Here is a 56,070-nt window from a genome sequence, read left to right as displayed (position 1 = left end):
GCATGACCACTACGAAGCTCTCCATCACCCGCCCCGAGGACGTCCTGGCCGCGGTTCCGGTCCTCCTCGGCTTCCAGCCCGAGAACTACCGGGTTTACGAACAGGTGAGAGGATCTGCACATGCCAGAGATGGGGAGTGGCTACGTTCGGCTGTCGGCCGTGGCCGGGGAGGACAACCTGAGCCTCGCCGGGATGGTCGACGAGGTCAAGGCCCTTGCAGCCAGCGAGGGAATCCACCTCCTGAACGTACATGTCGATGAGAAGTCCGGCGGCTACCGCGACCGGCCTGCCTTTCAGGCGTGGTTGGCGGAGCTTGCTCTGGATCACGTCTCGGTTGCCGTTGTCCACAGTGTCGACCGGCTGAGCCGCGAAGGCGTAAACGTCCTCGGCTCGATCTTGGACCGCCTAGAGGGCAAGGATCCGGCCACGGGCCGAGTCGTCCACGAGCCCGTACGAATGATCTCGGTTGACGGTCTCGACTCGCAGAGGGATCCCGAGGCATTCCGCTGGCAGATCGTCATTCGTGGTGAGGTCGGACGAGCCGAGCGCGGACGCATCATCCAGCGAAACAAGGACAACAAGCGACGCCTGAGGGAGGCTGGCCGCCATCCCGGCGGGCGCGCCATCTTCGGATGTCGTGTGGTCAAGCGCGAGTTGCCAGAGGGCGGCGTCGGAAAGTTCCTGGAGGTCGACCCTGTCACGGGCCCGATCGTGGAAGAGATCGCACGCCGCCTGATCGACAACCAGCCGATGAATCAGGTCCTCCGGTGGTTGGCGGCAGAGGGGATCACAACCAACAGGGGCAACGCGTGGTCGCCACGCTCGCTTCGGAACACGCTCCGCTCAACCAGCATTCGGGATCATGTCCTGGATCCGGCTACATGGCTGGCTCTCCAGGCCCGTCTGGACTCGACTCAAGAAACGCGATCTGAGGGCCCCGAACGGCCGTCATGGTCCGGGAGGCCGCCGACCTGGTTGCTATCGCGGGGGAACGGCGTCTGTGGCCGCTGCGGGTCGACCCTCTCGATCACCTATACCCGTGGTCACGCCCGGTACAACTGCACCGGGGTCGTAAAGGGCATCTGCCCCGGGGTCACCATCGCCGCTGAGCCGACAGACGCGTTCATCGCCGCCGAGTATCTGGCCGTCCATGGGGAGCAGCCCGCTATGCAGATGATCCCGACATGGCCAGGACAGGAGGAGCTCCGAGCGGCCACGCTCGCCAGGGACACGGCCAGGGATGCGCTCACGATGGCGGCGAGGGGTGGCGGGGGTGACGTCGTAGCCCTCGCGACCGACCTACAAGCGAAAGAGGCTGAGGTCGTCCACTGGGATCAGGTCGTCAAGTCCTCGAAGGTCTCTGTGACTCTCTCACTCAAGGGCTACACGCTCGGTCAGGAATGGGAGCGGGCGGCGCGTGAGGACCGCTGGCACATCATCTATCAGGCCATCGCCTATCCGATCGTTGTCCAGCCCGCCAGCCGGGGCGGCGTCACCGTCAAGGGAGAGATCGACACATCCCGGATCGAGGTCGCTTGGGAGGTCGAGATGCCGACTCCGACGCTGAACGACGAGTGAGTAGACTCGGCAACGTGTTCCCGTTGTTCGGTGACACAGACCGGTGGGGGAGGGCGGCAACCCTTTGATCCCGCCGGTCGTAGACGTGAAAGAGCCCGGAGACTGTCAAAGGTCTCCGGGCTCTTGTCGTTCGGTCAGTCGATCGTGTCGCCGTCGGCGTTGCCGTCGATCGTGTAGGTCGGGTTGCTCTTCGAGTTGGTCGAACCGCCGGGAGCGTTCGCCAGCGTGGAGGTATCGAAGACTTCGTCAGTAGCGGGCCACTTGGGGTCCTCGCGGTTGGCCGCCACGGTCGGGTCGCTCACGGGGAGGACACCGGCCGCCCGGCCACCAGCATCGAGGGTCAGGCGCCCATCGATGGTGACGTCGCCGGTGTAATCGGTCGCGTTGTCGTTGCCATCCTCGCCACGGTCGAACTGGCCAGCGGTGAGGAACAGGTTCGCCAGGACCGAGCCGGTACCGGAGATGATTCGGACGCTGGAGAGCGAGCCGGTCGAGTCGGACGCGAGACGGAAGTTGCCAGCATTCAGCGAGGCCGTCGCTACGGCACCGATAGCCGCGTTGACCTTGGTCACGACGGCGGCCGGGGTGTCAGCCGCAGCGAGAGCGATGGTGTAGCGGTTGTGGCCGTCGACCTCGACCACCAGGGCACCGGCCGCGACGATGTTGACGGCGTCGGCCGAGCCTTCGACAGCGGCAGCGACCGGGGCGGGGGAGATGGCGAACGTGTCGGCGTACGCGACGGGCGCGGCGGCCTTCGCATATCCATTGACGACCAGCCAGCTTTCGAGCGTGCCGGTGTAGTTATCGCCGACATTGAGGCCCTGTACAGGGCTCGTAAGTACGACAGTCATTTGACCTCCAAGGGGTTGGGATTGGCTATCTCAAATTCTCCCTTATCGGCGCCGACCATATGCCGATCGTGTGATAATCGTCAGGTGCCAAGGGGGTTGGCTGGCTTGGTGTTTGAACCTTTCGGCTTAGGCCTTCGACATTCGTGTCGAGGGCCTTTGTCGTTTGATTCCAATAGCGAATGCCCGACCTCAATGACGAGGTCGGGCATTCGCTGTCTAACAACCGCCGGGGGAACGGAGGGAATCCCGAGGTCCAGTTTACGGCGCTAGAGGGCGGCCGGTGTCGATGGCGGGATATTGCTAGGCGTCCACTTCGGCCACGTGCTGAATCGGGACTAGGCAGGCTCCTCGTACTGCTCTTCGAAGTCTGGCTCGTAGCGGGTGAGGAACCACGTCTTGTCCCTAAGGGCAGGGTGATCCCGCGCCAGGAAATGGCGTTCGCCCTGCTCGCTCAGGCGGACCTGGTGTTCTTCCCAGGAGACGATCGACTGCCACTTGACGATCTGCGCTACCTCGCACCTGTGGAACAGGTCGCCGCAGGAACACCGGCGCCGGTTGTCGGGGTCCTGGTGGTGTAGCCGCCGGAGGTCGCTCAGTGCGCCCATCGCCTTGTCGCGGCGTTCGTACGCCTCCTCTCGCTCCTCGTGGGCGACGGCCACGACAAGCTTGTCGAGGTTCTCCACGCGGACTAGGACGCGCGTCGGGCGAACCTCCAACTCCCGGCGAGCGTCTTCGGTCCTCCTGTCGGCGGCTGCTACCTCCCGTTGAGCAGCCGCAATGTGTGCGCGCATCGCTGGATAGATCAGCCGGAGCATCCTGAAGTGGTTCTGCGCCCGCAGTTTCCTGACCTCTTTGCTGTCGCCCTGGTGGTTGACGCAGTCTCGGCAATAGCCGGACGTGGTGAGCGCTGGGCGATAGGATCCCCCCGACGCGTGCATCCCCTGATAGAAGAGCTTGCAGCAGGGGCACTGCACTTCGTTTCCTTTCATACCCTCTAGGGTGTGCGCGAACGAGGGGCATCCGCGGACGACACGCTCGAACGCGTGTTCGCCCTTAGCGAACATTTCGGGGCTAGCCTTCAACGGTGAATGAACACCTACAGACTCGGCTAGAGGTTGTCGTCCAGAGTGCCCGCGAGTGGTCCGAGGCCAAGGCCGTCCTAGAGACCCTCGCCGCCAACGAGTGGGAAGCGGGCGACCTGCCCGACGCAGAGAATCGGCTGCATGAGCAGTTGGTTCACGACGTGCTCAAGTTCGCTGACGACTACCGAGCTTGGGAGCAGAGCCGGTCCTAGATCGCGAGCAGGATTGCTCCCCCAAGCGTGAAGACTTGGCCCAACCCGGCAGCGGCCAGCCCAAGGGCTTCCATCGGCAGCGCCTCCGCCCACTTCGCTTGCTCTTGCTGTTCTGCGACCTGCAAACGTTCCTCTAGAGCCGCGACGTGCTCGCGATGCGTCGTGACCCTGTCTTCAATCCCTGTCATGCGTTCGTCGTGCCTTGTCGCCTGTTGCTTGAGGCTGTCCTCAAGGTGTCCGAAGTTGCGAATCAGTTTCGCCACCTTCGTCTCTAGGTCGTCACTGTCTTCGATAGGCGTTCGCATGGTTGCGTAGATCGAATCGGCTATTCCGACGCCCGGCAGCGTGGCAAAGACGGCGCCTGTGATCGGCTCCGGTGGTCGCTTCCTCCGCATCAGCTTGACGACCTGGTCCCACGCGCTGCCTACCCACGACCACATCAGGACGCCGTCCGGGTCATCGTGCGCAATCTGCATCGCTCGTGCGGTCCACCAAAGGCCGCCGACAGTGAGGGCAAAGCCGATGGCCGTTGAGATCCAGCCCAAGACATCTGTCATGACCGGAACGCTAGGGAGTCGCGTCCTCGCGAATGGCGTACGTCGGCGCTGAGGTCCCCAAGATGGGCGATTACCGAGCGTAGAAGTCGCGCTCTGATGACTGGGGCTCAGGAACAGGGTTCAACTCGTGTGAGCGCGCCCAGTCGAGATGAATGCTCCAGCGCAGTAGACCGCCCTTGCTCTCTGCCCACAGGACCAGGCCATCCCACCGTTTCGGGCGCCCGGGAGTCTCGACCTCTCGCCACTCAAGCAGGATCCCGGGGCGTGGCGGGCGCCTCGGGATGTGGCCGCCGATCGACTGGTCCCACTGCCACCACACGAGCGTCGGAAGCGTCCTCTTCCGCTGCCGCTTCATCGTCGCTCTCATGAAGTGATCCTAGAACACGCGTTCGAACAGATCGGCCCCGACCAGCGCCTAGGCTGGCCGGGGCTTCTGTCGTTCTGGGTCAGGCCTCCGAGGGGTCGACCTTGACGGTCTCCCAACCGCTGCCGTCGGCCTTCATGCGGCGCTCGTAGGCCGTCTTCTGGCGGGAGGGCTTCGGCTCGCTGCGATCGACCGGCGCCACGAAGCCAGCCGGGGGAGCCGACTTGGTGCCCTTCATCAGATCCGTTGTCGCGATCGGCGAGGCATTGGCCAGGATCCGAGAGTCGCGCATGGTGACCGCGTCGACCGCCGCGCCGTCGTTCGGGTGCGGGTTGCGCGCACGCTGGTAGACCTGCTCAGCGAACGAGCCGGGACCGGCGATCTCGGCCGCACGCTTCCACTTCGCGAGCAGGCTCGGCGGGAACTGGCCATCGGGGTAGGTGGCGGTGACCACTCGCCCATTGCGGGAGTCGTCATCGCTTTCGAGGTCCTCGATAGCCGCACGCATGGGAGCGATGGCGGCGTTGAGCTCGGTCGTGTTCTTGACACCCATCGTCCAGCCCCGGTCGTACTGGCCGATGTCGATGCCCGCCTGCGTACCCACCTCGACCAACTGGCGGAAGGCCGAGAACGAGGCAAGGGCGGCCTTGAGGTCGGCGAGCGCCTGGGCCCGTCGACTCTCGATGTTCTGGCCGACAGCGCCGAAGATCTCTTCGCTGTTGTCCATCACCGCGCGCTCAAGAGCACCGACCGCGCGGGTCGCGTCGGAGATGGCGAGGGTCACCGCATCCTTGGCGGCGACATCGCGAGCCTTCCCCGGCTCGTCCCCGGCGTTGTCGTAGGCGCCGAAGGCGGCCAGCACGGCGTCACGCGCGGCCCGCTCGGCGTCCTCGACCTCGGGGACGGTGCCGAGGCGTACGGCGCGGGTGATCCGGCTCTGGAGGTCAGAGATCGAGGCGCGGCGCGGGAGGTTCAGGGCTCGAGCTGCCTGGCGGCGGCGCTGCTTCTCCCGAGGGCTCACCCACTCGGTCGGCTGGCCGGGAAGGTTGGAACTGCCAGTGTCGGACTGGCCGAGCATCTTCGAGACCTCGGCGTCGTAGTTGATGACGTCGGGGCCTTGGTCGTCGGTGGAATCACCGGGGTTACTCAGATATGCGGTCACGTGTCCTCCTTGGGGACGATTCGGTTATGGATGTGAGCCCTGCTGGCCCACGCATGGGAGATCTCCTCTCGCTATTGGTTGGTGCTGTTGGTGGTGCTGGTTCTCTGCCCCCGGGCCGAGCAAATTCGGCCCGGGGGACAGGGTGTTAGGCGGCTTCGCTCTCGACGCCCGGCACGCCCACGATCTGATAGAGGCCGCCGCGCTTGCCTCCGCAGCGACTGGTCCGAATGAGCGGCGCCGTCGGCAGCACATCCACCGGGACGCAGTGGGCATGCGTGGTCGGACAGAAGGGGCAATCGACGACGACCATTCGGACGTCGTCTTCCAAGTAGATCTCGACGACCGGCGCCACCTTCCCGCCGGAGCCTCGGAAGGGATCCCGGGTGGCCGCCGACTCAGCCTCTCGCTTCTCGGCGTGCATCGCGGTCATCGTCTGGGCGGCGCGCTCGGTCTTCATGCAGCCGCACGAGCGAGTGCCGTTGGCCAGGCCAGCCACTCGGACGAGCCTCTCGGGACTACCGCAATCGCACTGGACCCACACCTGACGCCTCTTCTTCCGGTCCTTGGCCCTCTCGCCCTCGCGAAGGACCGTCAACCGGCCGAACACATCGCCGGGGAGAGCCATGCTGGCCGTGGGTCCCGCCATCAGCGACCCATCCAGAAGCGTCGGAACTGCTCGCGGGCGCGCTGTTCGAGGTCAGGCTCGCCGAGATCCTCCCGGCTTGCGACGATGTCGCCCGCGCGAAGGTGGTAGCCGAGGATCTCGGCCTGAGTCTTGTCGGCCGCCCATTCCCTCACGGCGGCGACCCATGCGGGTCCGGCCTTCTCGACGTCCCCACCGAAGCGGGCGAGGAAGTCGAGGGCCTGGGGGTACTGATCGGTGGTGCTCTTGCGCTTAAAACGCGGCATGGTTCCTCCTAGTTAGGATCGGGTTCCCCAGCGACCGCCGGACTCGGTCCGGCTCGGTCGACCAGGGCGACGGCGCGGGTTGCCGTCGGTGTCGGTGGCCGCGCCCAACTGTTTGATGAGAGCGGCGAGCTGAGAGCGGATCTGGCGGATTTCCTGGATCCGGGGCTCGATGATTTCCTGCCCCATGGATCCCTTGGATGTGGTCGGCTGGCCGTCCTTGACCCACGCACTCTGGATCAGGTCGAGCATCGTTCGCGTCTCGGCGATCTGCTCCAGGATGGCCATCTCAGAGAGGGTCAGTTCCTGCTCCTCCAGCACGGCGTACCAATACGCCGTGGCGGCCGGGCTGCTGCCGATCGGTGGCGGGGGCGAGGAGGGCTCCACAGCGTTCTCTTCGACCACCTGGACAAGACCGGCGGCCTGAGCCTCGGCGAGGATGTCGAGGGCGGCTGAGTCGCTCGTCACGGCGACCATCCGAAGAAGACCCGGGCGTAGGTCACCAGGCTGGCGACCGCGATCAGGTAGGTGAGGGCGATCATCAGGCGTCCCACACGATGACGGGCTCGCCCGCTTCGCAGGCCTTGATCGAAGCCAGGTCGTGAAGGAACTGATCGGCCATGCCGATGCCGCCGACCTTGCCGTGGATAACCTCGCTGGCGAGGCGTTCGCCGAGGTGCTCGGCGAGGGCGTCGGGATCGGTGAAGGTCTTGACGGCCATCACTGCCCCCGGTTGATCTTGGCGGGCACGCGACGGATCTGGGCGAAGTCGATCAGGACGGGGAGTTCCACGCCCATTTCGCTGCCGGTCGGGGTGATGTAGACAGCCTGAAGGCTGCCGTCAGCGATCCAGCGTCGCACCGTCTGAAGGCTGCGATTCAGCCCTGCGGCGACGTCGGCCAGCGGAACGATATCGGGGAGTGAGGCGAACGGTTCGCCGGTCCAAAGAGTGTTGATGGGAATGCCTCCAGGTCGAGTGATTAGCGGGGTACAAGAAATGTCCGCATTCGACCTGGCGAGCTTGGATATTAGGCGTCCTAGCGCCTACGTCAATGATAAAGGATGAAAGGTGGTGGATGTGTGTGAGAGGCGATAATAGGTCCCGAGCCGGCGAGCCTCGTATGTTTAAACGACGCGCCCCGCCACCGATCGAAGTGGCGGGGCGCGTTGTCACATCCCCGTTGCCCCGGCGGGGATGGCCTGAATGGGGCGGAGGAGGACCGGCCGAAGATGGACCTTCGCCCCGCCTCTCTTGGCCTGTACTCGATCGAAACCGCGCGCGGTCATTCGCTTTCCGAAAGCCTTGTCCGAGAGGGGAATGCCGGAGCGGTCGGATAAGCGACGCCACTGCATGTAGTGGCTGTAGATCGCCGTCGTCGTTGCCCACGTGGACCGGTCCTCGTTGGTGGCGTCGATGACGTACGCATCGAACCACTCGGCGGAGTCGTCCTCGTCGGCGAAGTACATCGACTTTGCCGCCACCGACACACCAGGTTCGACAAGGCCGGTCGACGTCTCGGGCGAGTTGTAATCCTCCCACCAGCGCCGCGCGCCCTCGACCAGCCAGGCGAGGATTCCGGGGTACTCCCGCCTGAGCTTCTCCTCAAGCATCGGGTCGGGGTTGTCGATGAACGACTGCGTCCACGGGATTACCGTCACGCGAACCTCGGTTGCACGGTCCGGTGTCAGGTGGGGAAGGTGGTTCGTCACCAGGTGCACCTTGCCGGTGATGCGGATCCGAGTGTTGCCCTTGTAGTGAGCCCGCTCGGTGCGCGGATCGCCGGAGGTCACGCCCTTGATGATCTCGCCGTCGAGGGTGTCGCCCTCGTTGGTCTCGTTGAGCACAAGGAGCCGAGGACCCTGGAGATCGACGATGTCCTGACCGATCCGACCAGAGCCGCGCGTTGACTTGATGAGAGCTTTCGCCGGTGCGGGTGAGGCGTACCCACCGAGGATGTCGAGCAGCGCGTTGAACAGCACCGACTTACCGTTCGCGGTCGTGTCGCCCTGGTGGATGAACATGCGGCGCTCGCTGGTCAGATTGAACAGCGAGTAGCCGAGAGCCTTCTGGAGGAAGTCCCGCACCTCGGGGTCAGGGTGCGAGGTCTCCAGGAAGCGCCGGAAGGTCGGGATCGCCATATCCGGATCGTGCGCGATCGGCGACGCAGTCGCGATCATGTCCTCGGGCCGGAGCTCCCGACGTGCGCCGGTCCGCAGGTCGATGACGCCATTGGCGCAAGCGAACAGGTACGGGTCGGCGTCGAACTCCGACACGCTCGCGTTGACTCGCCAGGTCTCAGGATCCTGGCGCATGAGAGCGGCGACCGCGTTCTGCATCTCGACCTTGGGGCGCATCGCCTGCTTGAACTTGTCCCGCTGGGAGGAGTTCGGGATCTCCTCTCCCTTGTCGTTTCGCTTCGGGGTGTCGTCGTAGTGCCCAGACTCTCGCTCGGCCGCGACCCGCATCGCCCGACCAGCCCACTTGGCCGCCGTGTCGCCGTCGCGCTTCGAGGGAGCCGACCAGAGGCCGCTCTCCAGGCACTCGTACCAGGTGCCGTCAGCGAAGAGCAGGCGACCGTCGGTGAGCCGCACCGTACGCCGGGCGTTGCCCTCCTGGTCCCAACCCTCCTTGGGCCAGGACGTGTCAATGGCGGCGCCGTCGTCGGGGCGGGAGCCGCTGCTGTCAGCCGCCTCCCATCGGCGAGCACCCATGGCGCGGTCGATCCAGGAGCCGCCCACCATGTCGGCGGGCATGTCGCGTGACTTGTCGCCGACGGTGGCCTGAGCAGACCGGAGCTTGGCCGCGTTGTTGGCGGCCGTCCAGTTGGCATCGGTCGGGGCGTGCTCGATCAGGATCGTCTCGATCTCCTCGACGCCGAACGGGAGCCACGAGGAGTTGGCCAACTCGACCAGGTTGCAGCAGACCGAATGAATGGTCTCGTCCCAGGGCTCGCCCCGGTAGTTGCGCCCGTCGGGGGTGGCCGCGTTCTTGAGGTCGAGCAGCCGCTGAATCTCGCCACGCAGGGCGGCGTCGAGCCACCGGGAAGCACTGGCCTGCTCGTCGGGCTTCATGGCCTCGTACTCGACGGTGTCGCCAGCGACGGGGAGCGCCTTGGCGTACGCCTGCGGCCGGATGAGCTCGAGAAGCCAGTCGGGGGCGTCGGCGATTGGCGCCTGACTGATGGTCGCGTACGTGCCCTTGCTGGTCACCGACGAGGGGGCGACGATCTGACCACCGTTGCCGCGTACGTCGATGCCGGGGTAATCGCCCTTGAGCCGACCACGGGAGTTGGTGACCTCGAAGTCGGCGGGGAGCTTGAAGAGGAAGTGTCGACCGCCGGAACCGGTGCTGTGGGTCCACGTCTCCGGCAGGGCGGCATAGCGAGCCTCAAGGTTCGCGAGGGACTCGTTACCGCCGTCCTTGGGGTCGATGTCGAGGACCCAGAATCCGGAGTCGTCGCCGGTGGCGATGCCGACATTGCGAGGGGCGCTCTCGGTGTCCCACACGCTGTAGGTGTCCTGCTTGGTGAGCCGCTCGGCCTTCTGCCACCCACCGTTGACGGGGTGCTTGCCGGGGGCGCAGTTGGCCTCGCCGCAGGTGCAGGAGCCATCAGCGTTTACACCATGCAGGGCGATGGGGCGCCAGCCCATGTCGATGGCGAAGCGGGCGTAGTCGCCCCGCCCGCCGTTACCGGCTGGATCGCGTTCGATGTCAGTCATTGGGATGCCGTGCGGCTTGCTCCCGCGAGTGTCTGGCTCGGGGTTCGGCTCTAGGTCCGATCGCTACGGCGACCTCTTCTCAGAGGTAGGAGGCAAGCATGGGCTGCTCTTTCGGGTTCGGCTCTCCACCCTCGGCGACGCCTCCCGGGTCGCTGTCAGGTCTTCAACACTGCTGCTCGCTCTGGCTTTGAAGAGGCGAGCCCCCGGGCCGGGAGCCAGACAACCAGGCCCGGGGAGTGAAGAACTTGCCTCCACCTAGATGGTACCGATGAGCGGCTTCCGTGTTGCGTGCCCGGCGAAATTGCCGGTGATCCGACCAGTGCGCGGCGGCGGCGGGTATCGAAACCCCTTCCGCCCGGAAAGGAGGGGTACCCGTTTGAGGTACCCGTTTCGATATGGGCACTTTCCCCAGGTCAGGACAGGATTTACTCAAGGTACCCGTTAAGTGCACAAGAGTCTCTCCAGGGGAAGAAAGACGTAGAGCTATACCTACCGATTTCCCTAGAACTACTCTTTGCAAAGAAACGGGTACTTCGGGGACCATTCGTCGTGACCTGGGGTTTTACCTCTCAAGAGCCAGGATGAAACGGGTACCCCAAACGGGTACCCCCTGAAGAGCTTTCGATACGCCGCCGCCGCGCACTGGTCGGCCGTCCGTCCGCCATCATCGCGGCCTTGACACAGTGTGCTACAAACCCTGCCTCACGGTGGGCGTTCCCGCTCCCCGAGGGTGCGTGGGGGTATATGGGGCAGGCTGAAAAACAGGAGGAGGGGAGTTAGTTCCAATCTCCCGCGCTATTGCAACCGGTCCCGGCCGGTCAGGCGGTCAAAGGGGGTACCCCCCGGGGGTAGGAGCAAGGCGAGGAAAGTATGTGGGACACGGCAGGCGCAAGCGACCAGGTCGACCAGGTGAACGGCGCCGACAGGGTCGACCAGTTGGAGAGTCGAGCGACCAGGTCGACTAGAACGAGCTCTGCCACAAGCAAGTAACAAAGTCTTGAGATATGAGACCGAGAGACACAAACAGGTAACAGTAAGGTGTCAATACAGTGACAGAATGACAGACATACTGGGGGTACGCGAATGAGGGTAAATAGGCCTCTGACCTGCGGAAACGCCTGGTTCCCCTCGCGTGCGCGCGTTCTCCCCTCCACTTGACACCGATGTTTTCCTGGATCCGTGCCACCGCTTTGCCGAGTGATGGCCAACCACCGAACAACAGACCGCCTAGTCAACGGACTAGGCCGACCGACAGGAACACATCATGACGAACACCAACGCCGCCGACGTCAAGGCCGACCAGGTCGCCACCGACAACGCGACTGCTTTCCTCGGCGCCATCCTCCCCGACCAGTCGGCTGCCGTGACCAAGGCGGCCAAGTCGATCCTCTCGACTGCAAAGACTCTCGCGACCCGGGCGGCCAACCTCGGCGATGCCCTCGCCGAGATGCACGCGGCTGCCGAGTCCAACGGTCACACGTTCCGGGACTACGCCACCGCTGCCCATGACGCCATCGTGGCCGCCGGTGACTGGTCGGTGGTCGACCTGGACACGCGTAAGGCAATCGCCGCCATGGTCGGGACGCGTGGCCGCCTGTCGTCTGTCATGGTCGCCGACGCTCTCAGCCTGTCTCAGTCGACCGCTAACCGAGTCATCCGCGCGGCCAAGTCTGAGCACGTCGACCAGGTCGCCGAGGCTGCCGCCGCTGCCGTCATCGCCGAGGCTGCCGACCAGGGTCACGACACCAACGCCGCCGAGGTGGTCGAGGCTGCCGAGGCTGCCGCCGAGTCTGCCCGCGTGGCTGCCGCTGCCGAGGCCGACCAGGTCGTTACCTCCTCGGGGTACGTGACCACGTCCGGCCGTGGCGACAACGCGACCCGCGCGGCCAAGGGGTCGAGCGTGGCTAAGTCCCTCGCGTCGACTCTGGCCAAGGTCGAGGCTCTGGCAGACGGCACGGTCGAGGCTGCCGACGTCGCGACCCTGTCCGCCGCTCTGATCGCCGCCGGTGAGGCTCTGGCCGCCCGCGTGGATGGCATCCGTGAGACGGTCGAGACCAAGCGACGCGCCGAGGCTGCCGCCAACGCCGAGGCTGCCGTTACCAAGGTCGAGGAGACCAACGCCGACCGCCAGAGCGGCAAGCCCTACCCCGCCACGGCAAAGGGTGTCGAGCGTGCCGAGGCTGCCGCCAAGGCCGCCGAGACTCTCGCCGCCGACCTGGCCGCCGAGGGTGTCGACCCCGCCATCGTCGAGCGTGCCAAGGCCGCCGCTGCCGTCGCCGGATCCATCTTCCGCACGACGCGCGCCGACGCCACCGACCGCGCGGCGGGCAAGGCTGCCAAGGATGCATCCGCGTGGCTCGCCGGAACGTTCGGTGACGAGATGGCAGCCAACCTGACCGACGGCAAGACCAACGGCGAGATTGTCGCCATGGTCGCCGGTCTCCGGTCCAAGGCCGCCGAGTTGCTCGCCGCCTGACCCTCACCCCCTCGCCACCTGAGGCGACCTGGCCGACCGGTCGGGTCGCCTAGGGGTGATTTGTCGCCATCCCCGGGCGGCCTAGTCACGTGACTAGGCCGCCCGGGGGAGTCGTCCTGTCAATGCCCTTTGCCGAGGGCATGCCACCGAACACAGACCGCCTAGTCATGTGACTAGGGGAGAGGAACCGACCATGTCTGACCCCTTCAACCTGCCACCGATCGAAGTCACGCCGCGCCCGACGATCCCGAACGGTCGAAAGGTCACCTGCTCATGCGGGGCAACGTTCCGGCTCGACTCGGAAGACGAGAACAACCACTACGTATGGGCGGTTCGGTGGGTCGACATCACCCGCCGTCTCGCCGAGGTCTCGAATCTGGGTCACTGTCCAGCCGCCGACGGTTTCGAGGGCGCCGTACGCCGGGCCCGATCGTCCTTCGGGATCAACCCCGCTTGGTATCGGGGGCAGGTCGTCAGGTGAGCCGCCGTCGCGAGGTCGAAGAGCTCGTCAAGGCAGCCGCCGACCAAGGCTTTCGATGCCAACCAACCCATAGCGGCGTGCGGATCCTCGGCAAGGACGGTCGGTCGACCGTCGGCGCCCACTGGACGTACTCCGACCACCGATCCATTCGCAATCTCCGGGCGGCCCTTCGCCGTCTCGGTGTCAAGGTCTGAAAGGACATCATCATGAGTAAGGCAGTGGCCGAGTTGCTCTCAGCGCTCCCCGGTTCCACCTTCGACAACACCGGCGGCGGGTGCATGGTCGTCGCCTGGCCGACCGGGGGTGACGGCGCCATCGTCATCACTGGCGTCTACGGCAACTCGGGATCCGACAACTTCTCGTGGAACGACCACGACCCCGACGTCGAGGACTCAGACCTCACCGGCTTCTATGCCGCGTTCCACGCCGCTTGGTTCGGCGAGGATCCCCAGGACATCGACCCGGTCGACGTCTACGAGTCCGAGCCCTTCGATGCAACCGCCGACCTCGACATCGACGGATGGTGGCCCGCCGACGAGTACGCGTTCTGCTCGATTCAGAACGGAGCTCACGCAATCGCTGAGGTCCCTCGCGTCGCCATCGCCGCCCACAACTTCGCCAAGTCTCTCTGATCTTGGCCGCCACGATTTGCCGGTCGTGGCTCCTCACCGAACAACGCCCTAGTCACGTGACTAGGGAGACAGGAACCACCATGTCTATCACCCCGAACATCGCCGGTCGTGAGTGCTGGTATGGCTGCGGCCAGCCTGCCACCGTGCGCATCGTGGCGGATCACCGTCACGGGTCTGTCACTCGTCGAGTCCGTTACGCCTGTGACGGTCACACCGAGCGCGCCGTATCCACGTTCCCCGCTCTCTCGTGGGACATCACTATCTCGGCACTCCCCAAGCCGACCGTCTGTGATCGGTGTGGTCGGCCGGTCGCCAACGTCGACGGTCGGTGGAGCGATACCGAGTCAGACACGGCCATTCTCGGATCCGGCCAGGTCTGCCCCGAGGGCGGTCGAGACGGTCTCCTTCACATCGTGAACGGATCGACGGCGGCCGACCATGGGTGACGTCGTCCATCTGCCCGGCGCCGAGGACGCCACGGCCGACGCATACGAGAGATGGGTCGAGACGGGAGAGATGCCGACGTTCGGGCCGGTCCTCGTCAAGGTCCTGACCATGGCTCGCGCCGAGATCCTCGCCGCGCGGTCTGACATCGCCCCAAACGAGTCCTGACTTAACGATTCGCCCACGGCAACCGCCTTGCTGCCGGACAATGGCAAGGCGGTTGCCGGAGTGGCTCGATCGAGCATTCGCCCGAGCAACCGAGACCAAATAGAAGGAACAATGAAGAACATCACCACCACTCTCGCGGCTGTCCTGGCCGCGTTCGTCCTGGCCGCCTGTGGATCGAGCGGGGGAGGGGAGTCGGCAGGCGAGAGCGACTCCGCGCGTCCCGGGCCGGGCAAGCCAGCCACGCCGACCCCGGCAACGCAGTCGAAGGAAGGAGTCGAGGCGGCTGAGCGGGCGATCGTGAAGGCGTACGCAACCAAGCGCTGGTACAACGCCTACTCACTCCAGAGCAAGCGATGCCGCACGATCACCGACTTCGAGACCTTCCAGGGTCAGATGTTGATGGCGTTCGGGATGCTCCCGCCGGACATGGATTGGACGATCGAGAGCGTTACGGTCCACTCGATCAGTGAGGACAAGAAGGTGGCGAAGGCCGAGGTGGTCATTCCCGACCTGAACGCCGCCATGGGACCGTCGTCGACCGAGGGTGACCGCTGGGTCTATGAGCCCAAGGATGGGGACATCGCCCAGGGTTGGAAGCTCGACGACTGCGAAGACAAGCCCGCGTCCTAGTCCGACCGAAGCGCCCCGCCATCGAGAGTGGCGGGGCGCTCTTTAAGTGGGTATATCCAGCCCGAGAAGTCCCTCGTGATGCTCACCTTCGGCGGTGAGCACCAGGTCCACGGCCGCATCGACCTGCCGCCGCCCGGCGAGGTCGAGGCATGTCTCGACAGCCTGCTCCTGCCCGCGGTCCGTCATCAGGTGCGCGGCATCCTCCTGGTCCTCTACGACAGCGGACCACGTTTCGGGATGAAGCTGGCCCGTCGGCTCGCCGAGCGTGTCGCCGAGTGCGACATCGACCTGATCGGGTGCCTGCGGGTGCAGGACGGCCGCTGGTTCGACCCGCTCGGCTTCCACGACGTGCCCGAGGAGGGTGTCGCCTTCGACATCGACGCTCACCCGATCCTCGCGCAGGCGGTCTTCGACGGCCGGATGGTGCGCCGCTCCCGACATGAGCTCGCCGGCTCCGTCGCCCCGCTGCCCGAGGCCGTCGCCGAGACCGAGGCGGCGCTGGAGCGGGCGGTGTCCTTGAAGACCTACGAGGTCGGCAGGCTCATCGACGACGCGGTCGCCGGCGCGGTCCTCTCCGCCGACCAGGTCGCCTCGCTGCTCCTCGCCCTGCGCGACCCGCAGCAGCGCGACGCCGCCTGGGGCGGGATGAGCCGGGACGAGGCCCGGGCCCACGTCCGGTTGTGGACCGATGTCGTCCGCCGCAGCCCGGAGGACCACCTCGCCCACCCGGCCGCGGTGCTGGCCTTCGCCGCCTGGCTCAGCGGCGACGGCGCGCTCGCCTGGTGCGCCCTCGACCGGTGCTTCGCGAGCGAGCGCCACCACGGTCTCGGGGTGCTGGTGGCGCAGATGCTCGACGGCGCGGTCCCGCCGACGGCGTGGGACGAGGTTCTCCTCCGGCCGGAGCGTCCGGCCTAGATGATTGATGCATGGGCTGGCCTGCTACGCGACGGCCACCCCATGCATCGATCATCTAGTCGTTGCGGTAGCGCAGCCGCTTCCACCGGCGGGTCAGCCCGGAGCGCGGGTCGACCCAGGCGTTGCGGGTCACCACCACGTACGTCAGCGGCTTGTCGATCTCCTGAAACACCTGCCGAGCGGCGGCGAGCCAGCGGAGGTCGACGTCCTCGATCCCTGGGCCGCCGGCGCGGGTCAGCCACACGATCGGATCGGGCACACCCGCCCGGCGGCGCATGCTGTGCAGGATGTCGGCGCGCAACCACTGGTCGGTTGGCTCGTCGTCGCGGTGGGCGTGCACGACCTCCTTGCCGCCGGGGACGCCGAGGTGCACCAGCGCCAGGAAGGAGCGCCGGTGCTCGGTGGCGGTGTGGTCGAGCACCGCCCGGCGCAGCCGCTTCTCGACCAGTGACGGGAGCGGCTCGTGCAGCCCCTCGATGGATGTCTCGGATCGGACAGTTGATGTGGTCATGCCCTCAGCGTGCAACGGATGCGAGATTCGTGCGGCGCGCTATCCACAGGCTTCACGAGGCGATGTCCGGCGAGATGAGGCAGGATGTCCCTTATGCCTTCGCTCCACATCACCGGCGACGAGGCCGCCGACAAGCTGCTCTCCGAAGACCCGTTCGCGCTGCTGCTGGGTATGGCACTCGACCAGCAGTACCGGATGGAAGATGCGTTCAAGGGCGGTCACAAGCTGGTGACCCGCCTAGGCCACCTGGACCCCGCCAAGATCGCCGAGATGGACCCCGAGGAGTTCAAGACGATCGCCTCCACACCGCCGGCGATCCACCGCTTCCCCGGCTCGATGTCGGCGAAGGTGCAGGGGATCGCCGCCATCGTGACCAGCGAGTACGGTGGAGATGTCACCCGGCTGTGGACCGAGGCCGCCAGCGGCAAGGACCTGCTCAAGCGGGTCCAGGCGCTTCCGGGCTTCGGGAAGCAGAAGGCCCAGATCTTCGTCTCCCTGCTGGCCAAGCAGCTCGGCGTCCGGCCCGAGGGCTGGCAGGAGGCGGTCGGTGACTACGCGCTCGACGGTTACCGTTCTGTGGCTGACGTCGTCGACGTCGACTCGTTGCAGAAGGTGCGTGACTACAAACAGCAGAAGAAGGCCGCAGCCAAAGCTGCCGGATGAGGCGATTGTGGACACGGTGCCCCGGATGGGGACTGTTCACCATCACCGTGGCAGAATGAATCTGCGGCTCTTGACGACCCCGGGCCCTGCCGCGCCCAAACTCAGTTTTCGATAAGTCTCGACCAAGTTCGACGGAGAGGTGTTCGTGTCCTCGAACGCGCGCAAGATACCCGCTGAGGTTCTCGCCCACCCTGCCGTGAAGGCACTGATCGACCAGGCCAAGCCGACTGGACGTGTGAGCCCCGACCAGGTCCGCCAGGCCAGCGAGGACGCCGCGGTCGAGCCAAGGCACCTGAAGGCGCTGCTCGGTCACCTGAGCACGCTCGGCATCTCGGTGGACCTCGGCACCGCCGTCGCCGGCCGTGCGGCCGCGGCGACGACCTCGACCCGCAAGACGACGACCGCCAAGGCGCCGGCCAAGAAGGCCGCCGTCAAGAAGGCCGCCGCCGCAGCCGACAAGCCGGCGAAGAAGACCGCGGCCAAGAAGGCTGCCGCCGACGAGCCGGCGCCGAAGAAGGCGACCGAGATCGACGAGGACGGCGAGGAGATCGTGCTCGAGGACGTCGAGGTCGATGTCGACGACATCGAGGTCGACGACACCGAGACCGAGACCGACGCCGAGGAGACGACGGTCGTCCAGATCGGTCCCGACGGCAAGAAGGTCCTGCCCGACATCCCGGACGAGCAGTTCGAGAAGGACGTCGCCGCCGACCCGACGATCAAGGAGGACGAGAAGGAGGCCGAGAAGCAGAGCTTCGTCGTCTCCACCTCCGACGACACCGACGAGCCTGAGCAGACCGTCATGGTCGCCGGCGCGACCGCCGACCCGGTCAAGGACTACCTCAAGCAGATCGGCAAGGTCCCGCTGCTCAACGCGGAGATGGAGGTCGAGCTCGCCAAGCGCATCGAGGCCGGCCTCTTCGCGGAGGAGAAGCTCGGCAAGGGCGGCAAGATCACCCCCAAGATCCTCGACGAGCTCGAGTGGATCGCCGAGGACGGCAAGCGCGCCAAGAACCACCTGCTGGAGGCCAACCTCCGTCTGGTCGTCTCGCTGGCCAAGCGCTACACCGGCCGCGGCATGCTCTTCCTCGACCTGATCCAGGAGGGCAACCTGGGTCTGATCCGTGCGGTCGAGAAGTTCGACTACACCAAGGGCTACAAGTTCTCGACCTACGCGACCTGGTGGATCCGTCAGGCCATCACCCGCGCGATGGCCGACCAGGCCCGCACCATCCGCATCCCGGTGCACATGGTCGAGGTCATCAACAAGCTGGCCCGTGTCCAGCGCCAGATGCTCCAGGACCTGGGCCGCGAGCCCACCCCGGAGGAGCTGGCCAAGGAGCTCGACATGACCCCGGAGAAGGTCATCGAGGTCCAGAAGTACGGTCGCGAGCCCATCTCGCTGCACACCCCGCTCGGCGAGGACGGCGACTCCGAGTTCGGTGACCTGATCGAGGACTCCGAGGCCATCGTCCCGGCCGACGCGGTCTCCTTCACCCTGCTCCAGGAGCAGCTGCACGCCGTGCTCGACACGCTCTCCGAGCGTGAGGCGGGCGTGGTCAGCATGCGCTTCGGTCTCACCGACGGCCAGCCGAAGACTTTAGACGAGATCGGCAAGGTCTACGGGGTCACCCGTGAGCGCATCCGTCAGATCGAGTCCAAGACGATGTCGAAGCTGCGACACCCGTCTCGTTCGCAGGTCCTGCGCGACTATCTGGACTGAGTCTGGCTAAGATCTCCCCGAACGCCCTCCCGGATGACTGGGAGGGCGTTCGCCATGGTGGATCCGCCGCTGCTGCGAGGCAGCCTCGTCTCAGGCTTTCTTGCGCAGCTTGCGTTTGGTCGGGCGTACGACGAGCACCGGACACGGAGCGTAGTTCTGGATGCGCTGGGCCGTGCTGCCCATCAGCACCGTGTCGCTCAGACCGCGGCTTCCCGATGCCACCACGATGAGGCCGGCCCCGATCTGAGAGGCCGCCTTGATGATCTCGTTGGCCGGCGAACCGCTCCGGATCTTCTTGTGCACCTTGGGCCCCCAGTCGTCGAACTCGCCCGCGACCGCGGCCACCGCGGACTCCGCCGCCTTACGGAAGTCGAGAGACTCGAACGCCGACGCCTTCGACGGCGCGAGGTCGTCGGAGAAGCCCACCGCGGCAAGTGGTCGGACCACGGCGATCACGGAGATGTCGCTGACCTTGCTCGGATCAGCGAACGACTTGAACTTGCGGGCAGCCTGCAACGACTGCTGCGACCCGTCCGTGGTGACGATGACGTGCATGCCGGTCATGATCCCTCTCCTTCGTGCTGGGTGTCCTCGACGGTGTCGTCGCTGGCCGGAGTCGGCTCGCCTCGCTCGACGCCTGCAGGACGGTCGCGATGGCCGAAGAGGCGCTCCGCGGCGTACAGGGCGAGGCCCAGCCCGAGAAGGCCCGCACACCACCACAGCGATGTCGGGTCGTCCACGATCACGTAGACCAGCAAGATGGCGTTGCCGAGCAGGCCGACGTAGAGAAGTGCGGTGTTGGCCCGGAAGGTGTCCGGCCCTTCGTCGGACCCGCGCAGCTTGAGGGCCGAGACGATGACGAGGCCGTAGATGAACAGCGTGAACACGACGGTGACGGTGGCCAGGCGCGCGACGACGTCGATGCCGATCCCCGCGTTCGAGAGCAGCTTGCCGACCACCAGCAGCGTGATCACCACGATGGCAGCGAAGATCAGGGCGACCCAGGGGCTGCGCCGGGCACGGTGGATCTTCGCGAAGACTCCCGGGACGACGTCTTCGCGAGCCATGCCGTAGAGGATGCGTGACTCGGTGACGACGGCGACCAGCGTCGTGTTGGTGATCGCCACCATCGCGATGACTGCGAAGAGGACCGTCATGAACCCGACCGGGAACGGCAGGATGCCTTCCTTGACCACCTCGAGAAGTGCAGCCGGCGACTCGGCCAGCTGGTCGAGCGGCACCGTGAGCGCCGCGGTCATCGCCACGATCACATAGATGGCACCAGCCGCCGCCATGCCGCCGACGAGCGCCCGCGGAAAGGTCTTGGCCGGCCTGACGGTCTCCTCGGCGACGTTGGCGGCGTTCTCGAACCCTGTCATGGCGAAGAAGGCCAGCGCCACGCCTGCGACGATCGCGAAGATCGGGTTGCCCTCGCTGGAGAAGTCGGTGAGCACCCCGAAGTCGGCGTCACCACGGCCCACGTGGATCACCCCGATCACCATGATGATGGCGAGCCCCGCGATCTCGACGAACGTCATCAGCATGTTGACCACCACCGACTCGGTGATGCCGATGAAGTTGACGACCGCGAGCGCGAGGACGAAGACGATCGCGACCAGCAACACCGGCGGCAGCGCCCAGACCTCGGCGAAGTACGAGGAGAACCCGGTCGCCAGCGATCCAGCGGCCGCGAAGCTGGCCGAGAGCATGCAGATGGTGACCAGGAAGGTCAGGAACGTGTTGCGGAAGGCCTTGTTGACGTAGAGCGCGGCCCCGGCTGCCTGGGGGTACTTGGTGACGAGCTCGGCGTAGGCGAGTCCGGTGATCGTCGCGATGCTGACGCCGACCGCGAAGGCCAGCCAGAAGGCGCCGCCCACAGCACCGGCGACGAGGCCGATCAGGACATAGACGCCCGAGCCGAGGACGTCACCGAGGACGTAGAAGAAGAGCAGCCGACCCGTGATGGACCGTTTCAGGTCACCCTCGTCCGGGTGGTCGAGCTCAGTGGCGGTCGTTGACAAGGTGCCTCCCGAATGGGTTGTCGGTGATCCAACCCGACCCTGTCCGGGTCACCATGTCAAGCATGCATCACCGACCGGGGTGTCGATGCAGGCCGAGTTCTCGTCGAACTCCACGGACTCTGCCCGAGATGTCAGCCGACGTCTGCGCTGAACTCGTTGTCGACGTAGACGTCCTCGGCGGCAGGAGCCTTCTTGATCATCTCGACCGACGCCATGAACTCGGCGAACTCGTCGAAGCCGGTCGGGGTGAGCGACCAGGTGACGTCGGGGTCGGTGATCTGGGTCTTGACCTCGTCGGCGCTGAGCTCGCCCTCGGACTCGGCGGAGAGGAGCTCGGCGGCCTTGTCCGGGTCGTCGTTCAACAGGGTGTTGGACTCCTTCAGCGCCGCGTAGAAGGCCTCGGTGAACTCGGGGTTGGCGTCGAGGAAGTCGGGCTTGGCGTAGATCGCGTTGAAGGTGGTGCGGCCGAAGAGGTCATAGCTCTTCAGGATCGGGTGGGCGCCGGCGGCGGCCTCCTGCGCCACGAACGGCGGGGCGGTGAGGTGGCCGGTGATCTGGCCGGAGACGAGCGCCTGGAGGCCGTCGGGGTGGCCCATGCCGACGATGGCCTGGTCGAGCGCGCGCGGGTCGCCGAGCTGCTCCCCGGCCGCCTTGCGCAGCGGCAGCGACTGGATGGAGTCGGGTGCCGGCATGGCGATCTTGGCGTCCTTCGGAAGGTCCTTCAGCGTCTTGATCGCGGGGTCCTTGACCATGAGCTGGAGGTTCATCTGGTTCATCGCGGCGACGGTCTTCCAGCCGACGCCGGCGTCGACGCCGACCAGGAACGGCGAGGCACCCATCGCGGCGATCTGCACGTCGCCGGCGATGACGGCGTCGCGCAGCGCGCCACCGGAGTCGAGCTCGCGCCAGGTGATCTCGGTGTCGGGCAGCGCCTCCTCCAGCACGCCCTGCTCCTTCATCAGCAGCAGCGTCGAGTAGCCCAGCCCCGGCTGGTAGCCGATCGTGACGGTCTCGGCCGGGCCGTCGGAGGCGCCGGCTCCGCAGGCGGTGAGCACGCTTGCGAGCAGCGTGGCAGCGCAGGCGCCTGCCAAGCCGCGCACGCGGCGACGGGATCGACGAATGGACATGGTGGAGCTCCTTGGTGTGGGGAGGGCGACGGGGGAGATGGCGGAGGTCAGGCGGTCTTCATGCCCCAGCGGACGACCGTGCGGCGCTCCAGCCAGGTGAAGACGAGGTCGAAGCAGATCCCGATGAGCGCGATCGTGACCAGCCCGGCGAAGGCGTCGGCGATGTGCAGGTAGGTCTTGGCGTTGTTGATGAAGTAGCCCAGCCCACCGCCCTCGCCGGCCACGCCGAAGACCAGCTCGGCGGCGATGATGGTGCGCCAGCCGAAGGCCCAGGCGCTCTTCAGCCCGGAGACGGTGTGGGGGAGCGCGGCGGGGACGAGGACGTACCAGACCAGGCGTACGCCGCGCAGCCCGATGTTGCGACCGACCGCGACGACGGTCGGGTTGGCGGTGCGGAAGCCCTGGCTCACGTTGATCGCGATCGGCCAGATCACCGCGTTGGCGATCACCACGATCAGGGCGGTGGTGTTGATGCCGAACCACAGCATCGCCAGCGGCAGGATCGCGACGGCCGGGAGCGGGTTGAGCATCGAGGTGAGCAGGACCAGCAGGTCCTCCCCGATCGTGGTCCAGGTGGCCAGCGTGGTCAGCACGGCCGCGGCCACGATCCCGATGGCGAGCGCCTGGCCGAGGATGCGCAGCGTCAGCAGGGTCGAGTCGAGCAGCGCTCCGCTGCGTACGCCCTCGACCATCGCCTCGGCCACCTCGAGCGGCCCGACGAGCACGAGCGGGCTGACCCCGCCGAAGCGGACTCCGAGATCCCAGGCCACCAGCAGGACGAGGAGCAGGAGGCCGCGGCGTACGACGGTCGGCAGGTCACCCCAGCGCGGGGCCCGGCGGGCGACGTCGGCGGGCACGTCGGGGCCGGTGGCCGCCGCGGTGGGCGGGGGAGCGGTCTGCGTCATGCCGCCACCTCGTCCCCGGCGAGCAGCGACCGCAGCCGGGTCTGCGCCGCGACGAAGGCTGCTTCGGTCGGGTCGTCGAGGCCGCGTACGTCGAGGGTCTCGACGACGTCGGACGGGGGCGTCGACAAGACGACCACCTGGTCGCCGACGTAGACGGCCTCGGAGATGCTGTGGGTGACGAACAGGACGGTGATCCCGGTGTCTGCGGCGACCTGCTTGAGCTCGCGCTGGAGCCGGTCGCGGGTCTGCGCGTCGAGGGCTCCGAAGGGCTCGTCCATCAGGAGCACGTCGGGCTCGAGCGCCAGCGCACGGGCGATCGCGACGCGCTGCTTCATGCCGCCCGAGAGCTGATGGGGGAAGCGGGTCGCGGCGTGGTCGAGTCCCATCACCGAGAGCCAGTGGCCGGCGCGCTCGCGGGCCTGCTCGCGCGTGCGGCCGTTGGCGCGCAGCGGGAACTCCAGGTTGCCCCCCACGGTGCGCCAGGGGAAGAGCTGGTCGAACTCCTGGAAGACGACGGCCCGGTCGGGGCCGGGTGCCGCGGAGGCGGCGCGGCCGTCGACGGTGATCGTGCCCGACCAGGGCTGCAGGAACCCGGCGGCGGCCTTCAGGATGGTCGACTTCCCGCAGCCGGACGGGCCGAGCAGCATCGTCGTGGATCCGCGGGGGATGGCGAACGACACCCCGCCCACGGCGAGGTGCGGCTCGCCGTCGACGACGTAGCCGAGGCGTACGTCGCTGACCTCGAGCATGGACACGGAGGGCCTCCAGGTGTGGTCGTCAGAGTCGACTTAGAAAACTAAGTCACTCGACTATAGCGACGCGGAGAGGTCTCCCTGGGTGTGGCTCAGGTGATGAACAGACCCACGACCCAGGTGATCGTGGCGAGCGTCGCGGCGACGGCATCGATCACGATGAAGAGGCCGACCGCCTTCATCGCGGTCCAGGTCGAGGCCCAGGCCTGCCCCGCGCTGCCGCCGTGGCGGCGCAGTTCGGCGAGGAAGACGCCCAGGGGGAAGCCCACGAAGACGCCGACGACCGGGATCACGAAGAAGCCGACGATCGCCAGGATCGCGCCGACGACCTGGGTGGAGAGCGGCATCCCGGAGTCCTTGAGGCGCTTGCCGGGGATGGCGTACTTGGTGATCAGCCCGATGGCGATGAAGACCGCGGATATGGCGAAGATCACCCACCCGGTGGGCTCGCCCAGCCAGATGGCCCAGCCCAGGATCGCCGCAGCGACGAGCAGTGCACCGCCGGGGAGGATCGGGACGATGATGCCGGCGATGCCGAAGGCGATCACCAGCGCGACGAGGACTTCGACGAGACTCACGGGGTGACCTTAGTCGCACTGCGGGCTAAATGCGCCGGAGGCCCGGACCGTCGTGGTCCGGGCCTCCGGGGAGTCGGTGGGTGATCAGTTCTTCTCGGTGAGCTTGTGCGTCTCGTCGGTGATCGAGCTGGCGATCTCCTTGAGCTTCTCGCCGTGCTCGCGGGCGTGGTGGGCACAGAACAGCAGTTCGCCGCCGGAGTGGAGCTCCGCACGTACGTAGGCCTGCGCCCCGCACCGGTCGCAACGGTCCTCGGAGGTGAGCGGCGAGCTGGTGGCAACGGCAGTGGTCACATCGGCCTCATTTCTGAATCATGATTGCGCCGGGATAACGTACGTGAGCCGTAGAAGATTCCCCAGATGGCTGGCATCTCTTCGCGGACTCTTACCTCCGTCGCACCTCTAATCCTTGCAGTTGTCGCTCCTGGCTGGGGGCCCGGGTCGGACCTACCCCGCGGGACATCGCTGTCCGTGACAGACATTCTTACCTGTCGACTGATCATTTCGTGCATCGAAACCCGCAAGTTCCGCGTAACGGACCGATCACGACGCGTCCTGTGCCGCCCGGCGGCGCGTGCCCTGTTGCCGCGTGCCTCCGTCAGAGCCGGGCGTGTCGCGCGGTAGATTTCTACTCAGCAGCACCTCGGTGACGCCCCGAGAACCCCACGAGCAGCAACGCAGCACAGCCAGGAGCCGATCATCTCTGACAACACCTACAACGCAGCGCACCTCCTCGTCCTCGAGGGCCTGGAGGCGGTGCGCAAGCGTCCCGGTATGTACATCGGCTCGACCGATACCCGCGGTCTCATGCACTGCCTGTGGGAGATCATCGACAACGGCGTCGACGAGGCGCTGGCGGGTGTGGCCGGTCACGTCGAGGTGACGATGCACCCGGACGGCTCGGTGGAGGTCTACGACGACGGCCGCGGCATCCCCACCGACAAGGAGCCCCGCACCGGTCTCCCGGGCGTCGAGGTGGTCGCGACCAAGCTGCACGCGGGCGGCAAGTTCGGCGGCGGCTCCTACAACGCGACCGGCGGCCTGCACGGTGTCGGCCTCTCGGTGGTCAACGCGCTCTCCAGCCGGATGGACATCGACGTGGACCGCTCGCCGGCCCAGCAGGGCATCTCCTTCCGCCGCGGTGTGCCCGGCGTCTTCGACGGCGACGGCCCCACGGCCGCCTTCACCCCGCAGAGCGGCCTGAGCCGCAAGGGCAAGCGCGTCGCCAAGGGCAAGACCGGCACCCGCATCCGGTTCTGGCCCGACAAGCAGATCTTCACCAAGGACGCCCGCTTCGAGCTCGAGGGGCTGCTGGGCCGCGCGCGCCAGACCTCGTTCATCGTCCCCGGCCTGGAGTTGGTCATCCGCGACCTCTCCGGCAACAGCGGCGAGGGCCCGGTCGAGGAGAAGTTCCGCCACGACGGTGGCATCGCCGAGTTCGTCGACTTCCTGGCCAAGGACGAGCCGGTCAGCGGCGTGCTCCGGCTGCAGGGCTCCGACACCTTCACCGAGACGGTGCCGATGCTCGATGACGCCGGCCACATGACGCCGCAGGACGTCGAGCGTGAGCTCGGTGTCGACATCGCGGTGCGGTGGGGCAGCGGCTACGACACCGAGATCCGCTCCTTCGTCAACGTGATCGCCACCCCGAAGGGCGGCACCCACGTCAGCGGCTTCGAGAACGCGCTGACCAAGACGTTCAACGACGCCATGCGCGCCACCAAGGTGCTCAAGGTCAGCGACAAGGACATCGTCAAGGAGGACGTCCTCGAGGGCCTGACCGCGGTCGTCACCGTGCGGCTGGCCGAGCCGCAGTTCGAGGGCCAGACCAAGGAGATCCTCGGCACCCCGGCGGCCCGCAGCGTGGTCCGCAAGGTCGTCGCCGCGGAGATGAAGAAGTTCCTCACCGAATCGCGCGGCGCTCAGAAGCAGCAGGCCAAGCTGGTGATGGAGAAGGTCTACTCCGCCTCCAAGACCCGGCTCTCGCTGCGTCAGCAGAAGGAGAACCAGCGCCGCAAGAACGCCCTGGAGTCCTCCGCGCTACCCTCCAAGCTCGCCGACTGCCGCACCAGCGACGAGCGCGCCGAGCTCTTCATCGTCGAGGGTGACTCCGCGCTCGGCACCGCCAAGGTGGCCCGCAACTCCGAGTTCCAGGCGCTGCTGCCGATCCGCGGCAAGATCCTCAACGTCCAGAAGGCATCGGTCGGCGACATGCTGAAGAACGCCGAGTGCTCCGCGATCATCCAGGTCGTCGGCACCGGCACCGGCCGCTCGTTCGACCTGGACGGGGCGCGCTACGGCAAGATCATCTTCATGGCCGACGCCGACTCCGACGGCGCCCACATCCGCACGCTCCTGGCGACGCTCTTCTTCAAGTACATGCCGGAGCTGATCGCCGCGGGCCGTGTCTACACCGCCGTCCCGCCGCTGCACCGGATCGAGATCTCCAACCCGAAGAAGGGCATGGAGAAGTACGTCTACACCTACTCCGACCAGGAGCTGCAGCGGAAGCTCGCCGAGCTGAAGAAGAAGAACGTCACCTGGAAGGACCCGGTGCAGCGCTACAAGGGTCTGGGTGAGATGGACGCCGACCAGCTGGCCGAGACCACGATGGACCCGCGCCACCGCACGCTGCGCCGGCTCACGCTCGACGACGCCGACGCGGCCGCCGGGGTCTTCGACCTGCTGATGGGCTCCGACGTCGCTCCGCGCAAGGAGTTCATCGTCGCCGGGGGCGGTCAGCTCTCCGAGACCGACCTCGACTTCTAGGCGCGACGGTGGACCAGAAGGCGGCCCGGACAGCGGCGAGCAAGGCGTTCAAGGCTGGCGGAATGCCGCTGCGCAAGGGCCACCACCGGCTCGGTGACCCCAAGAAGGACGACATCGTCTGGTACGTCGACCTGCGCGCCAAGGGCGCCGGACCGACGGCGCCGCTGCTCTTCGAGATCGGGTGCTGGGTCGCTGCCCTGGGTCATCCGGAGCCGGAGGGCGGCGCTGTCGACTGCCCGCTCCTGCTCGACCGGCGGGTCGCGGCGACCACCCCTGCCGAGATGACCGATGAGGTCGGCGAGCTCGTCGCCCTCGTCGGTGATCTCGACTCCGTCGGCACGCTGCGCGAAGCGCTCGCCGACGGTCGGCTGGGTCGACCGCTGGTCGACCAGTCGCTGCGCAGCCACCTCGACGGCTGACGGCTTCGGTCGGGTCGGGCTCAGCGCTGGTCGGGCTCAGCGCTGGCCGGTCTCAGCGCTGGCCGAGCAGCGCGAAGAGGTCGCCGACCTGGCCGAGGTGACCGAGCTTGTCGGGGTTGAGCACGTTGTGCAGGCGTACGATCCGGCCGTCCTCGACGTCCAGCGCGACGACACCGAGCAGGGCGCCGTCCGCGCCGCGGGTCAGCATCGCGGGCTGCCCGTTGGCGTAGGAGAGCTCGAGACGTACGCCGAAGCGCTCGCCCTGACGCATGAGGCCGAGCAGGAAACGGGCCACGGCGACCGCGCCGAGCATCGGCTTCTGGATCGCGGGAGCGCGGCCGCCGCCGTCGGCGACGAAGACGACGTCGTCGGCGAGGAGCCGCTCCAGACCGGCGACGTCGCTGGCCGACAGGGCGGCGACGAACCGGGCGGCCAGCTCCTCGCGCCGCTCGGGTGAGGGGTCGAACCGCGGCGTCCCGTCGGCGACCCGCCTGCGCGCGCGGGTGAAGATCTGGCGGCAGTTGGTCGCGCTCTTGTCGACGACCGCGGCGATCTCCTCGTAGTCGTAGCCGATCACCTCACGCAGCACGAAGACGGCGCGCTCGACCGGGGTGAGCGACTCCAGCAGCACCAGGAACGCCGTGCTGACGGTCTCGTCCAACTCGAACCGGTGGGCCGGGTCCTCGTCGGTGACCAGGATCGGCTCGGGCAGCCATGGGCCGACGTACTGCTCACGGCGGTGGCGGGCCGAGCGCAGCGTGTCGATGGCGACCCGGGTGGTGACCGTGGTGGCGTACGCGTCGAGGTTGTCGACGTCCTCCCCGGACTGCTGAGCGCGGTGCATCCGCAGGAACGCTTCCTGCACGACGTCCTCGGCCTCTGCGACGCTGCCGAGCATGCGGTAGGCGATCGAGAACATCAGCGGGCGGAGCCCGTCATGAGCGGTAGCGAGGTCCACGAGCGCAGGACGTTACGCCTGCTGTCACACGAGCGCACGCTGTTTCGTCGGTCGGGTCGGACATCGAGGAAAGGAACCAACATGCGCATCTTCATCGCAGGCGGAACCGGTGCGGTGGGCACCCGGATGGTGCCCCTGCTGGTGGCTGCAGGACACCAGGTCTACGGGTCGACCCGCCACGACGCCGGGTGTGAGCGGCTGGCCGCCATGGGGGCGAACGGAGTCGTCATGGACCCGCTGGATGCCGACAGCGTCCGCGTCGCCGTCGCCGTCGCGAAGCCGGAGGTGGTCGTCCACCAGCTCACCGCCCTCGGCAGCCTGAGCGGCAACCTCAAGAAGTGGGACGAGGAGTTCGCCGTGACCAACCGGCTGCGCACCGAGGCCACCGACCACCTGATGGCGGCGGCTCGGGCGAACGGTGTACGGAGGGTCGTCGCGCAGAGCTTCGGCGGCGGCTGGACGCTGGAGCGCACCGGCGGCTGGGTCAAGGACGAGACCGCTCCGCTGATCGCCGACCCCGGCAAGGAGGCACGCGCCACGCTCGCGGCGATCCGCCACCTGGAGGAGGCGGTGACCGCGCCGGAGGCCGGTGTCGAAGGCCTGGTGCTGCGCTACGGCAACTTCTACGGCCCCGGCAACGCCACCTCCCGCGAGGGAGCGATCGGCGAGCTGCTGCGCAAGGGACGGATGCCGGTGGTCGGTGGCGGCACCGGGGTGTGGTCGTTCGTGCACATCGACGACGTCGCCTCGGCGACCGTGGCCGCGATCGAGCGCGGCGCCCCCGGCATCTACAACATCGTCGACGACGAGCCGGCGCCGGTGAACCAGTGGATGCCCCACCTCGCCGAGCAGGTCGGCGGCCGGACCCCGATGCGGCTGCCGGCCTGGCTGGCCCGGCCGATGATCGGTGAGTTCGGCGTCGCGGTGATGACGTCGGTACGCGGCTCCTCGAACGCCAAGGCCAAGCAGGAGCTCGGCTGGTCGCCGTCGTACGCGACCTGGCGCGACGGCTTCCGGACGGGTATCGGCTGAAGGTTATGGTGACGCGGTGAAGATGATCGCGTTGCAGGACGAGTGGTGGCCGACGATGACCTGCTTCGGGTGCGGGCCTGCCAACGCCGAGGGGCTCCGGCTGAAGAGCTATCCGCAGCTGGACGGGAGCGTCACCGCGACGTTCCAGCCGTGGCCGCAGCACGACAACGGCGGCGGCTTCCTCAACGGCGGGATCATCGCGACCCTGCTCGACTGCCACAGCGCCGCCGCGGTGCACCAGGAGGCGTTCCTCAACGGCTGGATGCCTGCCCAGGGGGAGTCCCTGGCCTATGTGACCGCCGGGATCGACGTACGCTACCGCCGGCCCGCTCCGCTGCGGGAGCCCGTCACGCTCATCGCCTCGACCAAGGAGGCCAGCGAGGACGAGATCACCTCGTTGGTGCGGCTGGAGTGGGACGGGAAGGTCCGCGCCGAGGGCGAGGCGCTGTGGAAGCGGTGGCGCCCGCGCAGCTGAGAACGGAACGGCCCCCGACTCATGGTCGGGGGCCGTTCGTGTTCATCGGCGCTAGTCGAGCAGCTCGGTCACCGTGCCGGCGGCGACGGTGCGCCCGCCCTCACGGACCGCGAAGCCGAGACCGACGTCCATCGCGATCTCCTTCTCCAGCTCCACCCCCAGCTCGACCGTGTCGCCGGGCATCACCAGGGCGATGTCGCCCAGGTCGATCCCGCCGGGCACGTCCGTGGTCCGGAAGTAGAACTGCGGCCGGTAGTCCGCGGCGAACGGCGTGTGCCGGCCACCCTCGGCCGTGGAGAGCGCGTGCAGGTTCGCGCGGAACCTGCGGTGGGGACGTACGCTGCCGGGCAGCGCCACGACCTGGCCGCGGCGGACCTGGTCGCGCTTGACGCCACGCAGCAGCACCGCGGCGTTGTCTCCCGCCTCGGCGGACTCCAGCGACTTGCCGAAGGTCTCCATCCCGATCGCCGTGCTGGCGAACGTCGGGCCGAGACCCACGACCTCCACGGCGTCGCCGACCTTCAGGGAGCCGCGCTCGACGGCTCCGGTGACCACGGTGCCTCGTCCGGTGATTGTGACGACGTTCTCGATCGGCATCAGGAACGGCTCGCCGAGCTCACGCTCGGGCACCGGTACGTACTCGTCGACCGCGTCCAGCAGCTCACCGATCGCGCCGGTCCACTTTGGGTCGCCCTCCAGCGCCTTCAGCCCGGAGACCCGCACGACCGGCACGTCCTCGCCCGGGAAGCCGTACTCCGAGAGGAGCTCACGGACCTCCAGCTCGACCAGGTCGAGCAGCTCGGGGTCGTCGACCATGTCGGCCTTGTTGAGCGCGACCACCAGGTAGGGGACACCCACCCGGTGCGCGAGCAGCACGTGCTCACGGGTCTGCGGCATGGCGCCGTCCTGAGCGGAGACGACCAGGATCGCGGCGTCCACCTGGGCGGCGCCGGTGATCATGTTCTTCACGTAGTCGGCGTGCCCGGGCATGTCCACGTGGGCGTAGTGCCGGGTGGCGGTCTCGTACTCGACGTGCGAGATGTTGATGGTGATCCCGCGCTGCAGCTCCTCCGGGGCACGGTCGATGCCGTCGAAGGCGATGAAGCGGTTGGCACCCGGGTCCCGCTCGGCGAGCACCTTGGTGATCGCAGCGGTCAGGGTCGTCTTGCCGTGGTCGACGTGACCCATCGTCCCGATGTTGAGGTGCGGCTTGGTCCGCACGAACTGGCTCTTGGCCATCTGATGTCCTTGTGTCTGTCGAAGGTTTCGGGGTGAGCCAGGACCCTCCGGCAAGCCCTCGCGGCGCTGTCACCGCGGCGAGGGGGCCGGTGCGGACCACCCTCCTCCGCGGGTCCTGCAGGGCAGGAGGAGGGTCAGCTTCGAGTGCCGGTGCAATCGACAGACGGCGTCCACGCGGGAGCGCCCGTCAGGCCGTTGCCTGACAGGTGGAGCTCGGAGACCACGCGGAACATGTGCATCACGGTAGGCGTCAACGCCCACCGCGGCAACGGAATTCCCGGCGCCCTACCGGTGTGGCTCGAGGCGTACGACGACCGACTTCGAGGTCGGGGTGCGGCTGCCGTCGGCGTAGGAGTCGAGCGGGACCAGGACGTTCGTCTCCGGGAAGTACGCCGCCACACAGCCGCGCGGCGTGCCGTAGGCGACCACGCGGAAGGTCTTGGCGCGCCGCTCGCCGTCGGTCCACACCGAGACGATGTCGACGGTCGCACCGTCCTCGATGCCGAGCTCGCGCAGGTCGTCGGGGTTGACGAAGACGACGTGACGCCCGCCGGTGATGCCGCGGTAGCGGTCGTCGTAGCCGTAGACGGTGGTGTTGAACTGGTCGTGGGAACGCAGCGTCTGCAGCAGGAGGTGACCCGGCGGAGCCTCGACCGCGGTCAGTGGGTTGGCGGTGATGCGGGCCAGACCGCTCGTGGTGGTGAAGGTGCGGGAGTCGCGGGGGCCGTTGGGCAGCGGGAACCCGTTGGGCGACTTCAGCTTGTTCTCGAAGTCCTCGAAGCCGGGCACGACCCGGGAGATGTGGTCACGGATCCGGTCGTAGTCGACGCCCAGCCCGGTCCAGTCGACACCCTGGTCGGACCCGAACAGGGCTTCACCCAGCGCACAGATGATGCCGACCTCGCTGCGTAGGTCCTTCGACCCGGGCAGCAGCCGGCCGTAGGAGCCGTGGACCATGCCCATCGAGTCCTCGACGCTCACGTGCTGCTCGCGGCCGCCGGTCTCGTCGCGCTCGGTGCGGCCCAAGCACGGCAGGATCAACGCCTCGCGCCCGTGGTGCACGTGGCTGCGGTTGAGCTTGGTCGAGACCTGGACCGTGAGGCCGACGTCGGCGAGCGCTGCGGTGGTGACGGCGGTGTCGGGCGTGGCGGCGGCGAAGTTGCCGCCGAGGGCCATGAAGACGTCGACGGCGCCGTCGCGCATCGCCTCGATCGCGGCGACCACGTCGTAGCCGTGCTCGCGCGGCGGGTCGAACCCGAACTCGTCGCGGAGCGCGTCCAGGAACGCCGCCGGTGGCTTCTCCCAGATGCCCATCGTGCGGTCGCCCTGCACGTTGGAGTGACCTCGGATCGGGGCGACGCCGGCGCCGGGCTTGCCGATGTTGCCCCGCAGCAGCAGGAAGGAGGCGATCTCGCGGATGGTGGGGACGGAGTTCTTGTGCTGGGTCAGGCCCATCGCCCAGCACACGATGATCCGCTCGCGGGACTCGACCAGGTCGGCCAGCGACTCGATGTCCTCGCGGGGGATGCCGCTGAGCCGGGTGATGTCGTCCCACTCCATCGCCGCCCAGGCCTGCGCCGCGACGTCGAAGCCCTCGGTGTGCTCCTCGAGGAACGGGTGCGCCACGGCGTCGCGCTCGACGAGCAGCTTGTTGAGCCCGGCGAACAGGGCCAAGTCGCCGTTGACCTTCACCGGCACGTGGACGTCGGCCAGCTTGGTGCCGACGCTGGAGACGCCGCGCAGGGTCTGGGGGTTGCGGAACTTGACCAGACCGGCCTCGCGGAGCGGGTTGATCGAGACGATCTTGGCGCCGTGGGACTTGGCCTCCTCGAGCGCGGTGAGCATCCGCGGGTGGTTGGTGCCGGGGTTCTGGCCGGCGATCATGATCAGGTCGGCGTGCTCGGCGATGTCGGCGTACGTCACCGTGCCCTTGCCGATGCCGATGACCTCGCCGAGCGCGGTGCCGCTGGACTCGTGGCACATGTTGGAGCAGTCGGGCAGGTTGTTGGTGCCGAGCTGGCGGGCGAGCAGCTGGTAGACGAAGGCCGCCTCGTTGGAGGCGCGGCCCGAGGTGTAGAAGACCGAGCGGTCGGGGTCGGTCGCGCGCAGCCGGTCGGCGATCAGCCCGATCGCGTCACCCCAGGAGATGGGGGAGTAGTGGGTCTCGCCGGGGCCGATGTACATCGGCTCGGTCAGCCGCCCCTGCGCCTCGAGCCAGTGGTCGTCGCGCTCCCGCAGCGAGGCGACCGAGCTGGCCGCGAAGAAGTCGCGGTCGACCCGCTTGCGGGTCGCCTCCCAGGCCACCGCCTTGGCGCCGTTCTCGCAGAACTCGGCCGCCTTGCGGTGGTCGGGGTCCGGCCACGCGCAGGAGGGGCAGTCGAAGCCACCGACCTGGTTGACCTTCAGCAGCGTCTGCAGGCTTCGCTTGGGGCCCATCTCGCGCAGCGAGTACTCCAGCGAGCGGAGCACTCCCGGGATCCCGACCGCGGACGTCTTCGGGTCGCGGATGCGGAGGGTGGGTTCGGGCAGGTCCTCGGCGTGCTCGTCAGTGTGCTCGGTCACTCTCAGCACACTACTCCGAGGCGATCGCCTCGAGGACGTCTTCCCGCCCGGCGCGGATGGCTGGGAGGAGCGCGGCCAGCACACCGACGACCACGGCGACGCCGAGGAACGTGGCGAGCTGGTCGAGCGGCACCCACAGACTGGTGAGGTCATCACGCAGCGCGTCGCGCAGCAGCACCCCGAAGAGCACCCCGAGGGCGAGACCGAGGACCGCGCCGAGGACCGCGATGGTCACCGACTCCAGGGTGATCATCCGGCGCAGCTGGCCCCGGGAGAGCCCGATGGCCCGAAGCAGGCCGATCTCGCGGGTGCGCTCGATGACGCTGAGGCCGAGGGTGTTGACGATGCCGATCACGGCGATCACGATCGCCAGCGCGAGCAGACCGTAGATCATGTAGAGCAGCTGGTTGACCTGCCCCTTGATCGACTCGGCGAACTCGTCCTTGTCCTGCACCGCGACCACCGGCCGGTCCTCGACGAGCTCGTCGAGACGCTCGTGGACGGCGCCGGCGTCGGCGCCGGGGGAGAGCAGGATGCTCAGCGAGGCGTCCTCGCGCGGCACCTTCGCCGAGACGAGGTCCTCGATGCGGATGTTGATGTTGCCGGTCACCTGGGTGCGGGCGATGATCCCGCTGATCTGCGGCTTCAGCTGCCGGCCGCTGGCGAAGGTCAGCTGGATGCGGTCCCCGAGCTTCCAGCCGTGCTCCTCGGCCTCCTCGTCGGTGACCAGCACCTGACCGGGCTTGACCGCGTCGGTGCCCTCGAGCACCTCGAGGTCGTAGATCCGGGAGAGGTGCTCGTCGACGCCGAAGAGGAAGGCGACGTCGTTCTTCTTCGGGTTCTGCAGGTCGACCTCGCCGAGGACGGCCTGGGCGATCTGGGAGCGGGAGATCGTGGAGACGCCCTCGACCTCCTCCATCTCGTCGCCGATCGAGGTCGGGAACGGCGTGAAGGTCGGGCTCTGCACGACCAGGTCGGGCTTGAACTGCTCCTCCACCACGTCGGTGATCGAGGCGTTCATCGAGGCGGCGAGCACCCCGATCAAGGAGACCAGCGCCAGCCCGATCATCAGCGCCGACGCGGTGGCACCGGTGCGGCGCGGGTCGCGCATGGCGTTCTGACCGGCCAGCTTGCCGGTCATCCCGAAGACGAGGCCCGAGACCGTACGCAGCGCTGCCAGCACCGGACGGCCGAGGAATGCGCTGATCCAGGCGACCGAGAGGATCGAGATCCCGGCGCCGACACCCACCCACAGGGCGGGGCTGGTCGGCACGTCGAACCCGCCGGGCAGGGTGATCTCCGGGATCCCGATCCGTGGCACCGCGGCGAGGCCGAGACCGACGAGGAGGAGCACGAGACCCACCGACGTACGCAGGACGGTGGACCTGGCCGGAGGCTGGGTGTCCTCGCGCATGGCCGCGACCGGCGGCACCTTCGCGGCTCGCCGCGAGGGGAGCAGCGCAGCGGCGAGCGTGACGGCGACGCCGACGGCGTAGGAGACCCAGATGGTGCGTGGGGTGAGGACGAGGACGTCGGAGGCGATCTCCAGCCCGGCCTGCCGGAAGGCGCCGGCCAGGGCGTGGGCGAGCCCCCAGCCGGCGAGGACGCCGATGGTCGCCGCGACCAGGGACATCACCAGCGCCTCGAACAGCACCGAGGTGGTGATCTGGCGGCGGGATGCGCCCAGCGCGCGCAGCAGCGCCAGCTGGCGGGAGCGCTGGGCGATCAGGATCGAGAAGGTGTTGACGATGATGAAGGCGCCGACGATGACCGCGATCACCGCGAAGACGATCAGGAAGACCGAGATCACGTCGAGGAAGTCGCCGATGGCGTCCTCGGACTCGGCGACGACCTTGTCGCCGGTGATGGCCTCGAAGCCCTTGGGCAGGACCGTGTTCGCCGCCTCGACCAGCTCCTTCTGGCTGACGCCCGGAGCAGCGGTCAGCGAGACGCCCGAGTAGAGGTCCTTCCCCTCGGTGAACAGCTCCTGGGCGCCGATGGTGCTGAAGACGAGCAGCTGGGCGCCGGCGGTGCCGCCACCGTTGAACGCCGCGGTGCCGGTCAGCGTCGCCTTGCGCCGGGTCTCGCCCTGCGGCACGATCAGGGCCACCGAGTCGCCGACCTCGTAGCCGGCCTTCTCCGCGGTCCCCTCGTCGAGGACGACCTCCGTGGTCGACTTCGGCCAGCGGCCGTCCTGGAGCTCGAGCATCGGCTCGCCGAGGAGGTTGGGCGAGCCGGTGTAGTTGAACGAGAGCGTCGGAGCCCCCGAGCTGTTGATCAGCTTGTCGTCGGTGTCGAGCACGTAGAGACCGGAGCCCTGGACCGTGCCGTCGGCGCGCTCGACCTCGGGCAGCGTACGCAGCCTCTCGATGGTCTCCGGCTTCAGCGACGCCGCGCTGCCACCGCCGGGGCGGGCGGCGGCCTCGGCGTCGGTGGCGCTGTTGGCGGGCCGTACCTGGGCGTCGGGGGTGGAGCCGTTGATGATGCCGGAGAAGGTGCGGTCCAGCCCGTGGGAGAAGGTGAGGACGCCGGCCAGGAACGCCACGCCCAGCACGATCGCGAGCGTCGACATCAGCAGCCGCACCTTGTGCGCCGCCAGGTTACGGAGGGTCAGCCGCAGCACCTCAGGCGCCTTCGCCGATCGGAGCCAGCCCCATGGCCCGGGACTGCAGGTCGGACATGTGGGCCAGGATCTCCTCGCGGCTCGGCCTGGCGAGCTCGTCGACGACGCGGCCGTCGGCCAGGAAGATCACCCGGTCGCAGTAGGACGCGGCGACCGGGTCGTGGGAGACCATGACGATGGTCTGGCCGAGGTCGTCGACGCTGTGGCGCAGGAAGTCGAGCACCTGGGCAGCCGAGGTGGAATCGAGGTTGCCGGTGGGCTCGTCGGCGAAGACGATGTCGGGCTGCGAGACCAGGGCGCGGGCACAGGCGACCCGCTGCTGCTGCCCGCCGGAGAGCTCGCTCGGCTTGTGGCCGAGCCGCGGCCGCAGGTCGACCGTGTCGATGACCTGGTCGAACCATTTCGGGTCCGGCTTCTTCCGGGCCAGCGAGAGCGGCAGCAGGATGTTCTCCCGCGCGGTCAGCGTCGGCACCAGGTTGAAGGCCTGGAAGACGAAGCCGATCTTGTCGCGGCGCAGCGCGGTGAGCCGGCGGTCGCGCATCCTGCCGAGCTTGCGGCCGCCCACGACGACCTCGCCGGTCGTGGGCTTGTCGAGCGCCGCCAGGCAGTGCATCAGCGTCGACTTCCCCGAGCCCGAAGGGCCCATGATGGCGGTGAACTGACCTGCGTAGAGGTCCAGGCTCACGCCGTCGAGCGCGCGGACCTCCGCGGCGCCCTTGCCGTAGGTCTTGTGCAGGCCGATCGCCTGGGCGGCGATCTCACGAGGAGGTGCCGGGTCCTGCTGTGCCGGGTCTGTGAGGCTCACGCCCCAACTCTTGCCTACAGGTGGTTGAGACGCATGCCAATTCAAGCGTCATCTGAGGCCAGGTTTCCTCAAAGCGTAGATCTCGACCCGCTTCGCGGGTTCGCAGGCTCACCCGCTGCGCTCGCTCGATCTCTTCGCGTTACGACCCTGCTCGCTTCGCTCGCAAGGTCGTAGGCTCAGATCTTCTGGTTGAGCAGACCGGTGTCGACGTCGTAGATGAACCCGCCGACCTCGACGTCGTCGGGGATGAACGGGTGGGAGCGCACCTTGGCGACGTCCTCGCCCAACGCGCGGACCTGGTCCTCGATGACGTGCAGGTGGAGCCAGGAGGCGTCCTGGCCGGCGGACTCGGCGAGCTTCGCCCGCAGCTCGGCCTCCGACTGGGAGGCGACCGCACAGCGGGTGTGGGGCACCACCAGGATGCGCTTGACGTTGAGCAGGTGGACGCCGAGCACCAGCGCCTCCATCGCCTGCGGGGTCACCCGGCCACCCGGGTTGCGGAAGATCTTGGCGTCGCCGAGGCCGAGCCCGAGCATGCCCAGCGGCTCGATCCGGGAGTCCATGCAGGTCACGATCGCGACGCCGGCGTGCGCGACGCCGTCGAAACCGCCGTCGCCGAACTCCTCGGCGTAGGTCCGGTTGGCGGCGAGGAGATCATCGAAGGCACTCATGCCGCCAAGGTATCCGATATCCCGGCGACTACCCCCGGTTGTGTCAGATAGCGTGCACGATGTGATCCACGCCCTACTCGATCCCAGCGACCTGCCCCACCGACTGCCCCGCTTCGCGGACATCGAGATCGACGACTACGGTCCGGCGATCGAGCAGGGGATGGCCGAGCAGCTGGCCGCGCTCCAGGCGATCACCTCCTCGCCCGATGAGCCGACCTTCGAGAACACCCTCGTCGCCCTGGAGCGGTCCGGCGAGCGGCTCGACCGGGTCCTGCGGGTCTTCTTCTCGTTGCTCTCCGCGGACTCCTCCGACGCCCTCGACGAGCTCAACGCTGCGTACGCTCCCCGGCTGGCGGCCCACCACGACGCGCTGCTCCTCGACGATGTGCTCTTCGCCCGGGTGAACGCGGTCTACGAGAAGCGCGAGGAGCTCGAGGGCGAGGACCGCTACCTGGTCGAGCGCTACCACCGTGACTTCGTGCTCGCCGGTGCCGCGCTCGGACCGCAGGAGAAGGCCCGGCTGCGCGAGCTCAACCAGGAGATCTCCGGGCTTGAGGCCGCCTTCGGCCAGGCCGCGCAGGCCGACTCCAACGACCTCGCCGTGGTCGTCGACACCGTCGAGGAGCTGGCCGGGCTGACGCCGGGGGAGATCTCCGCGGCCGCTGCGGCCGCCGAGAACAGAGGACTGCCCGGCAAGTTCCTGATCACGCTCACCCTCTTCACCTCGCACCCCTACCTGTCGGTGCTGGAGAACCGCGGGCTCCGCCAGCGGCTCTTCGAGGCGCAGATCTCCCGCGGCTCGCGCGGGAACGCCGACGACACCCGAGGCATCGCGCTCGACGCGCTGCGGCTGCGCGCCGAGAAGGCGCAGCTGCTCGGCTTCGACAGCTACGCCGGGCTGGTCACCGCCGACAACACCGCCGGGACCCCCAAGGCCGTGCGTGACATGCTGGAGCGGCTGGCCGCGCCGGCGGCCCGCAACGCTCGCGCGGAGCAGGCTGCGCTCGAGGCCTCGGCGCGCGCCGCTGACGGTCTGGAGACCATCGAGGCCTGGGACTGGCCCTTCTACGCCGAGAAGGTCCGAGCCTCCGAGTACGACGTCGACCTGGCCGTCCTGCGGCCGTGGTTCGAGGCCGACCGGGTGCTGCGCGACGGAGTCTTCTACGCCGCGGAGCGGCTCTACGGCCTGACCTTCGAGGAGCGCCCCGACCTGCAGGGCTACCACCCGGAGGTACGCGTCTTCGAGGTCTCCCGCGACGGCGAGCCGATCGGGCTCTACCTGCTCGACCTCTACACCCGCGACTCCAAGAAGGGCGGGGCGTGGATGAACTCCTATGCCACCGCCAACACGCTGCTCGGCGAGCCGTCTGCCATCGTGACCAACAACCTCAACGTGCCGAAGCCGGCGCCGGGGGAGCCGACGCTGCTCACCTTCGACGAGGTCAACACGCTCTTCCACGAGTTCGGGCACGCGCTCCACGGGCTGCTCGCCCGGGCGACCTACCCGCGGTTCGCGGCGACGGCGGTCTACCGCGACTTCGTGGAGTACCCCTCGCAGGTCAACGAGATGTGGATGCTCTGGCCCGAGGTGCTCGCCAACTACGCGGTGCACCACGAGACCGGCGAGCCGATCCCGGCCGACGTGCTCGGCAAGCTCGAGGCGTCGGCCACGTTCAACGAGGGGTTCGCGACCTCGGAATACCTCGCCGCGGCGCTCATCGACCTGGCGTGGCACGAGCTGTCGCCGGCCGAGGTGCCGACATCACCGGAGGCGGTGGCGGAGTTCGAGGCGGCGACGCTCTCGGCCGTCGGGCTGGACAACCGGGCGGTGCGGGCGCGCTACTACACGGCGTACTTCAAGCACATCTTCGGCGGCTACGCCTCGGCCTACTACTCCTACATCTGGTCAGAGGTCCTGGATGCCGACACGGTCGCGTGGTTCACGGAGAACGGCGGTCTGACCAGGGAGAACGGTGAGGCGTACGTCCGTCATGTGATCGGCATCGGTGGCACGCGCGACCCGCTGGAGTCCTATGCGGAGTGGCGCGGCCGGCCGGCCCCGATCGCTCCGTTGCTGGAGCGCCGGGGCCTGGCCTGAGGGTCAGCGGTCGCGCGGGTCCTGCGGGCCTGCCCAGCTCGCGCCGGGGTCGCTGGCCGGGAAGGTCTCGGCCGCGGCCTCGTCCTGCTCGTCGTAGTCGGACGAGTCGGAGCCCGACTGGCCCGAGCCCCGCTCGGCGGCGCTGGGCTGCTGCGAGCCCTCCTCGCCGGAGCTGTGCTGGTCGGGGTTGGACGGACCGAAGTCGGACTGGTCGGCGTCCGACCCCTCCTGGGCGTAGTCCGGGGTGGGGGCGGTGATGGTGCCCTCGCTGTTGCCCTCGGTGCCCTTGTCGTCCGCGCCGGTCTGGTCGTCCTGCGGCTTGTTGTCAACCATCGTTCGGCTCCTGTCCTGAGCACCGGGGTGCTCGAGTTGTCGATACAGCTTTCACTCTGCCACTCAGGAACGACTCATCGCGTCCCTGACACGGTCCACGATGGAGTGGAACGGCATGGTGGCGAGCTGCTTGGGCACTGATCCGGCGGCGCCGGGGTGCGGGTGGGTGGGAGCGACGAGCTCGGCGGCCGAGAGCCGCTTGCCCATGGTGTGTCGCTCGGTGTCGTCGAGCACCTCGAGGAGGGTCGCGAGCTCGACCCGCTCCTCCTCCTCGGCATGCTGCTCGACCGCGATCCGGAAGATCTCGAAGAGCTCGTCGAACTCGGGGTTCTCGATCCCGAGCTCCTCGAGCCGGGCGAGCATCTCGGTGGCTTCCTTCTCGTCCGCGTTGAGCGCCTTGGTGAGACCTTCCCCACAGTGCACGGCGGCGACCGGGTGGACCACCAGCTCCTCCGCGGTCTCGTGCACGGCGAGAAGCACGCGCAGATCATCGAAGGCCTGCCTCTTGGCAGCACCCTCGGAATGACCCACGGTGGCGCAGAGCTGCCTGATTCCGGCGTGCTGCTGCAGCAGGATGCGGACCACGTCGCCCTCTGGAAGCTCGGAGGCCTTCTTCAAGACCTCGGTTGCGTGGGACATGAAACGCTCCTGTCTCAGGGGCATGTGCGGACGAAAAGCCCCTGTACCCATCGCGTGTTGTGCCTATACAACTGTCAAAACGCCCACCGATCTGAGAAGGTTCAAGGGTGATGCGGCGGGGAGTAGTGCGTGTAGCAGTTGTCAGTCCACAGGAGGTTGTCCAGCGTGGTCTGACGACGATGCTTGCCGACTACCCGGACCGGCTGGTCGTGACCGCCCTCCCGTCGATCCGCAGCAAGGCCGTCGGGGTCGACGTGATCCTCTACGACACGCTCGGTCTCCACCTGCGCGACGGCGCCGACCTTCAGCACGTCATGCAGCACACCGACGCCAAGGTGCTGATCTTCAGCCGTGACATGCGTCCCGACCTGCGCGCCAAGGCATACTCGCTGGGCGCCAACGCCTGGGTCTCGATGAGCGTCCAGGCGGGTGAGCTCGTCCGCACCATCGAGCTCACCGCCGCCGGCGAGCCCGTCGGCGAGAACCGTGACCGGCTCGGCACGGTCGCCGGGCTCACCACCCGCGAGGTCGAGGTGCTCGCGCTGATCTCCCAGGGGCTCTCCAACCAGGAGATCGCCGCCAAGATGGTGCTCAGCGTCAACACGCTCAAGAGCCACATCCGGCAGGCCTACCGCAAGATCGGCGCCACCACCCGCAGCCAGGCGGTGAGCTGGGCGATCACCCACGGTTTCGCCCCGCCCGACGCAAAGACTTTGAGCTCCGGCGCATCCCTGGCCCCCGGAATGGATACCGGAACCTCATCGGCGGGTCAGTCGGGGTGACTGTTCTCTGCCCCGGCGCGGGGGAGAGACACCACGATAGAAATCAGTCGATGCCGCGGTCTCGGTACCTGATATCGAGGCCGCGGTTTAACCCCTAGGGGTGGGTTCGCTGTGGGGCTCCGCTCACCCCTAGGGACCATTTACCACTCTGAGCGGCACAAACAGGCCGTTCATGGCGAAGACTTGAGCCATGAACACGACCTACGAGGACCTGGTGGTCCGTCACCTTCCGGTGGCACGCTCGCTGGCAGCCCGCTACGCCGGCCGCGGAATCGAGGTCGATGATCTGCGTCAAGCCGCGAGGATGGGCCTCGTGAAGGCCGCCGTGCGCTACAACCCGGAGCGCGGTGAGTTCCTCAGCTACGCCGTGCCGATGGCCAAGGGCGAGGTGAAGCGCTGTTTCCGGGAGCTCTCCCGCAGCGTACGTCCGGAGCGTCTCGACGACGACGGCACCGAGTCCGCCACCGAGATCGGCGAGCCGGACCCCGGCTTCGACCGCGCCGAGGCGCGGATCATCGTCGACCACGCGATGGGCCGGCTGAGCGTCTCCGACCGGGAGATCGTGCAGCTCCGCTACGTGGAAGGGCTGAGCCAGGCCGAGATCGGCGCGCGGATCGGCGCCACCCAGGCACAGGTCTCTCGAGCGCTGGCCCGCATCCTGCGGTCGATGCGCGAGGCGGTCGCCGCGTAGGCGGCGCCGCGGATGGGTACCGAAAGACCATGAGCACACCAGTCATCATCTTCATCGTGGTCGGTGCGATCGTCGTCCTGGGGGCGGCGACCGCCTGGCTGGTCGACGCGCGCCGGAACAAGGACGTCGCCGACAACGACGATCGCTTCCACCAGCACTGAGGAGGAGCCGACATGCCGCAGCGTGCCTGGAGCAAGAAGAGAGAGCGCCAGTACGAGCACATCAAGGAAGGCCTCGAAGACCGCGGCAGGAACGAGGACGACGCGGAGGAGATCGCCGCCCGCACGGTGAACAAGGAACGTGCCCGCGGCGGCGAGTCCAAGCAGAAGAGCAAGACCTCCACCCAAGACATCTCCTCGGGTCGACGCGGCGGCTTACGCAGCAACCGCAACGGCCCGAGGGGGCGAACGAAGGCCCAGCTCTACGAAGAGGCCAAGAACAAGAACATCGAGGGGCGCTCGAAGATGAGCAAGGCGGAGCTCGAGAAGGCCGTCGGCCGCTAAGACCCCCGAACCGACTGGTGCAGGCCGCCGACCCGATCCGGTCGGCGGTTTTCTCTATGTATCTGTACAACCTCCCCGCCGAGTCGGCGCATCTGTCCCACTGTCGAGCGCCGAGTCGGCGCGTCTGCCTCGCTGTGGGGCGTCGAGTCGGCGCGTCTGCCCCGCTCCGAACCGCCGAGTCGGCGCATCTGCCTCAACGAGAGACGCCGAGTCGGCGTGTGAGAGTGGGGCAGTTGCGCCGACTGGGCGTCTGGGGGTGAGGCAGATGCGCCGGGTCGGCGACGTACGGCGGGGCAGATGCGCCGGGTCGGGAAAAGCAGAACCGCCGCCGGCCCTTGCGGGCCAGCGGCGGCGTGCGACGATCGGCGCCCCGTCCGTCAAGGACGGGGGCGGGCTACGTACGCGGTGGAGGTGCGCTCGACGACGCTGTCGGCGCTCTCCGGAGCCGGCGTGCCAGATCCACGGTGGTCGCCGGAGCGGCCGAGGGTGGAGCTGGACACCTTGCGGGCTCGTGCGCGTGCGAGGTCTGCGGTGCTGCGCACCGTGTCGGAGACCCCTTCGGGGTGGCGGCCGACGACGTAGCCGGCCACCCCGCCCACGGCGAGAAGGAGCAGGTTCCGTTTGGTCCTCACTTCTTCACACCTGCCTTCTTCAACTTCTTCGTCACCTTCCGCATCAGCGTGTCGGTGCTCTTCTTACGGATCACCGTGGTGATGACGGTGATCGCGACGGGGACGAGGACGCCGGCGATCGCGGCGATGCGCTTGCCCCACGACGACTCCTGCCATCTGGTCTTCGGAGTCGCGCCGTTCCACAGCGAGCGCTGAGCAGTGGTGTCGCGCTCACCGGTGATCGTTGAGAACGTCATGACAGATCTCCTTCGTGTGATGGCTTCTGGATCCCGTACCCGCCTGGAAGCGGGTCATGCAGCGAGCTCGACGTCCTCCAGCTGCGCGCGGAGCTCGTCGACGATACGGGTCAGGATGCGGGAGACCTGGGTCTGGGTGACGCCGATGGTCTCGCCGATCTCGGCCTGGCTGCGGTCCTCGATGAACCGAAGCCGGACCACGAGCTGGTCGCGCGGGGAGAGCGAGCTGATCGCCTGCTCGAGAGCGAGGCGGGTCTCGCAGTCGCTCAGACCACCGTCGATGCCGGGCAGCATGTCGCCGATGGTGGCCTCGGAGGACTGGCCGTCCACCGCACGCAGCGGGGCGTCCAGCGAGGAGGGGGTGAAGCAGCCGCGGGCGTCGAGCGCCTCGCGCACCTTCTTCTCCGGCATCGCAACGATCTCGGCCAGCTCAGAGGTCGGCAGGTTGCCGCGCTCGGAGCCGATCTTGAGCAGCGTGCTCTGCAGCTCCTGGATCGGGCGCGGCGGGCGCACGGTCCAGCCGTGGTCACGGAACCAGCGCTTGACCTCGCCCCGGATGGTGGGCACCGCGTACGTCAGGAAGTCGTCGGCACGGTCGGGGTGGAAGCTCTTCGCAGCCCTGACCAGTGCCATGTACGCGACCTGCTCCAGGTCGGCCCGCGGGATGCCGCGACCGGTGTAGCGGTGGGCGATGGAGCGGGCGACAGCTGCGTTGAGCAGGATCACCTCTTCGAGGAGTCGGTCGCGCTCGTCGCCCTCGGCGAGGTGTGCGGACTCCAGCAGCTCGGAGGTGAGTTGCTGTCGCTCGGCTCGGGGCAGGTCCTTGTCGAATGTCGTCGTCGTCATGCCTAGGTAGTGCCCGGATCGAGCCCGCCCCAACGGCTTTGATCCAAAGTTCACCCCCCTGGGTGCCGGTATGGGTAGCACAAATCACCCATAAGGGTGGGAATAGCCCAGATTCGGTGGGTCTTGGACTGGTGAGAGCGCGATGACTCACCCCAGAGGGGCCACAGCCGGGCCATACGTCCCGGATCGCTGCGGTCAGCGACGCAGCCGAGGGTTGCTCAGGCAGGGCCGGGGCTCGGGCCGGGGCTCCGGCGCGCGCAGCAGAGTGCTGTCGCCTGCCGTGCCAGAGGTGGACAGCACGCGACGCCAGTCGTAGCGCGCGACCGCATGGTCACGTGCGGCGTCGCCGTAGCGGCGACGCCGCACGGGGTCGCGCAGCAGGGAAGCGAGCGTCTGAGCCAGCTCGTCCGGCCGGCGTGGTGACACCAGGTCGCCGGTCACCCCTGGAATCACGGTCTCTCCGACCCCGCCGACGGACGTCCCGACCACAGGCCTTCCACAGGCCATCGCCTCGACGGGGGCCGTCGCGAACGGCTCGTACCACGGCACCGCGACCACGACGTCGCTCCCGCGGACGAGCCACGGCACCTCGTCAGGGGCGACGCTGCCCTGGAAGATCGTGCGGCCGGCGACGTGATGGCGGATGGCCAGCTGACGCAGTCGGATCGCGTCGGTGTCCACAGCGAGCCGGCTGCGCGAGGGCCCACCGGCGATGACCAGCTCGGCGTCGAGGCCCTCCTCGTGCACGAGATGAGCCAGCGCCTCGATCGCGTTCTCCATCCCCTCGCCGGGCACCATCCGTCCCATGCTCAGCAGGCGCAGGCGGTCGGTGAACGGGCCGGGCCCCGGGCGGAACAGATCGGTGTCGACACCGCACGGGATCACGCGGGCCCGCCCCTCGGGCAGCCTCAGGTCGTGGTCCTCGTGGGCGTCCTCGGTGCAGCCGACGAAGACGAGTCCGGCGCTCGCCACCTCGGCCGGCGGCCCGTCCGGGACGTGCTCGACCACGAATCCGTCGCGGTGTACTCGTTCGGACGTCTCGTAGTGATAGCGCCGGGTGTAGACCGTCACGTCGTGGCCGTCGCGGACCAGACCGGCGGCCAGGGCAGCGACGTGCACGTTGTGTCCGTCGGCCTTCTCTCGGCCGAGGGCGCCGAGCGGGTTCGCGTGTCCGGAGACGACTGCGACGCGCATCAGCGGCTTCGTCCTCGGCGGGAGATGGGGACGAGGGTGCTGGCGGTGACGCCGAGAACCTTCATCTGCGTTGCCTCCCGGATCGGACGAACATCTGACATCTGGGAGTGGTACCCGCAAGGCGCGGGATCGATCCCCTCAGCAGCAGAACTTCTTCATTCCTGAGGCATCACCGAAGGTGGTCCCGGGCACTGAGATGGCATGAGAATCCTGATGTGGCACGTGCACGACGCCTGGACGGCGGCGTTCGTGCGTGGCCGCCATGACTATCTGCTCCCGGTGACCTCCGACCGTTGTCCCGACGGTCTCGGCCGCGACCGCACGGGGGAGTGGCCCGAGGCCGCGCGCGACGTGGCTGTCGAGGAGCTCGCGGACGAGGACGTCGACGTCGTCGTCCTCCAGCGTCCGCACGAGGTCGAGCTGGCCGAGCGATGGCTTGGTGGGCGACGGCCGGGACGGGACATACCTGCCGTCTACATGGAGCACTACGCGCCGGCCGGTGCCGTTCCCGACACCCGGCACCCGATGTCCGGCGGTGGGATCCCGATCGTGCATCTCACCGGCTTCAACGATCTGCTCTGGGACTGCGCGGGCACCCCGACGACGGTGGTCGAGCCCGGCATCGTCGACCCGGGCCGCCGCTACACCGGAGACATCGAGCGTGCGGGCGTGGTCGTCAACGATCCGGTACGCCGCGGCCGCTCGGTCGGCGCCGACCTGATCCCGGCGCTGGCCGAGGGGGTCGGCGCCGACGTCTTCGGCAGACGGGTCGACCATCTCCCGGCACACCGCGGCCTGCGTACGTTCCCAGGCCTCTCGCAGCAGGACCTGCACGACCACCTGCCGCGGCGCCGGGTCTACGTCCACCTCAACCGCTGGACCTCGCTGGGCCTGTCCCTGATCGAGGCGATGCATCTCGGCATGCCGGTCGTCGCTCTGGCGATGAACGAGATCCCGCTCGCCGTCCCGCAGGAGGCCGGCTTCGTGACCACCCGTCGCGACGAGATCGTGCCGGCCGTACGCCACCTGATGAAGGATCCCGACGTCGCTGGGGAGGCGGGGCTCATCGGCCGCCGCCACGCGAAGCGGCGCTACGGCCTGGGCCGGTTCCTCGACGAGTGGGACGACGTACTGCACTCGGTCGTCACCGGGACCGGACTGTGACCTACATCCATCTGCTGGCGCATTTTGAGAGGTTTGAAAGCTCCCCCGGTGGGTACCTAGAGGGCGTACGCAAGAGGAGTCATGAGGAGTGATCCGAATGAGCACGACGAGCGTTGAGACCGGCATCGTCACCGGGACACCGGACAAGGACTACAACCTGATCTGGTTCACCGAGGCCCGCCTGGCCAACGCGCTGCGTCTGGACAACTACATCCAGGACGCGCGCCGGGCGAACGACCACGATCTCGTGGACCTGTTCATGCGTGCGCAGGCTAACTCCGTGCAGGGCGCCGAAGAGGCGAAGTCCCTGCTGCGTAGCCGCTTGGGCGCAGAGGAAGCCTGAGCACATCCCCCGCAACAACTACACACCGAGGTGAGATCGATATGGCACTAATTCTATGGCTGATCGCGGCAGTCCTTGTCATCAGCGGCATCGTTTCGCTGGTACGTGGCCAACTCCTCTGGGGAGTTGTCCTCATCGTGGTCGGCCTGCTGGTCGGCCCTGGTGGAGTCAGCATCTTCGGATAGACACCATGCGGCCCGGTGCCCCTCGGGGGACCCGGGCCGCGTGGCGTCCGTGCGAGCTGCGTCAAGCACTCTGATTCGGGCACAGCACTGAAGTCGAACGAAAGGACCGGTCATGGGCACCTGTGTCACATGCGGGAACGAGTACGACGGAAGCTTCGAGGTGACCACGGCGTCAGGTGAGCGCCACGTCTTCGACTCGATCGAGTGCGCCGCTGCCACCATCGCCCCGGAGTGCGTCAACTGCGGCACCCGCATCCTCGGCCACGGGGTGCAGAACGAGCAGCACATCTTCTGCTGCGCCCACTGCGCCGGCGCGTACGGCGTGACCGGCGCGAGCGACCGCGTCACCAGCGGTTCCTGACGCGGCCACCGGATGACCCGAGATCTCGCCGCAGGCCTGCTCCGCAGCGGCTACCGAGCGATCCCCGAGGCCTGGCAGCGGGCCGGCGACGTGCCGGTCTGCCCGGTCAAGCTCCTCGGCAAGGGTGCCCTGGTAGTGCGGGGGCCGGCCTCCGTACGCCGCTTCTACGACCCTGACTCCATCCGACGCGCCGGGGCCGTGCCCGCGCCGCTGGCCGCTCTTCTCTTCGGCCGCGGCGCGGTCCATGGCCTCGACGGGGCCGAACACGCCCACCGCAAGGCGGGCTTCCTCGATCTGCTCGACGATGACGTCTCCGCCGCCCTGCAGGACCTCGTACGCCGCCACCTGAGCGCCGAGCTGCGCGAGCGTCGTGGGGAGACGGTGAGGGTGTTCACCCTCCTCGCCGAGGTCTATGGCCGCGCCGTCCTCGAGTGGGCCGGCATCAGCGTGCCGCACCCCGACCGGGTCGGGCGCCGGCTGGCCGCGATCGTCGACGGCTTCGGCATCTCCGGGCCCTCCTACGCCACCGCCTGGGCGGCGAGACTGTGGGCGAACCGCTGGGCCCGCGGACTGGTCCGGGAGGCGCGCTCCACGTCGGCGCCGCCCGCCACCCCGCTCGAGATCATCGCCGCCTGGCGCGACCCGCAGGGCGACCTGCTGCCGGTGCGGGTGGCTGCGATCGAGCTTCTCAACGTGCTGCGTCCCGCCGTCGCGGTGGCCTTCCTCGGCTCCTACGCCGTGCAGGCCATCGACGACCAGCCGCAGGCGCGCCGCTCGCTCGGGGACCCTGAGCGACGGCACGGCTTCACCCAGGAGGTACGCCGCGTCTTCCCGTTCGTCCCGGCCCTGGCCGGCATCGTCCGCGAGCACGGTGACTGGGACGGCGAGCCCGTCGAGGAGGGACAGCGGATCGTCCTCGACGTCCGCGGGACCAACCTCGACCCGGAGTCGTGGACCGAGCCCCAGGACTTCTCGGCCGAACGGTTCGTCGACCGCGACGTCGACCCCTTCGAGCTGGTGCCGCAGGGCGGGGGAGACCCTGCTGAGGGCCACCGGTGCCCGGGTGAGCCGGCGACGATCGCGATGATCTCCGCGACCGTCGAGGTCTTCGCGGGCGCCGCCTGGGCCGTGGTCGAGAGCGGCAGCAACTATCCGCGGATCCCGACCCGCGAACGGCTGCGGGTCCGGATCGGCTGACTCAGCCGCGCCCGTCGAAGCGCAGGGCGCTGTGGTGCTCGTGCGCCAGCCGGCGCAGGCTGAGCAGGAACTCGCCGAGCACGACCTGGCCCAGCACCATCTGCTCCATCATGGTCTCGCGGTCCTGGCTGTCGTCGACCTGATCGATCTCGTAGGCGGCGATCGCATCGACCAGCGGCAGGTAGGTCGCCGCGCCCTCGGGATCGGTGCGCAGGCCGCTGTCGAGGATCACCCGGATGATCGCGGCCAGCTGGTCGCGCTCGGGGGCGTCGGGCCGGACCTGGTCCCACCCGGCGCGCTCGACGATACGGTCGGCGAGCTCGCGAGTGTGCTCGTCGGGGGTCGCGGGCACGGCGGTCTCGACGCGGAGGGCGTCGCAGGCCTCACCGAACATGTCATGGATCGTCGTGCGGCGGTCCTGGGTCGCCTCGACCAGCGCCTTGAGTGCCCCGACCGGAACTGCGCCGACATCGCGGAGCACGCGGAGCAGGCGCAGGCGGCGTACGTGCTGGTCGTCGTAGTCGGCGAGGCGCTCAGCGAGCTTCCTGCCGGGGGAGAGGAGACCCTCGCGCACGTAGTACTTGATCGTCGCGACGCTCACTCCGGTCGACTCTGAGAGCTCGGAGATCCGCATGTTTCCTCCACGAAATTGATTGACAGAGGCTCTGGATAGCGTCACTATCTTAGACTAGATACTGAAACTATCCAGAAAGGAGGACGGGGATGTCCAAGATCGCCTGGGCCTATCGAGAGGCCCCTGAGAACGTGCCGGCGGGCGTCCTGCCAGGCCACAGCGTCGCTGACGTCGGCAGCGACGAGGTCGTCGTGTTCCTGATCGGGATGCGGATCAACCGCTGGCGCAAGGTGCGCAGCTGGTTCCCGGTCTTCACCGCCATGCCACGGATGCTCGCCGAGCTCGCGAAGAACCCTGACCTCGGGCTGCTCTCGGTGCGCAGCTACTGGTCGGGGCGGGTGCTGATGACGGTGCAGTACTGGCGCAGCGTCGAGGAGCTCGGCCGCTTCGCCAAGGATCCCACGCTCACCCACGCGCCCGCCTGGTCGGCCTTCAACCGGCGCGCGGCCTCGACCGGTGACATCGGGATCTGGCACGAGACCTACCGGGTGCCGGCAGACCAGGTCGAGACGCTCTACGGGAACATGCCTGCCTTCGGTCTCGCCGCCGCGCTCGGTGCCACCGAGCGCGCGGCCGGGCGGCGCAACACCACTCACGAGCGGCTGCACTCCACCCGGCCGGAGTACGTCGAGAGGTGACTGCTACAGCGCGGTGACGGTCTCGCTCGGCGACAGCGCCCGTGTCGGCGCGCCGCGCAGCAGCACCACCGCCAGCAGCGCGGCGATCGCGGCACAGACGGCGGCACCGGCGAAGACGGTGTGCTCCTGGGCGATGGCGGCGCCGATGAGCAGATCCTGGTATTCGGCACACATCCCGCCGCCGGTGCACACCGAGGAGAGCGAGGGCAGGTCGGCCTGGGCGGAGTAGTAGCTGCGCAGGCCGATCGAGGTCAGTGCGGAGATGCCGACGAGCATGCCGACCATCCGGGCCACGACTGTGAAGGAGGTGGTCAGACCATGCATCGACTGCTCGGTGGTGGCCAGGATCGCGGCGTTGACCGGCGCCAGCGCCAGCCCGAAACCGAGACCGCCGCAGACCAGGACCACGGTCGCCAGGACCGAACGCAGCGCGTCGGCGTCCCAGCGGGCCATGAAGACGAAGGCGACCGCCGCCAGCAACATCCCGACACCGGCGATCACACCGGCGGGCAGGCGCCGAGTGAGGAACCCGCCGAGGACGGCGCCGACCGGAAGCGCGACCAGGAACTCCAGCAGCACCAGGGCCGCCTTCAGCTGGCTGTCGCCGTAGATGGTGGTGCGGGCGAAGAGGGGTACGTCGATCAGCGCGGCGACCAGCGCAGCGCCGACGAAGAACGAGACCAGCACCGAGCCCCATGCCGGCACCCGGGCGAACGCACCGCGCGGCACGATCGGGTCCTGCGCGCGACTCAGGTGGAAGACGAAGCCGAGCAGCGCCAGGCCGCCGGCGACGAGATACCAGACGCCCTGGTCGGAGAAGACCGCCACCTCGGGGTCGGCGGTCGCGAAGGCGAGGATCACGCCGGCCAGGGCGATCGAGAGCAGCAGCGCCCCGAGCAGGTCGATCTCGGCCGCGATCCGGCCGAGCAAGCTGCGTACGCCGGGCCGGAGGCACCACTTCACCAGGAAGCCGATCGTGGCGACGATCGTGACCAGGCCCAGCGGCGTCAGCCAGCGCGTGGAGCCGGCGGCCGGGACGTAGAGCGCGCCCCAGGTGAGGTCCTGGACGAGAGCCGGTGGCTCGACCGCCAGCAGGAGGAACGCTGCGCCGGCGACGAGCATGAGCAGCAGCGCGATCAGGTCTGGTCGGGTGCGGCTGCCGGCAGCGGACGGGTCGGTGCGGCCCAGCCGCCGGATCGCCACCGCCAGCACGAGACCGACCACCAGGTTGAGCACGAAGATCGCCCGCCAGTCGGCGACGGCGAGCACGGCCGCGCCGATGAGGGGGCCGAGCACCGAGCCGAGCTCCTGCACGGCGGAGACGAGCCCGAGCGGTACTCCGCGGCGCTCGGCGGGATAGAGCGCGGCGACGAGGGCGAGCGTCGCCGGCACCAGCGCGCCGCCGCCCAGGCCCTGGAAGAAGCGGCCCACCACCATCGCGGCGAGGTCCCAGGAGAGCGCGGTCAGGAACGAGCCGAAGGCGAAGACGACCAGGCCGCCGACGAGCACCGGCAGATGGCCGAGGAGGTCGGCGAGCCTGCCGATCAGCGGCAGCACCGCGACGTACCCGAGCAGGAAGCCGGAGATCAGCGGAGCGGCCCGCTGCAGCTCCTCGATCGAGAGCCCGACGCCCGCCATCATGTCGGGCAGGGCCAGCACGACGACGTAGGTGTCCGCTGCCGCGAACGCCACCGCGATCGCGGCGAGCCACACAAGAGATCGCATGGTCAGGGCCGCCTGCTGCGCGTCGCGATACGCACGCCCTGGCAGCGTTGCGGTCTCTCACCGGTACACCGCACCGCTGTCGAGCCCGCGCCTTGCCAGGCCATACGTCTCCCGCCGCTCGCGACGTCGCCCCTGGCCATGCGATCTCTTACCGCCCTCACGGCTTGGTGATCTCCTTCTCGACCCCGTAGTCGGTCACCTTGATCGTGTAGGAGTACGCCGCCTCGCCCTCACCGCTGAAGTGGCCATCGATGGTGGCCTCGGTGAGGTCGTCGGAGTCGTTGATGACGTAGGTGACGTCGAAGTCGCCGCTCGCGCCGGCGAGGATCTTCTTCACCGCGGTGTCGGGGAGCGTGCCGGTGTAGGTCGAGAGGATCTCGTCGTTGTCGGCTCCGCCGCGCACGGACTTGCCGATCTTCACGTCCTCGGTCGCAGGCAGGAGCGAGGAGATGCCGGTCTCCGGGGCGATCAGCGCGGCCGGGTCGGGCACGCCGTAGTCGGCCGGGTCGAGCTCCTGGAACGAGGTCGTGAACGGCAGCTTCGCGTAGACCACGCCGTCGACCGAGACCACGTCGACCTGAGCCTCGGCACCCATCACCGGCACGGTCAGCTTGCCCTGGAACGCCGGGTCGCGGGTCAGTGTGCCGGTCGCGGCCTTCAGCGTGGTGATGCCGTCGGGCAGGTCGTCGGAGGAGATCGAGAAATTGATCCCGCTCGTCTCGTCGAGGTGCTTCTGCGCGGCCGCGAGCACCTGCTTCGGGGTGCGTCCCTTGGTCGGGTCCTCGTCGTTGCACGCGGTGAGCACCAGCGTGGCGGCGAGGAGCGCGACGAGAGCGAAGGCGAGGCGCGGCAGGTTCCGCCCCAGAATCGAGCTGAGCATGCGGGTCAGGATGCCACGCCTCGCAACCTCATGTGGCGGAGGGCGCGAACGTGTGGGCCACCGGACCGGCGACGGCGTCGATCGGCTGCTCCAGCGGCACCCCGGAGCCGTCGCGGCGCGGGTCGATCTCGGGCAGCTCGATCGGCGCCCCGGAGGCGGCCGCGGCGAATGGGGGAGCGGCGCCGACCCAGGCGAAGACGAGGCTGTCCTCGCCCTTGAGGTAGCGGTGGGCGCGTACGCCGCCGGTGGCTCGGCCCTTGGCTGGGAACTCGCTGAACGGCGTGGTCTTCACGCTGCCGGTCTCGGTGCCGGGCAGTGCGCTGGAGGAGCCGGCGACGGTGACGACCGCGGCGCCCTCGGGGGCGTCGGGCGAGACGATGCCGAAGAAGACGACCTTGGAGCCGTGGGCCATCCGGACGCCGGCCATGCCACCCGCGCTGCGACCCTGCGGTCGCACCACCTCGGCGGGGAAGTGGAGGAGCTGGGCGTCGGAGGTGACGAAGACCAGCGACTCGTTGCCGGTGCGGAGCTCGGCCGCGCCGACCACCTCGTCACCGTCGGCGAGCTTGATGACCTCCCACTCGTCCTTGTTGAGCAGCACCTCGGGGTTGACCCGCTTGACGACACCGAGCTTGGTGCCGAGCGCGAGTCCCGGGCCCTCGGTGGCGAGCGTGGTCAGCGCCAGCGCCCGCTCGTCGGACTCCAGCGAGAGGAGCGCGGACAGCGGCAGGCCGCCGGACAGGTTCGGGTCGCCCGCGGTCGGCGGCATCGCCGGCAGGTCGAGCACCCCGAGGCGTACGAGACGGCCGCGGGAGGTGAGCACACCGATCTGGCCGCGTGCGGTCGCCGGGACCACCGAGACGATCACGTCGTGGTTCGCGCGTCCGGAGCCGGTGGCGAAGGGCTCCGCGTCGGAGGAGCGGGCCAGCAGGCCCGTCGAGGAGAGCAGCGCGAAGCACGGGTCGTCGGCGACCTCGAGGCTCATCGCCTCCAGTGCCGGGGTGCCGGCCGAGGCGAGCAGGACGGTACGTCGCGGGGTGCCGAACGTCTTGGCGACCTCGCCGAGCTCGTCGGAGACGACCTTCCGGAGCATGTCGTCGTCGGCGAGGATCGAGTCGAGGTATTCGATCGTGGCGCGCAGGTCGTCGCGCTCCTTCTCGAGCTCGATCTTGGAGAACTTCGTCAGGCGGCGCAGCGCCATGTCGAGGATGTACTCAGCCTGCGGCTGGCTGAGGTCGAAGACGGTCATCAGCCGGTCCTTGGCCTCGGCGGCGTTGTCGGAGGAGCGGATCAGCTGGATGACCTCGTCGATGTCGAGGATCGCGATCAGCAGCCCGTCGACCAGGTGGAGCCGGTCGGCGGCCTTGTCCCGGCGGAACTGCGAGCGGCGGCGGACCACGTCGTAGCGGTGGCCGAGGAAGACCTCGAGCAGCTCCTTGAGGCCGAGGGTGCGCGGCTGGCCGTCGACGAGCGCGACGTTGTTGATGCCGAAGGAGTCCTCCAGCGGGGTCATCTTGTAGAGCTGCTCGAGGACGGCCTCGGGCACGAACCCGTTCTTGACCTCGATCACCAGGCGGGTGCCGTGCTCGCGGTCGGTGAGGTCCTTGAGGTCGGCGATGCCCTGGATCTTCTTCGACTGCACCAGCGTCTTGACCCGCTCGATGATCTTCTCGGTGCCGACGTTGAACGGCAGCTCGGTGATCACGATGCCCTTGCGGCGCCCGAACGGCTCGATTCGCGTCGTGGCGCGGATCTTGAAGGAGCCGCGGCCGGTCTCGTACGCGTCCCGGATCCCGTCGAGGCCGACGATCGTGCCGCCGGTGGGCAGGTCGGGCCCCGGGATGAACTTCATCAGCGTGTCGAGCTCCGCGCCCGGGTGCTTGATCAGGTGGCGCGCGGCGGCGATGACCTCGACCAGGTTGTGAGGCGCCATGTTGGTGGCCATACCGACCGCGATGCCCGTGGCGCCGTTGACCAGCAGGTTGGGGATCGCCGCGGGGAGCACGCTCGGCTCCATCTCCCGCGAGTCGTAGTTGGGCCGGAAGTCGACGGTGTCTTCCTTGATGTCATCGGTCATCGCCAGCGCCGCCGGACCCATCCGGGCCTCGGTGTAACGCATCGCGGCCGCCGGGTCGTCACCACCGGGAGAGCCGAAGTTCCCGTGCCCGTCGATCATCGGCAGCCGCATCGCCCACGGCTGCGCCATCCGCACCAGCGCGTCGTAGATCGCACCGTCGCCGTGCGGGTGCAGCTTGCCCATCACCTCACCGACGATGCGAGCACACTTCACGTGTCCCCGGTCGGGGCGTACGCCCATGTCGTTCATCGTGAACAGGATCCGGCGCTGCACGGGCTTCAGCCCGTCGCGCGCGTCGGGCAGAGCGCGGGAGTAGATGACCGAGTAGGAGTACTCCAGGAATGAGGACCGCATCTCGTCCCCGATGTCGGTGTCGAGGATGTGCTCCTCGAAGTCGTCGGGGACGTCGTTTTTGGTCTTGCCGCGTGCCATAAGGCGCATTGTCTCGAATCCGTGTGCGAGTGCGACATCGGGCTCGCCGGAGTGGGGGATCTTGTACCTCCGGTGTTCCGCTGGTCGAGCTTGTCGAGACCACCCCGCGTGCGGACATCGGTAAGGGACTGCGTTTTTCGTTCCCAGGTTCGCCGCCGACCCGATCTCTCAGTGTTTCTCGATCACGCGCCGCGTCAAGGACGCCCTTCGGGCGCCGGCTTCGCCGGCCGCTTTGCGGTCCTTGACCCGACACCCGATCGAGAAAAAGATTCCGCCTATATCGGGGCGGCGGCGAGGGGCGTGGCGCGGGCTCATGAGGCTTCGAAAGAGCCGACGCTGGGTAGGTAGGGGGCCATCGCTCCGCTGGTCGAGCCGCCGGAGCCCCTGGGCGGAGGCGTGTCGAGACCTGAGTCTCCGGTGGTCGAGCTTGTCGAGACCACCCTGCGAGCGGACATCGGTCAGCGACTGTGTT

General features: G+C 68.2%; 57 protein-coding genes. 23 read left to right on the top strand and 34 right to left on the bottom strand.

The features are described from left to right. Positions 1-120: 120 nt before the first annotated feature. Positions 121-1,578, top strand: a complete 1,458-nt coding sequence (locus tag IEY81_RS17775) for a recombinase family protein (protein ID WP_189119828.1) — start codon at positions 121-123, stop codon at positions 1,576-1,578. A 134-nt stretch (positions 1,579-1,712) separates the two neighbouring features. On the opposite strand, the gene IEY81_RS17770 is transcribed toward IEY81_RS17775, so the two are convergent. The 10 genes from IEY81_RS17770 to IEY81_RS17725 all read right to left on the bottom strand — a co-directional run bounded on the left by IEY81_RS17770 (position 1,713) and on the right by IEY81_RS17725 (position 10,432). Then, complete coding sequence (locus IEY81_RS17770) at positions 1,713-2,429, bottom strand: hypothetical protein (RefSeq protein ID WP_189119827.1); 717 nt, start codon at positions 2,427-2,429, stop codon at positions 1,713-1,715. Between the two features lie 335 nt (positions 2,430-2,764). After that, positions 2,765-3,493 (bottom strand): hypothetical protein, encoded by a 729-nt coding sequence (locus tag IEY81_RS17765; protein ID WP_189119826.1) that lies wholly within the window; start codon positions 3,491-3,493, stop codon positions 2,765-2,767. A gap of 226 nt (positions 3,494-3,719) precedes the next feature. Further along, the gene (locus IEY81_RS17760) at positions 3,720-4,280 is read right to left on the bottom strand and encodes a hypothetical protein (RefSeq protein ID WP_189119825.1); all 561 of its coding nucleotides are present in this window, start codon (positions 4,278-4,280) and stop codon (positions 3,720-3,722) included. Positions 4,281-4,726: 446 nt separating this feature from the next. Beyond that, entirely contained in the window at positions 4,727-5,806 is a 1,080-nt protein-coding gene (locus IEY81_RS17755; protein WP_189119824.1) for a hypothetical protein, read from the bottom strand. Between the two features lie 145 nt (positions 5,807-5,951). Further along, positions 5,952-6,263 (bottom strand): hypothetical protein, encoded by a 312-nt coding sequence (locus IEY81_RS17750; RefSeq protein WP_189119823.1) that lies wholly within the window; start codon positions 6,261-6,263, stop codon positions 5,952-5,954. A gap of 188 nt (positions 6,264-6,451) precedes the next feature. Beyond that, complete coding sequence (locus tag IEY81_RS17745) at positions 6,452-6,715, bottom strand: hypothetical protein (RefSeq protein ID WP_189119822.1); 264 nt, start codon at positions 6,713-6,715, stop codon at positions 6,452-6,454. 12 nt (positions 6,716-6,727) lie between these two features. Next, positions 6,728-7,180: a hypothetical protein gene (locus IEY81_RS17740; RefSeq protein WP_189119821.1), complete on the bottom strand. Its 453-nt coding sequence runs from the start codon at positions 7,178-7,180 to the stop codon at positions 6,728-6,730. Positions 7,181-7,253: 73 nt separating this feature from the next. Beyond that, positions 7,254-7,433, bottom strand: a complete 180-nt coding sequence (locus IEY81_RS17735; RefSeq protein WP_189119820.1) for a hypothetical protein — start codon at positions 7,431-7,433, stop codon at positions 7,254-7,256. Then, positions 7,433-7,573, bottom strand: a complete 141-nt coding sequence (locus IEY81_RS17730) for a hypothetical protein (RefSeq protein WP_189119819.1) — start codon at positions 7,571-7,573, stop codon at positions 7,433-7,435. The genes IEY81_RS17735 and IEY81_RS17730 overlap by 1 nt, the downstream gene beginning before the upstream one ends. Before the next feature lie 309 nt (positions 7,574-7,882). Continuing rightward, entirely contained in the window at positions 7,883-10,432 is a 2,550-nt protein-coding gene (locus tag IEY81_RS17725; protein WP_189119818.1) for a phage/plasmid primase, P4 family, read from the bottom strand. 1,264 nt (positions 10,433-11,696) lie between these two features. Here IEY81_RS17725 and IEY81_RS17720 point away from each other — a divergent pair. The 5 genes from IEY81_RS17720 (at position 11,697) to IEY81_RS17700 (ending at position 16,178) form a co-directional block, all read left to right on the top strand. After that, complete coding sequence (locus IEY81_RS17720; RefSeq protein ID WP_189119817.1) at positions 11,697-12,908, top strand: hypothetical protein; 1,212 nt, start codon at positions 11,697-11,699, stop codon at positions 12,906-12,908. A gap of 687 nt (positions 12,909-13,595) precedes the next feature. Beyond that, on the top strand, positions 13,596-14,021 hold the full coding sequence (locus IEY81_RS17715) for a hypothetical protein (protein ID WP_189119816.1): 426 nt from the start codon (positions 13,596-13,598) through the stop codon (positions 14,019-14,021). 438 nt (positions 14,022-14,459) lie between these two features. Then, positions 14,460-14,633, top strand: coding sequence for a hypothetical protein (locus IEY81_RS17710; RefSeq protein ID WP_189119815.1), 174 nt, complete (start codon positions 14,460-14,462; stop codon positions 14,631-14,633). Between the two features lie 111 nt (positions 14,634-14,744). Continuing rightward, entirely contained in the window at positions 14,745-15,263 is a 519-nt protein-coding gene (locus IEY81_RS17705; RefSeq protein WP_189119814.1) for a hypothetical protein, read from the top strand. 27 nt (positions 15,264-15,290) lie between these two features. After that, the gene (locus IEY81_RS17700) at positions 15,291-16,178 is read left to right on the top strand and encodes a DUF4192 domain-containing protein (protein WP_268244508.1); all 888 of its coding nucleotides are present in this window, start codon (positions 15,291-15,293) and stop codon (positions 16,176-16,178) included. A gap of 55 nt (positions 16,179-16,233) precedes the next feature. Here the strand turns inward: IEY81_RS17700 and IEY81_RS17695 are convergent, their stop codons facing one another. Further along, positions 16,234-16,689 carry a hypothetical protein gene (locus IEY81_RS17695; RefSeq protein WP_229787957.1) on the bottom strand — a complete coding sequence of 152 codons (456 nt, stop codon included), beginning with the start codon at positions 16,687-16,689 and terminating at the stop codon, positions 16,234-16,236. Between the two features lie 84 nt (positions 16,690-16,773). Here IEY81_RS17695 and IEY81_RS17690 point away from each other — a divergent pair, with 84 nt between their 5' ends. Further along, complete coding sequence (locus IEY81_RS17690; protein ID WP_229787956.1) at positions 16,774-17,352, top strand: HhH-GPD-type base excision DNA repair protein; 579 nt, start codon at positions 16,774-16,776, stop codon at positions 17,350-17,352. 139 nt (positions 17,353-17,491) lie between these two features. Next, on the top strand, positions 17,492-19,075 hold the full coding sequence (locus IEY81_RS17685; RefSeq protein ID WP_189119811.1) for an RNA polymerase sigma factor: 1,584 nt from the start codon (positions 17,492-17,494) through the stop codon (positions 19,073-19,075). A 90-nt stretch (positions 19,076-19,165) separates the two neighbouring features. On the opposite strand, the gene IEY81_RS17680 is transcribed toward IEY81_RS17685, so the two are convergent. The 7 genes from IEY81_RS17680 to IEY81_RS17650 form a co-directional block, all read right to left on the bottom strand. After that, positions 19,166-19,639 carry a universal stress protein gene (locus IEY81_RS17680; protein WP_229787955.1) on the bottom strand — a complete coding sequence of 158 codons (474 nt, stop codon included), beginning with the start codon at positions 19,637-19,639 and terminating at the stop codon, positions 19,166-19,168. Beyond that, entirely contained in the window at positions 19,636-21,096 is a 1,461-nt protein-coding gene (locus IEY81_RS17675) for an APC family permease (protein ID WP_189119810.1), read from the bottom strand. The genes IEY81_RS17680 and IEY81_RS17675 overlap by 4 nt, the downstream gene beginning before the upstream one ends. Positions 21,097-21,227: 131 nt before the next feature. Beyond that, a complete protein-coding gene (locus tag IEY81_RS17670; RefSeq protein ID WP_189119809.1) occupies positions 21,228-22,223 on the bottom strand; it encodes an ABC transporter substrate-binding protein in 996 nt (331 codons plus the stop codon). A 47-nt stretch (positions 22,224-22,270) separates the two neighbouring features. Further along, entirely contained in the window at positions 22,271-23,128 is an 858-nt protein-coding gene (locus tag IEY81_RS17665; protein ID WP_189119808.1) for an ABC transporter permease, read from the bottom strand. After that, a complete protein-coding gene (locus tag IEY81_RS17660; RefSeq protein ID WP_189119874.1) occupies positions 23,125-23,877 on the bottom strand; it encodes an ABC transporter ATP-binding protein in 753 nt (250 codons plus the stop codon). Before IEY81_RS17660 ends, IEY81_RS17665 begins: the two co-directional genes overlap by 4 nt. A gap of 95 nt (positions 23,878-23,972) precedes the next feature. Beyond that, complete coding sequence (locus tag IEY81_RS17655) at positions 23,973-24,458, bottom strand: DUF456 domain-containing protein (RefSeq protein ID WP_189119807.1); 486 nt, start codon at positions 24,456-24,458, stop codon at positions 23,973-23,975. Positions 24,459-24,542: 84 nt separating this feature from the next. Then, positions 24,543-24,749 carry a DUF7455 domain-containing protein gene (locus tag IEY81_RS17650; protein WP_040756289.1) on the bottom strand — a complete coding sequence of 69 codons (207 nt, stop codon included), beginning with the start codon at positions 24,747-24,749 and terminating at the stop codon, positions 24,543-24,545. A 480-nt stretch (positions 24,750-25,229) separates the two neighbouring features. Here IEY81_RS17650 and IEY81_RS17645 point away from each other — a divergent pair, with 480 nt between their 5' ends. Together IEY81_RS17645 and IEY81_RS17640 are read left to right on the top strand one after the other, a co-directional pair. Beyond that, positions 25,230-27,224 carry a DNA gyrase/topoisomerase IV subunit B gene (locus IEY81_RS17645; RefSeq protein WP_189119806.1) on the top strand — a complete coding sequence of 665 codons (1,995 nt, stop codon included), beginning with the start codon at positions 25,230-25,232 and terminating at the stop codon, positions 27,222-27,224. A gap of 8 nt (positions 27,225-27,232) precedes the next feature. Beyond that, on the top strand, positions 27,233-27,643 hold the full coding sequence (locus IEY81_RS17640; RefSeq protein WP_189119805.1) for a hypothetical protein: 411 nt from the start codon (positions 27,233-27,235) through the stop codon (positions 27,641-27,643). A 52-nt stretch (positions 27,644-27,695) separates the two neighbouring features. On the opposite strand, the gene IEY81_RS17635 is transcribed toward IEY81_RS17640, so the two are convergent. Continuing rightward, complete coding sequence (locus IEY81_RS17635) at positions 27,696-28,601, bottom strand: RNA polymerase sigma-70 factor (RefSeq protein ID WP_189119804.1); 906 nt, start codon at positions 28,599-28,601, stop codon at positions 27,696-27,698. A gap of 81 nt (positions 28,602-28,682) precedes the next feature. Here IEY81_RS17635 and IEY81_RS17630 point away from each other — a divergent pair, with 81 nt between their 5' ends. Both IEY81_RS17630 and IEY81_RS17625 read left to right on the top strand, forming a co-directional pair. Continuing rightward, entirely contained in the window at positions 28,683-29,633 is a 951-nt protein-coding gene (locus IEY81_RS17630) for an NAD-dependent epimerase/dehydratase family protein (RefSeq protein WP_189119803.1), read from the top strand. A gap of 22 nt (positions 29,634-29,655) precedes the next feature. Next, positions 29,656-30,108, top strand: a complete 453-nt coding sequence (locus IEY81_RS17625; RefSeq protein WP_229787966.1) for a PaaI family thioesterase — start codon at positions 29,656-29,658, stop codon at positions 30,106-30,108. A gap of 51 nt (positions 30,109-30,159) precedes the next feature. On the opposite strand, the gene tuf is transcribed toward IEY81_RS17625, so the two are convergent. From tuf to IEY81_RS17600, 5 genes are all read right to left on the bottom strand, one after another. Beyond that, entirely contained in the window at positions 30,160-31,347 is a 1,188-nt protein-coding gene (gene tuf / locus IEY81_RS17620) for an elongation factor Tu (protein ID WP_189119801.1), read from the bottom strand. Between the two features lie 285 nt (positions 31,348-31,632). After that, positions 31,633-33,909, bottom strand: a complete 2,277-nt coding sequence (locus IEY81_RS17615; RefSeq protein WP_189119800.1) for an FdhF/YdeP family oxidoreductase — start codon at positions 33,907-33,909, stop codon at positions 31,633-31,635. 10 nt (positions 33,910-33,919) lie between these two features. Continuing rightward, on the bottom strand, positions 33,920-36,532 hold the full coding sequence (locus tag IEY81_RS17610) for an ABC transporter permease (protein ID WP_189119799.1): 2,613 nt from the start codon (positions 36,530-36,532) through the stop codon (positions 33,920-33,922). Between the two features lies 1 nt (position 36,533). Continuing rightward, complete coding sequence (locus tag IEY81_RS17605) at positions 36,534-37,337, bottom strand: ABC transporter ATP-binding protein (protein WP_229787954.1); 804 nt, start codon at positions 37,335-37,337, stop codon at positions 36,534-36,536. A gap of 176 nt (positions 37,338-37,513) precedes the next feature. Then, positions 37,514-38,008, bottom strand: coding sequence for a beta-class carbonic anhydrase (locus IEY81_RS17600; RefSeq protein ID WP_189119798.1), 495 nt, complete (start codon positions 38,006-38,008; stop codon positions 37,514-37,516). 61 nt (positions 38,009-38,069) lie between these two features. On the opposite strand from IEY81_RS17600, the gene IEY81_RS17595 reads away from it, so the two are divergent. Further along, on the top strand, positions 38,070-40,106 hold the full coding sequence (locus IEY81_RS17595; RefSeq protein WP_189119797.1) for a M3 family metallopeptidase: 2,037 nt from the start codon (positions 38,070-38,072) through the stop codon (positions 40,104-40,106). A gap of 3 nt (positions 40,107-40,109) precedes the next feature. Here IEY81_RS17595 and IEY81_RS17590 read toward each other — a convergent pair whose 3' ends face one another. Next, the gene (locus IEY81_RS17590; protein ID WP_189119796.1) at positions 40,110-40,439 is read right to left on the bottom strand and encodes a hypothetical protein; all 330 of its coding nucleotides are present in this window, start codon (positions 40,437-40,439) and stop codon (positions 40,110-40,112) included. 63 nt (positions 40,440-40,502) lie between these two features. Next, positions 40,503-41,078 (bottom strand): hemerythrin domain-containing protein, encoded by a 576-nt coding sequence (locus IEY81_RS17585; RefSeq protein WP_189119795.1) that lies wholly within the window; start codon positions 41,076-41,078, stop codon positions 40,503-40,505. Positions 41,079-41,257: 179 nt separating this feature from the next. Between IEY81_RS17585 and IEY81_RS17580 the strand changes: the two genes are divergently transcribed. The 4 genes from IEY81_RS17580 to IEY81_RS17570 all read left to right on the top strand — a co-directional run bounded on the left by IEY81_RS17580 (position 41,258) and on the right by IEY81_RS17570 (position 43,054). After that, positions 41,258-41,860, top strand: a complete 603-nt coding sequence (locus IEY81_RS17580; RefSeq protein WP_229787953.1) for a helix-turn-helix transcriptional regulator — start codon at positions 41,258-41,260, stop codon at positions 41,858-41,860. Between the two features lie 190 nt (positions 41,861-42,050). Beyond that, on the top strand, positions 42,051-42,551 hold the full coding sequence (locus IEY81_RS17575) for a sigma-70 family RNA polymerase sigma factor (RefSeq protein ID WP_189119793.1): 501 nt from the start codon (positions 42,051-42,053) through the stop codon (positions 42,549-42,551). A 29-nt stretch (positions 42,552-42,580) separates the two neighbouring features. Next, the gene (locus IEY81_RS24485; protein WP_268244507.1) at positions 42,581-42,712 is read left to right on the top strand and encodes a hypothetical protein; all 132 of its coding nucleotides are present in this window, start codon (positions 42,581-42,583) and stop codon (positions 42,710-42,712) included. 12 nt (positions 42,713-42,724) lie between these two features. Next, entirely contained in the window at positions 42,725-43,054 is a 330-nt protein-coding gene (locus tag IEY81_RS17570; RefSeq protein ID WP_189119792.1) for a plasmid stabilization protein, read from the top strand. Positions 43,055-43,431: 377 nt separating this feature from the next. On the opposite strand, the gene IEY81_RS17565 is transcribed toward IEY81_RS17570, so the two are convergent. The 4 genes from IEY81_RS17565 to IEY81_RS17550 all read right to left on the bottom strand — a co-directional run bounded on the left by IEY81_RS17565 (position 43,432) and on the right by IEY81_RS17550 (position 45,962). Next, the gene (locus IEY81_RS17565; RefSeq protein WP_189119791.1) at positions 43,432-43,686 is read right to left on the bottom strand and encodes a hypothetical protein; all 255 of its coding nucleotides are present in this window, start codon (positions 43,684-43,686) and stop codon (positions 43,432-43,434) included. Continuing rightward, a complete protein-coding gene (locus IEY81_RS17560) occupies positions 43,683-43,922 on the bottom strand; it encodes a hypothetical protein (protein WP_189119790.1) in 240 nt (79 codons plus the stop codon). The genes IEY81_RS17565 and IEY81_RS17560 overlap by 4 nt, the downstream gene beginning before the upstream one ends. Positions 43,923-43,976: 54 nt before the next feature. Beyond that, positions 43,977-44,768: a sigma-70 family RNA polymerase sigma factor gene (locus IEY81_RS17555; RefSeq protein WP_189119789.1), complete on the bottom strand. Its 792-nt coding sequence runs from the start codon at positions 44,766-44,768 to the stop codon at positions 43,977-43,979. A gap of 195 nt (positions 44,769-44,963) precedes the next feature. Further along, positions 44,964-45,962 (bottom strand): glycosyltransferase, encoded by a 999-nt coding sequence (locus IEY81_RS17550; RefSeq protein WP_189119788.1) that lies wholly within the window; start codon positions 45,960-45,962, stop codon positions 44,964-44,966. Positions 45,963-46,163: 201 nt separating this feature from the next. On the opposite strand from IEY81_RS17550, the gene IEY81_RS17545 reads away from it, so the two are divergent. The 5 genes from IEY81_RS17545 to IEY81_RS17530 all read left to right on the top strand — a co-directional run bounded on the left by IEY81_RS17545 (position 46,164) and on the right by IEY81_RS17530 (position 49,212). Beyond that, a complete protein-coding gene (locus tag IEY81_RS17545) occupies positions 46,164-47,126 on the top strand; it encodes a glycosyltransferase (protein ID WP_189119787.1) in 963 nt (320 codons plus the stop codon). A 97-nt stretch (positions 47,127-47,223) separates the two neighbouring features. Next, positions 47,224-47,469, top strand: a complete 246-nt coding sequence (locus IEY81_RS17540) for a hypothetical protein (protein WP_189119786.1) — start codon at positions 47,224-47,226, stop codon at positions 47,467-47,469. A gap of 41 nt (positions 47,470-47,510) precedes the next feature. Beyond that, on the top strand, positions 47,511-47,654 hold the full coding sequence (locus tag IEY81_RS24285) for a GPGG-motif small membrane protein (RefSeq protein ID WP_229787952.1): 144 nt from the start codon (positions 47,511-47,513) through the stop codon (positions 47,652-47,654). Positions 47,655-47,766: 112 nt separating this feature from the next. Then, positions 47,767-48,015 carry a metallothionein gene (locus tag IEY81_RS17535; RefSeq protein WP_189119785.1) on the top strand — a complete coding sequence of 83 codons (249 nt, stop codon included), beginning with the start codon at positions 47,767-47,769 and terminating at the stop codon, positions 48,013-48,015. 12 nt (positions 48,016-48,027) lie between these two features. Then, the gene (locus IEY81_RS17530) at positions 48,028-49,212 is read left to right on the top strand and encodes a cytochrome P450 family protein (protein WP_189119784.1); all 1,185 of its coding nucleotides are present in this window, start codon (positions 48,028-48,030) and stop codon (positions 49,210-49,212) included. A 1-nt stretch (position 49,213) separates the two neighbouring features. Here IEY81_RS17530 and IEY81_RS17525 read toward each other — a convergent pair whose 3' ends face one another. Continuing rightward, positions 49,214-49,846, bottom strand: coding sequence for a MerR family transcriptional regulator (locus tag IEY81_RS17525; RefSeq protein ID WP_189119783.1), 633 nt, complete (start codon positions 49,844-49,846; stop codon positions 49,214-49,216). Between the two features lie 89 nt (positions 49,847-49,935). Between IEY81_RS17525 and IEY81_RS17520 the strand changes: the two genes are divergently transcribed. Next, positions 49,936-50,484, top strand: coding sequence for a DUF4188 domain-containing protein (locus IEY81_RS17520; RefSeq protein ID WP_189119782.1), 549 nt, complete (start codon positions 49,936-49,938; stop codon positions 50,482-50,484). A gap of 3 nt (positions 50,485-50,487) precedes the next feature. Here IEY81_RS17520 and IEY81_RS17515 read toward each other — a convergent pair whose 3' ends face one another. The 3 genes from IEY81_RS17515 to IEY81_RS17505 all read right to left on the bottom strand — a co-directional run bounded on the left by IEY81_RS17515 (position 50,488) and on the right by IEY81_RS17505 (position 55,598). After that, a complete protein-coding gene (locus IEY81_RS17515) occupies positions 50,488-52,209 on the bottom strand; it encodes an MFS transporter (protein WP_189119781.1) in 1,722 nt (573 codons plus the stop codon). Positions 52,210-52,366: 157 nt separating this feature from the next. Then, complete coding sequence (locus IEY81_RS17510; protein WP_189119780.1) at positions 52,367-53,089, bottom strand: LppX_LprAFG lipoprotein; 723 nt, start codon at positions 53,087-53,089, stop codon at positions 52,367-52,369. Between the two features lie 28 nt (positions 53,090-53,117). After that, positions 53,118-55,598, bottom strand: a complete 2,481-nt coding sequence (locus tag IEY81_RS17505) for a DNA gyrase/topoisomerase IV subunit A (protein ID WP_189119779.1) — start codon at positions 55,596-55,598, stop codon at positions 53,118-53,120. Positions 55,599-56,070 lie beyond the last annotated feature (472 nt).

The organism is Nocardioides luteus, from assembly GCF_014648595.1.
Classification (GTDB): Bacteria; Actinomycetota; Actinomycetes; order Propionibacteriales; family Nocardioidaceae; genus Nocardioides; species Nocardioides luteus.
This window is presented reverse-complemented; position numbering and strand designations above follow the sequence as displayed.

Excerpts from the sequence above, each read along its gene's own strand:
- IEY81_RS17530 (WP_189119784.1), top strand. The coding sequence starts at position 48,028 with ATGACCCGAGATCTCGCCGCAGGCCTGCTCCGCAGCGGCTACCGAGCG.
- IEY81_RS17535 (WP_189119785.1), top strand. The coding sequence starts at position 47,767 with ATGGGCACCTGTGTCACATGCGGGAACGAGTACGACGGAAGCTTCGAG.
- IEY81_RS17630 (WP_189119803.1), top strand. The coding sequence starts at position 28,683 with ATGCGCATCTTCATCGCAGGCGGAACCGGTGCGGTGGGCACCCGGATG.
- tuf (WP_189119801.1), bottom strand. The coding sequence starts at position 31,347 with ATGGCCAAGAGCCAGTTCGTGCGGACCAAGCCGCACCTCAACATCGGG.
- IEY81_RS17585 (WP_189119795.1), bottom strand. The coding sequence starts at position 41,078 with ATGTCCCACGCAACCGAGGTCTTGAAGAAGGCCTCCGAGCTTCCAGAG.
- IEY81_RS17720 (WP_189119817.1), top strand. The coding sequence starts at position 11,697 with ATGACGAACACCAACGCCGCCGACGTCAAGGCCGACCAGGTCGCCACC.
- IEY81_RS17705 (WP_189119814.1), top strand. The coding sequence starts at position 14,745 with ATGAAGAACATCACCACCACTCTCGCGGCTGTCCTGGCCGCGTTCGTC.
- IEY81_RS17710 (WP_189119815.1), top strand. The coding sequence starts at position 14,460 with ATGGGTGACGTCGTCCATCTGCCCGGCGCCGAGGACGCCACGGCCGAC.
- IEY81_RS17695 (WP_229787957.1), bottom strand. The coding sequence starts at position 16,689 with ATGACCACATCAACTGTCCGATCCGAGACATCCATCGAGGGGCTGCAC.
- IEY81_RS17560 (WP_189119790.1), bottom strand. The coding sequence starts at position 43,922 with ATGACGTTCTCAACGATCACCGGTGAGCGCGACACCACTGCTCAGCGC.
- IEY81_RS24285 (WP_229787952.1), top strand. The coding sequence starts at position 47,511 with ATGGCACTAATTCTATGGCTGATCGCGGCAGTCCTTGTCATCAGCGGC.
- IEY81_RS17760 (WP_189119825.1), bottom strand. The coding sequence starts at position 4,280 with ATGACAGATGTCTTGGGCTGGATCTCAACGGCCATCGGCTTTGCCCTC.
- IEY81_RS17725 (WP_189119818.1), bottom strand. The coding sequence starts at position 10,432 with ATGACTGACATCGAACGCGATCCAGCCGGTAACGGCGGGCGGGGCGAC.
- IEY81_RS17515 (WP_189119781.1), bottom strand. The coding sequence starts at position 52,209 with ATGCGATCTCTTGTGTGGCTCGCCGCGATCGCGGTGGCGTTCGCGGCA.
- IEY81_RS17545 (WP_189119787.1), top strand. The coding sequence starts at position 46,164 with ATGAGAATCCTGATGTGGCACGTGCACGACGCCTGGACGGCGGCGTTC.
- IEY81_RS17765 (WP_189119826.1), bottom strand. The coding sequence starts at position 3,493 with ATGTTCGCTAAGGGCGAACACGCGTTCGAGCGTGTCGTCCGCGGATGC.
- IEY81_RS17520 (WP_189119782.1), top strand. The coding sequence starts at position 49,936 with ATGTCCAAGATCGCCTGGGCCTATCGAGAGGCCCCTGAGAACGTGCCG.
- IEY81_RS17525 (WP_189119783.1), bottom strand. The coding sequence starts at position 49,846 with ATGCGGATCTCCGAGCTCTCAGAGTCGACCGGAGTGAGCGTCGCGACG.
- IEY81_RS17600 (WP_189119798.1), bottom strand. The coding sequence starts at position 38,008 with ATGAGTGCCTTCGATGATCTCCTCGCCGCCAACCGGACCTACGCCGAG.
- IEY81_RS17645 (WP_189119806.1), top strand. The coding sequence starts at position 25,230 with ATGTACATCGGCTCGACCGATACCCGCGGTCTCATGCACTGCCTGTGG.
- IEY81_RS17550 (WP_189119788.1), bottom strand. The coding sequence starts at position 45,962 with ATGCGCGTCGCAGTCGTCTCCGGACACGCGAACCCGCTCGGCGCCCTC.
- IEY81_RS17625 (WP_229787966.1), top strand. The coding sequence starts at position 29,656 with ATGATCGCGTTGCAGGACGAGTGGTGGCCGACGATGACCTGCTTCGGG.
- IEY81_RS17750 (WP_189119823.1), bottom strand. The coding sequence starts at position 6,263 with ATGAAGACCGAGCGCGCCGCCCAGACGATGACCGCGATGCACGCCGAG.
- IEY81_RS17590 (WP_189119796.1), bottom strand. The coding sequence starts at position 40,439 with ATGGTTGACAACAAGCCGCAGGACGACCAGACCGGCGCGGACGACAAG.
- IEY81_RS17540 (WP_189119786.1), top strand. The coding sequence starts at position 47,224 with ATGAGCACGACGAGCGTTGAGACCGGCATCGTCACCGGGACACCGGAC.
- IEY81_RS17570 (WP_189119792.1), top strand. The coding sequence starts at position 42,725 with ATGCCGCAGCGTGCCTGGAGCAAGAAGAGAGAGCGCCAGTACGAGCAC.
- IEY81_RS17580 (WP_229787953.1), top strand. The coding sequence starts at position 41,258 with ATGCTTGCCGACTACCCGGACCGGCTGGTCGTGACCGCCCTCCCGTCG.
- IEY81_RS17670 (WP_189119809.1), bottom strand. The coding sequence starts at position 22,223 with ATGTCCATTCGTCGATCCCGTCGCCGCGTGCGCGGCTTGGCAGGCGCC.
- IEY81_RS17660 (WP_189119874.1), bottom strand. The coding sequence starts at position 23,877 with ATGCTCGAGGTCAGCGACGTACGCCTCGGCTACGTCGTCGACGGCGAG.
- IEY81_RS17690 (WP_229787956.1), top strand. The coding sequence starts at position 16,774 with ATGTCCCTTATGCCTTCGCTCCACATCACCGGCGACGAGGCCGCCGAC.
- IEY81_RS17770 (WP_189119827.1), bottom strand. The coding sequence starts at position 2,429 with ATGACTGTCGTACTTACGAGCCCTGTACAGGGCCTCAATGTCGGCGAT.
- IEY81_RS17680 (WP_229787955.1), bottom strand. The coding sequence starts at position 19,639 with ATGACCGGCATGCACGTCATCGTCACCACGGACGGGTCGCAGCAGTCG.
- IEY81_RS17745 (WP_189119822.1), bottom strand. The coding sequence starts at position 6,715 with ATGCCGCGTTTTAAGCGCAAGAGCACCACCGATCAGTACCCCCAGGCC.
- IEY81_RS17575 (WP_189119793.1), top strand. The coding sequence starts at position 42,051 with ATGAACACGACCTACGAGGACCTGGTGGTCCGTCACCTTCCGGTGGCA.
- IEY81_RS17735 (WP_189119820.1), bottom strand. The coding sequence starts at position 7,433 with ATGGCCGTCAAGACCTTCACCGATCCCGACGCCCTCGCCGAGCACCTC.
- IEY81_RS17555 (WP_189119789.1), bottom strand. The coding sequence starts at position 44,768 with ATGACGACGACGACATTCGACAAGGACCTGCCCCGAGCCGAGCGACAG.
- IEY81_RS17505 (WP_189119779.1), bottom strand. The coding sequence starts at position 55,598 with ATGGCACGCGGCAAGACCAAAAACGACGTCCCCGACGACTTCGAGGAG.
- IEY81_RS17775 (WP_189119828.1), top strand. The coding sequence starts at position 121 with ATGCCAGAGATGGGGAGTGGCTACGTTCGGCTGTCGGCCGTGGCCGGG.
- IEY81_RS17665 (WP_189119808.1), bottom strand. The coding sequence starts at position 23,128 with ATGACGCAGACCGCTCCCCCGCCCACCGCGGCGGCCACCGGCCCCGAC.
- IEY81_RS17510 (WP_189119780.1), bottom strand. The coding sequence starts at position 53,089 with ATGCTCAGCTCGATTCTGGGGCGGAACCTGCCGCGCCTCGCCTTCGCT.
- IEY81_RS17715 (WP_189119816.1), top strand. The coding sequence starts at position 13,596 with ATGAGTAAGGCAGTGGCCGAGTTGCTCTCAGCGCTCCCCGGTTCCACC.
- IEY81_RS24485 (WP_268244507.1), top strand. The coding sequence starts at position 42,581 with ATGAGCACACCAGTCATCATCTTCATCGTGGTCGGTGCGATCGTCGTC.